This window comes from Amycolatopsis halotolerans (assembly GCF_042647905.1).
Lineage (GTDB): Bacteria > Actinomycetota > Actinomycetes > Mycobacteriales > Pseudonocardiaceae > Amycolatopsis > Amycolatopsis halotolerans.
Genome location: NZ_JBHRWI010000029.1, coordinates 1 through 57338, shown reverse-complemented (window position 1 = coordinate 57338; position 57338 = coordinate 1). Strand labels below are relative to the sequence as shown.

Sequence of the window (57338 nt, the reverse complement as noted above, 5' to 3'; positions counted from 1 at the left end):
GGGTCAGCTCGACCGGCCCGCTCGCGCGCCGGACGGTGCGCTTGGCCGGGTCCAGCTCGACGTCGCCCGCGGTGAGCAACGGCGGCGCGGCCGGCGTCGCGCGGCGGCCCAGCGCCCGTACGCGCGCGACCAGCTCCGGGAAGGCGAACGGCTTGGCGAGATAGTCGTCCGCGCCCAGCGACAGCCCGTCCACCCGGTCGGACACCGAACTGCTCGCGGTCAGCATCAGCACCCGCGTCAGCTCGCCGGACGTCACGATCTCGCGGCACAGGTCGTCGCCGGACATCCCGGGCAGGTCGCGGTCGAGCAACACCACGTCATACCGCGTGACGGACGACTTCTCGTGCCCGTCGTCGCCCGTGAGCGCGATGTCGACGGCCATGCCCTCCCGCCGCAGCCCGCGGGCGATCGCGTCGGCCAACGGCTCTTCGTCTTCGACTACCAGAACTCGCACCAGACCACAATCCCATAGTTTCCTGAGAGCACCTGAGAGACCTGAATGGACACTCGTCTTCACCCCCACCGCAACGCGAACCACAGTCGCATCCGCGTTTCCGGATCGGCCAGCTCCACCCCGAGCGCCCGTTCCACCTGTCCGATCCGGTGCCGCACGCTGTTGCGGTGCACGCCGAGTTCCGTCGCGGTTCGGTCCCAGCTGCCGTGGTGCGCCAGCCAGGTCCGCAGGGTCGGCACCAGCTCGCGGCCGTGCGCGCGGTCCAGTTCGCGCAGCGGAGCCAGCAGACGCTCGGCGAACGCACCGGCAGCGGCGGGTGGGATCAGGTTGTCGAAGCCGAGCGGGTCGGCGCTGGCGGCCAGCGGGCGGGCCAGCGCGCGGGCGCGGGCCAGCAGGAGTTCGGTTTCCGCGACGGCAGCCGGTAGTTCCGCGGCGGGGTGCGGCGGGCTCGCTACCGCCAGCCAGCCGTGTTCGAGGAGGCCGTCCAGGTCGCCGAGCTCGCTCGCGATGGCGTAGAACCGCGGCCCGGGCAGGACCTGGACCAGCGGGGTGTCGAGGCGGGCGCGCAGCCAGTCCGGGCGGCGGGCCAGCGCGTCCGGGCCCCGTCGGTGGGCGACTCCGGCGACGAGCCGGGCCTGGTCGCTGCCGACGACTCCGGCCAGCGCGTCCGAGCCGGGGCCGCCGAGCAGCAACGCGGTGGCCGCGGCGCCGAGTTCCGCGCTGTCCGATCCGGCGCGGCCCACGAGTCCCAGCAGCGCCGCGCCGACGGCCAGGATCGCCCGGTCTCCGCTGTCGAACCGTTGTGCCCGGCCGACCACGACCAGGTGCGCGGCGGTCGCCTGCGGGTACACCGGTTGCGCGACAACGTGCGTGCCGTCGGGCAATTCGGTGGAGGCGATGCGGATTCCGCTGCGGGAGCGCAGGGTCGCGAGCAGTTCCGTTACCGCCGACGGCAAGGGCTGCGGTGCGTCGTAGCCCGCCGCCAACACGTCTCCGGCACCGACCATCGCGACCCACCCGCGCAACCGGCCAGCGAGCGCGGCGACCAACTCCCCCAGACCACCGCCCGCGGCTCGCGTCAAAGCTTCGCGGCCTTCTGACAGCCGTCGTTCTTCGTGCCGTCCAGCTTCGGCGAGCGCGACTGCGACGGCGCGGTTGATGGCCAGAAACGGCGTCGCGGGCGGAACGACCAGCAGCGGCAGGCCGTGCTCCGCGCAGGCGTCGCGCAGCGAAGGCGGCAGAGTTTCCGAGACTGTCGGGGTGAGGCCGAAACCGAGCGCGGTGACGCCCGCGTCGCGCAGGCCCCGGACGTAACGGTCGGCGTCCTCCGGCAGGTTCACGCCCGCGGTCAGCACGAGTTCGGCGCCCACCAGGTACGGCGCGGGGTCGGCCAGTTCGCTCACGTGCGCCCACCGCACCGGCCGGTCCAGCGCGCCCGGGCGCAGCGTTTCGGGCACGACGTCGAGCGCCAGCTCCGGGTTGCCCGCGACGGTGCGTAGTGGAACTGTCACCTCTGCGGGCAACAGCACGTCGTGATGGGTCATTTCGGCCAATCTTCCGCGAAGTCCTGGATACATCGTCCCATGCCGCCGCGGGGTCGCCCGACCCTACGGTGTCCCGCAAGAACCCCACCCCGTTTCAAGGAGGACCCGTGGGCGGCGACTATGCGGTGATCGCGCTGTACATCGCGGGCATGATCGGGGTCGGCTGGATCGGCCTCCGGCTGGCCAAGACCAAATCCGACTACCTGGTCGCCGGACGGCGGCTCGGCTGGTTCATGTACTCCGGCACGATGTCGGCCGTCGTGCTCGGCGGCGCGTCGACCGTCGGCGGCGTGAAGCTCGGCTACACCTACGGCATCTCCGGCGCGTGGCTGGTGATCACGATCGGCGTCGGGATCCTGGTGCTGCACGCGGTTTTCGCGCGACGGCTGGTGAAACTGCGCGTCTACACCGTCGGGGAGATGCTCGACCTGCGCTACGGCGGCCGCGCGAGCGCGGTGTCCGGCGTGGTGATGTGGGGCTACACGCTGATGCTCACGGTCACCTCGACGCTGGCGTTCGCGTCGATCTTCAAGGTGCTGTTCTCGATCCCGAGCTGGGCCGGGATCGCGATCGGCGGGTCGATCGTGGTGCTGTACTCGGTGCTCGGCGGCATGTGGTCGATCACGCTGACCGACATCGCGCAGTTCGTGATCAAGACGATCGGCATCCTGTTCGTGCTGCTGCCGATCGCACTCGTCTCGGCGGGCGGCTTCAGCGGGATGGCCGAGAAGCTGGACGCGTCGTACTTCGAGTTCACCTCGATCGGCGGCGAGACGATCCTGACCTACTTCCTGATCTACACCTTCGGGCTGCTGATCGGACAGGACATCTGGCAGCGCGTGTTCACCGCGCGCACCCCGCGCGTCGCGACAGGCGGCGGTGTCATCTCCGGCGTCTACTGCCTCGTCTACGGCATCGCGGGCGCGCTGATCGGTACGGCGGCGAAGGTGCTGTACCCAGACCTCGGCAGCGCGCAGGACGCCTTCGCCACCATCGCGGAACGGCTGCTGCCCACCGGCGTACGCGGTCTCGTGCTCGCGGCGGCGCTCTCGGCGCTGATGTCGACTTCTAGCGGCGCGCTGATCGCGTGCGCCACCACGACGACTTCGGACCTGTTCCGCAAGATCGGCCTTAAGAGCGGCGAGGTCTTGCGTAACCGAGTGACGACACTTGTGCTGGGCATCGTGGCCATCGGTATCGCAATGCTCGTGGACGACGTCGTCAACGCGCTCACCATCGCGTACGACATCCTCGTCGGCGGCCTGCTCGTCACGATCATCGGCGCGCTGTTCTGGAAGCGCGGTACTCGCGAAGGCGCGTACGCGTCGATGGTGGCCGGGACGGTGTCTGTCATCGCCTTCATGATCATCGATGGGGTCGCGGCCAACAGTCCGATCTATTGGGGCCTCGGCGTCAGCCTTGTCGTGTACATCGGCGTCAGCCTCGCGACACCGCGTACGCCGGACAGCATTCTTTCCGTGTGGACAGAACGTCTTCATGGTTCCGAAGACCACACTGCCGCTGAAGATCTCAGCGCATCCGAAACCCGACAGGAGTTGACCCAGTGAGTGAACAGCGTCCGGTCGGCCCGCTCGACTCGTCGCAGATCCCGCGCTTCGCCGGCTTCGCGACCTTCGCGCGGCTGCCGCGGATCGACGAAGTGCCGAGCGCTGACGTAGCCGTGGTCGGCGTGCCGTTCGACTCTGGCGTGTCCTACCGCCCCGGCGCGCGGTTCGGTCCTTCGGCGCTCCGCGAGGCGAGCCGGTTGCTGCGGCCGTACCACCCGGGCCTGGACGTTTCGCCGTTCGCCGAGAAGCAGGTCGTCGACGCTGGCGACATCGCGGTCAACCCGTTCCACATCGGCGAAGCGATCGAGAAGCTGCAGCAGGAAGCCGAAGCGCTTACTGCGGGCGAGACGAAGCTGGTGACTGTCGGCGGCGACCACACCATCGCGCTCCCGCTGCTGCGCGCGGCAGCGAAGAAGCACGGTCCCGTTGCGCTGCTGCACTTCGACGCCCACCTCGACACCTGGGACACCTACTTCGGCGAGCCGTACACGCACGGCACGCCGTTCCGCCGCGCGGTCGAAGAAGGCATCCTCGACACCAGCGCCGTGTCGCACGTGGGCACGCGCGGCCCGCTGTACGGCAAGCGCGACCTCGAAGAGGACCGTCGCCTCGGCTTCGGCATCGTCACCTCCGGCGACGTACTGCGCCGCGGCATCGACGAGACCGTGGACGCGCTTCGCCAGCGCATCGGCGACCGTCCGCTGTACGTGTCCGTGGACATCGACGTGCTCGACCCCGCGCACGCGCCCGGCACCGGCACCCCCGAAGCGGGCGGCATGACCAGCCGCGAACTGCTGGAGATCCTGCGCGGCCTGCGCGGGCTCAACCTGGTCGGCGCGGACGTCGTGGAGCTGGCCCCGGCCTACGACCACGCCGAAATCACCGCAGTCGCCGCTTCGCACGTCGCCTACGACCTGGTCAGCCTCCTGGCGCTGGGACGCGACGCATGACCCGGATCGGCGGCGACGTTGTCGCGGAGACGCTGCGGGCGCTCGGTGCGGACACCGTGTTCGGCCTGCCCGGACAGCACGCGCTCGGCCTGTTCGAAGCGCTGCGCCGGGCGGACGACCTGCGCGTGGTCAGCTCGCGGGTGGAGAACAATCTCGCCTTCGCCGCGGACGGCCACGCGCGCGCCCGGCTCGCCGCCGATCCGCACGGCCCGGTGCCGGTCACGCCGATGATCGTGTCGACCGGCCCCGGCGCGCTGCTCACGCTGGCGTCACTGCAGGAATCGCGCGCGGCTTCGGTGCCGGTGCTCGGCATCTCCAGCCAGATCCCGGTCGCCGGGCTCGGCGGCGGACGGCACGGTTACCTGCACGAACTGCCGGACCAGCAGGCGAGCTTCCGCGATGTCGTGAAGTCGGTGCACGTGGTCCGGTCGATCAGCCAGATCCCGACCGCGCTGCGCGAGGCGTGGGAATCCGCCGCGACCGCGCCATACGGGCCGGTGTGGGTGGAAATCCCGCAGGACGTGCTGCTCGCCCCGGCGAACCTGCCGGAACTGACCAGCGTGACCGCGGCTCCGGCACCGCTCGAGCCGTTGCCGGAGCTGGTGGCCGAGGCCGCGAAACTCCTTGACGCAGCGAAGAATCCGGTGATCCTCGCCGGTGGCGGCGCGCTGCGTTCGGGGGCGCACGACGAGCTGCGCCAGCTCGCCGAAACCCTGCGCGCACCGGTGGTGTCGACGTTCGGCGGCAAGGGCGTGTTCGCCTGGAACCACGAGCTGTCCGCGCAATCGTGGATGGAAGACTGGCACACCACGGAATTCCTCTCCGCCGCCGACGTCCTGCTGGTGCTCGGCTCCGGGCTGGGCGAGCTGTCCAGCAACTACGGCGAGTTCGCGCCGCGCGGGCAGATCGTGCAGGTGGAAGCGGATCTCGGGAAGCTGGAGTCGAACTATCCCGCGCTCGGGCTGCACGCCGACGTCCGGCTCACCCTTCGCGCACTGCTGGACCAGCTCACGCCGCGTACTCCGGACGGCCGCGCCGAAGCGGCGACGAAGGATCTGCTTGCGCGCGTCCAGTCCAGGTTGGACAGTCAGCCGCTCGATGCGGAGCGGAAGCTGCTCGACGACATCCGCGCCGCGCTCCCCGATGGCACGCAAACCTTCTGGGACATGACAATCGCGGCCTACTGGGCGTGGTCGGTGTGGAATCCGGACGGCGCGCCGATCCACACCGCGCAAGGCGCGGGCGGCCTCGGCTACGGCTTGCCCGGCGCGCTCGGTGCCGCTGCGGCAGGTGTGCGGTCGCTGGCGGTGTCCGGCGACGGCGGCGCGATGTACGGACTCGCCGAGCTGGCCACCGCGGTACAACACCAGCTCGACGTGACCTGGCTGATCGTCGACGACGGCGGCTACGGCATCCTGCGCGAATACCTCACCGGCGCGTTCGGCCAGACCACCGCGACCGAGCTGCCGCGCCCGGATTTCGTCGCGCTGGCCGAGTCGTTCGGCATCCCCGCCCGAAAGACCACTGTGGACACTGTCCGCACCGACCTCGCCGACGCGCTGCGCACCCCCGGCCCGTCCGTCGTCGTGCTTCCCGCGCTGCTGAAGATGTTCGCCCCAACCCATTTGGAGCACTCGTGACCCACATCCGCAACTTCGTCGGCGGCGCTTTGGTCGATACCCCCGGCACCGAGGCGACCCTCGAGCTGACCGACCCGGCCACCGGCAAGGTCTTCGGCACCAGCGTCGTCTCCGGACGGAACGAAATCGATCTCGCGATGGAGTCGGCGGCGCGGGCGTTCCAGATCTGGCGGCGCAGCACGCCCGCGCAGCGCCAGGAAGCCCTGCTCAAGATCGCCGACGCGCTGGAAGCCCGCGCGGAGGAATTCGCCGACACCGAGGTCCGCGAGACCGGCAAGGTCCGCGCGGTCATGCTGGACGAGGAAATCCCGGAGTGCGTGAGCACGCTGCGGTTCTTCGCCGGTGCGGCCCGGCAGCTCGAAGGCACCGGCGCGGGCGAGTACCTCGCCGGGCACACGTCGGTGATCCGCCGCGAGCCGATCGGCGTGTGCGCGCAGATCGCGCCGTGGAACTACCCGCTGATGATGGCCGTGTGGAAGATCGGCCCGGCGCTCGCCGCGGGCAACACCGTGGTGCTCAAGCCCGCGGAAACCACGCCGTCCACCGCCGTGCTGCTGGCCGAAACCGCGGCGGAATTCCTGCCGCCGGGCGTGTTCAACGTCCTGTGCGGCGACCGCGAAACCGGCCGTGCGCTGGTCCGGCACCCGCACACCGACCTGGTGTCCATCACCGGCTCGACGCGCGCCGGCATCGACGTGGCCACGGTCGCCGCGGCCGATCTCAAGCGCACCCACCTGGAGCTGGGCGGCAACGCTCCCCTGCTGGTCTTCCCGGACACCGACGTCGCCGACACCGCCGAGCGGATCGCCGACGCCGCGTTCTACAACGCCGGACAGGACTGCACCGCGGGCAGCCGGGTGCTGGTGCACCAGAGCGTCCACGACGAATTCGTTGCCGCGCTGACCAAAACCGCGGCCGCCCGTCGCCCGGACGTCGACTACGGCCCGCTCAACAGCCGTGCCCAGCTCGACCGCGTGCTCGGCCTGCTGGAGCGGCTGCCGTCGCACGCCCGCGTCGAAACCGGCGGCACCGCGACCGGACCGGGCTTCCAGCTCGCGCCGACCGTCGTGTCCGGCCTCCGCCAGGACGACGAGCTGGTTCAGGAAGAAGTCTTCGCGCCGGTGATCACCGTGCAGTCGTTCGCCGACGAGACCGAAGCGCTGGAGCTGGCCAACGGTGTCCCGTACGGCCTGGCTTCCTCGGTGTGGACGAACGACGTCGCCCGCGTCGCCCGGGTGTCGCGCGACCTCGATTTCGGCTGCGTGTGGGTGAACACGCACGGTCCGCTGACCGCCGAGATGCCGCACGGCGGGTTCGGCCACTCCGGGCACGGCAAGGACCTCTCGGCGTATTCGTTCGCCGAGTACACCCGCGTCAAGCACGTGATGACGAGGTTCGAGTAATGAGCGACAAGGTCACCGAGGTCGAACAGCACGGCATCGCGCCGATCCCGCCCGCCGAGCAGACGTCCCGGCCGCGCGACCTGTTCCGGCTCGCGTTCGGCGGGGCCAACACCTTCGCCACGATCATCCTCGGCACGCTGCCGATCGCGTACGGGCTGAGCTTCTGGGCGGCGCTCGCGGCGACCGTCGTGGGCGTGGTGCTCGGCGCGCTCGTGCTGTCCCCGATGGCCCTGTTCGGCCCCATCACCCGCACCAACAACGCGGTTTCGTCCGGCGCTCACTTCGGCGTGGTCGGCCGGTGTGTCGGCTCGTTCCTGTCGCTGCTCACCGCGATCACCTTCTTCGCGATCTCGGTGTGGGTGAGCGGCGACGCGGTAGCCGGTGCGGCGCAACGGCTTTTCGGCATCGACGGCGGCCCGGCCCTGCGCGCGGCCGCTTACGGCGTGATCGCGATCGCCGTCCTCGTCGTGTGCATCTACGGCTACCGCTTCATGCTGCTGGTCAACCGCGTCGCGGTGACCCTGGGCACGCTCATCATGCTCGTCGGGATCTTCGCCTACGGCGGCTCGTTCGACCCGTCGTTCACCGGCAGCGGCAACTTCGCGCTCGGCACGTTCTGGCCGACGTGGATCCTCGCCGTGCTGACCGTGATGGCGAACCCGATCTCGTTCGGCGCGTTCCTGGGCGACTGGTCGCGCTACATCCCCGCGACCCACTCGCGCCGCTCGCTGCTGGCCGCGCCGTTCCTCGCGCAACTGGCGACGCTGCTGCCGTTCGGCTTCGGCATCGCGACCGCGACGCTGGTCGCCGACCCGGCCGACTACGTCACCGGCCTGACCGCGATTTCCCCGCTCTGGTACGCGATCCCGCTGATCGTGGTCGCCCTGATCGGCGGATTGTCCACCGGCACCACCGCGTTGTACGGCACCGGCCTGGACTTCAGCTCGATCTTCCCGCGCCTGTCCCGCGTTCGGGCGACGCTGCTGATCGGGACGCTGAGCGTGCTGTTCATCTTCGTCGGCAATTTCGTGCTCGACATGGTGTCCAGCATCAACGCGTTCGCGACGCTGATCGTGCTGTGCACGTCGCCGTGGATGGTCATCATGATGATCGGCTACGTGCAACGCCGCGGCTACTACGACCCGGCCGACCTGCAGGTGTTCAACGAAGGCCGCACCGGCGGACGGTACTGGTTCCACCGGGGCGTCAACTGGCGCGCGATGGCCGCCTGGATCCCGGCTACCGCGCTGGGCCTGCTGTGCGCGAATACGCCGATGATCACCGGACCGCTGGCCGGGATCGCGGGCGGGGTGGACATCAGCCTGGTAGTGACGCTGTGCACGGCCGCAGTGGCGTATCCGGTGCTGGTGAAGGTGTTTCCGGAGCCGCGGGAGGTCTTCGGTCCTTCTTCGGCTACCCCAGCGGAAGCCGTGGCTGCCGAAGCGTGAGGGACGGAAACGGCGGGTTCCCTGGTCTCGAAGGACCTGCCTTTCTTATTTCACAAGTCACCTGTCGATCGAGCTGTTTCCAACGCGTGCAGCGATACATACCGTTGCTTCTGCACGAAAGCCGAACCCCGCCCGCTACCGCTGTGCGGAAGGGGGGCACTCAACTGCCGATGGGCCTGATCGCCCGGCTTCGTCAGCAGAAACACCTGGTACCGCCCATGGCGCCAAGCGCCGGCGGAAGCTTCGATCACCGCAGCGATTTTGCGGTCGAACCGATCATCCGATCCTCGCAGTCGACTGGCCGACTCGGGTGTCCACTCGACGCCGTCCCGGCGGTGGACAACCGCCGGGACATCCTGCTTGATTTCCCGGCCGGAGTAGAAAGCAACCCGCTGAACTGGGCGGAACGCACGACCGGACTGGCATACGTAGGCACGCACCTCCTCGTAGAGCGGCCATGCGTGTTTCGCGGGAACCACCACTGTGTCCTCAGCGGTGACTGGACGCTCGGCATAAACAGCCATCGCCGGGCTGCATTGCTCCAGCCATCGTGCCGCATCGCCATCGATGTACGACGCCAGTTCGAGAAGCTTCCGGATCTCGAAAGGGATGTCCACGTTGATCGTCGAGTCGTGGTGTGCCAGCCGGTTCCGGAACTTGCGGACCCGTTCGGCCGCGACGACAACCTGCTTGCGGGTGCCATTGGAATGAGGAAAGGCGTGTCGCAGGCACTCCCGCCAAAGCTGTTCGTACTTCGGCCCCAGCAAGCCCGTCCAGAAGCCAAAGCTCAACCCCGCGACGATCTGGTGCCGTGTTTCCTGTCGCAAGGCACGAAGCCGATGGCGGACAGCGGACACAGCCTGCTCGACGTAGTCTCCGCCAGGCACCTGAAGCAAGAACCAGGGAATGCCGCAATCGTCTTCGCGGAAATGCTCGCGCAAACACCGATCGAGAGCATTGCGAAGCAACACCTCTAGATGACCGACTGTCAGGAAGGCAGCCGATGACATGCGCGCGCTCCACGCATACAGGTCCAGCGCGAGGTCGCGATCTCCTCCCGCTTCAGCCAGGTAGGGTGCCATCCTCGGTTCGGACAGCATGTTCCAGACCACGGTTCGGTCTACGTCGACAGACGACACCGGTCGATGCTATCGTGATCGTCGAACGCCCCAGGGTCGCCTCTGCTTGCAAGCGCCTGGGGCTCCTTATTTTCCTCCCGATTGCTGACCGGAGCGACATCAGCCGTGGTCAGGACCTTCTGGGAACCACAGGCAATACCCAAGCCCGGGCGGCTCCACTGGGCCGACAGGATCGCGTCCGCCAACGCCGCTGCCGAACCCCGCGCCGTTCCCCGGTGGCTCAGCACGAACGTCACCGATCCCGGATCGGGCAGCCCCGCGATCGGGACCAGCCCGTCCGGGACCACGGACGCCGCGAACAGGCCGACGCCGAGCCCCGCTTCGAGCGCGACCCGCAGGCCGTTGAGCCGTTCGCTGACACAGCCGATGCGCCACTGGACACCGTTGCGGCGCAACGCGTTCAGCGCGCGGGCCCGGGTGACGCTCGGCTCCGGGTAGAGGACCAGCGGCAACGGCTCGCCCGGGAGCAACTCCAGCCCGGGCGAGCCGACCCACACGAGCGGATCCCGCCGCACGCCCTGCCCGGAGTCGCGCTTGGCGAGCACCAGGTCGAGGTCTCCGTCGGCGAGCCGGGAATGCAGCACCTCGCTCAGCTCGACCGACAGTTCGAGGTCAATTCCCGGATGCGCGCCGCGGAACCGGCCGAGGACGTCCGCGGCGTGGCCGAGCAGGAAGTCCTCGCACACCCCGAACCGGACCCGCCCGCGCGGGCCCGGCCGGGAGAAGTAGCGCAGTGCCCGGTCCTGCTGGTCGAGAATGCCGCGAGCGAAGCCGGTCATCGTCTCGCCGTCGCCGGTGAGCCGCACGCTGTGCGTGTCGCGCTCGAACAACACGCTGCCGAGCGCCGTCTCGAGGCGGCGGACGTGCTGGCTCACCGTCGACTGCCCGAGATCCAGCCTGCGGGCGGCTTCGGAGAACCCGCCCGCCTCGGCCACAGCGAGAAAAGTGCGCAGCAGCACCGGATCGATCACTACTCCGGAGTACCACTCTCGGTGCGCGACCGTGTACCAGGTGTGGGCACTGCCACTACCGGCGGCGGGTGATCACCACCGGCTTGAGATCCTTCGGGATCGCGGCGAACGCGGACACCGGAACCCCGAACGAGGCCGCGAGAATCTCGCGCGGCAGCGAGTTGAGCGTCCCGACGATGCCGATGTCGTCGTTCGGCTCCCCGGTGCTGGTGTTGAACATGACGAGCACGTCCAGGCCTTCGGTGGTGCTGGAATTCGCGAAATAGTGGAAGAATCCCTGCGGGGCGAAGACGAGTTCACCGGCTTTCGCACTGAACACCTCATTGTGGTAACTGCCGTCCTCGTGCGTGCCGAGAATGCTCCAGTCCGCCTTGCCGGAAATGATGTAGTTCAACTCCCACGCGGACGGGTGCCAGTGCGGTTCGCGCACCCCGCCCGGGTCGAGGTGCACCAGGTACACCGAGCCCTGCTGACCGGCCAGCACCGGGAAGTTCTTCTCGTGGGCTCCGCGCAACGTCCCGCCGTCGTGGACAGCCGGCGCGGATTTGGCAAGCGGGAAAACATACGGCGGCTTCCCTGGAGCCGCGGTGCTCGCCTGCGCGGTTCCGGTCGCCCCAAGAGCGGCCGCCGCGGCGATTCCCGCACCCGCCCCGAGCGCACCCCGCCTGCTGATTTCCGACATTCTTTCCGCCTTTCCCAGAAACCGTGGAAGATCTGCTGCCTCTGATTCTTCCGAGAACACGAAAACCGGAAAGTGCTTGGCGCGGATCACTGCTATCGCGCACCGCGATGAGCGAACGCGGTACAAGCCCGGGGCGGCTGTGGGACGATCTCGTTCCCCGAAACCCCCTGTCCTGGAGGCGATTCGTGACGTTCGCAGTCGGCATCTTCGACCTGTTCAGCTTCGCCGTCCCCGGAGCGGTCCAGCTGTCGCTGCTGGTCTACGTGCTCGACCGGCTGGGCGTGCTGCACGTCGCCGCACTGACGTCCGCCCCGGGCGCGTTGCTGGTCGCCGGAGCCGTGGTGGCCAGCTACCTGCTCGGACACCTCTTCCACCCGCTGGCCGGGCGACTGGACCGGCTGCGCCCCCGGCAAGACGCGGAAGAGGCCCGGAAGGAGTTCATCGCCCGGGTCCCGCAGGCGCGCGACCGCGCTTACGTCCAGGTCGACCCAGCACTGCTCGTCGCGGCGGCCGAACTGCACGACAAGGACGCCGCCGGGGAGATCGTCCGGATGCGCGCGCAGTCGGTCATGCTGCGCAATATCGCGTTCGCTTTCACGCTGGCCGCGGTCGTCGCACTCGTGCAGACCGCGACCGGCCCGCATCGAGTCGTCGCGGGCGCGGGCGCCGCGCTGTCAGTTCTCGGCTCCGCCGGGGCGCTGGGCAGCAGCCGGAAGGTCTGGCACATGTCCAGGCGGAAGACGCTGGAGGTCTGTTACTGGGTGCCGGACATCGACCAGACCTTCACCGCCGAAACCCCGACGGCGGGATAGCGGACCCGGCGACTCCTGGGCGGGCAGCCTCTGCTCACCGGCTGGGACATGGCGGGCCTCTGCGCCGGGTACCCGCCATTCACGTGCTCAGGCGTGCGGGTTCCTCCGCACAGCCCAGCCGGCTCCGCTCGCGCGCGACTTCCTCCGCTCGGCCGACGCCGCTCAGACGGGGGCATCCTTCGCCCAGCTCACTCCGCTCAAGCGCGCAGCTTCCTCCGGCCCACTCCGCTTAGGCTCGCGGCTTCTCCCGCACGCCGGAGCCCAACCGTCCCGAAGCCCGCTCCGCCCAACCGCGAAGCTTCCTCGCCGAGCTCGCCTCCGCTCAGGCGCGCGGCTTCTCCCCCGCGGTCTCCTCCACGTCGGAGCCCAGCCGTCCCGAGGCCCATTCCGTGATTCGCCTCGCGACGTCCTGGGCGGTCAGGCCGATTCGGTCGAGTACCTCGGCGCGGGTTCCATGGTCGTGGAATGCCTGCGGCACCGCGAGATCGCGCAGCGGGACGTCGCATTCGGCATCCCGCAGCACGGCCGCCAGGGCTGAGCCGAAACCGCCGTGACGGCCGCTGTCTTCGACTGTCACTACGAGTTTATGCTGTTCCGCCAGCGCGACCAGTTCCGCGGGCACCGGGACCACCCAGCGCGGATCGGCGACTGTCACGCCGATGCCTTGGTCTGCCAGGCGGTCTGCGGCCGAAAGGGCCAGCTGCGCGAACGGGCCCACCGCGACGAGCAGCACGTCTGTCGAGCCTGACGGGCGGCGCAGCAGGTCGACTGTGCCGATCCGCTCGACTGCGGGCACGTCCGGGCCGACGCTGCCCTTCGAGAATCGCAGGGCGGTCGGGCCGTCTTGCACCGCGACTGCTTCGCGCAGTTCCTCGCGGAGGGTTCCCGGGTCGCGCGGGGCGGCTACTCGCATGCCCGGCACCATGCCCAGCAGCGACAGGTCCCACATGCCGTGGTGGCTCGGGCCGTCCGGGCCCGTGATACCGGCGCGGTCCAGGACGAACGTCACCGGCTGGCGGTGCAGCGCGACGTCCATCAGGACCTGGTCGAACGCCCGGTTCAGGAACGTCGAGTACAGCGCGACGACCGGGTGGCAGCCGCCCATCGCGAGGCCCGCCGCGGATGTCACCGCGTGCTGTTCGGCGATGCCGACGTCGAACCAGCGGTCCGGGAAGCGCTCGGAGAACTTCTCCAAGCCGGTCGAGCGCAGCATCGCGGCGGTGATCGCCACGACGTCCTCGCGCTCCTCGCCGATCTTCGCCAGCTCGTCGCCGAACACGCCGGTCCAGCTGGGGCCCTTCACCGGCGGCAGGCCGGTCTCCGGGTCGATCGGGTCGGTCTGGTGCATCTGGTCGGCCTGGTGGTTGACCGCGGGTGCGTAGCCGTGGCCCTTTTCGGTGACGACGTGCACGATCACCGAGCCGCCGAAGGCCCGTGCGCTCTGGAACGCCTTCTCCAGCGCGACCAGGTCGTGGCCGTCGACCGGGCCGAGGTACTTCAGGCCGAGGTCGGAGAACATCACCTGCGGGCTCAGCGCGTCCTTGATGCCCGCCTTGGCCGCGTGCAGCGCGGCGTAGATCGGCTTGCCCACCACCGGGGTGCTGCGCAGCAGCTCGCGCCCGCCGTCCAGCAGCCGCTCGTAGCCCGGCTGCAGCCGCAGCGACGCCAGGTGATCGGCCATCCCGCCGATGGTCGGCGAGTACGACCGGCCGTTGTCGTTGACCACGATCACGACCGGGCGGTCCTTGCGCCCGGCGATGTTGTTGAGCGCCTCCCAGCACATGCCGCCGGTGAGCGCGCCGTCGCCGACCACCGCGATCGCGTGCCTGCGCGGGCCGCCGGACAGCTCGAACGCCTTCGCCATTCCGTCCACATAGGACAGTGCGGTGGACGCGTGGCTGTTCTCCACCAGGTCGTGCTCGCTCTCGCCGCGGCACGGGTACCCGGTGGGGCCGCCCTGCTGGCGCAGCAGGTCGAAGTCGACGTGCCGCCCGGTGACGATCTTGTGCACGTACGCCTGGTGCCCGACGTCCCACACGATCGCGTCGCGCGGCGAGTCGAACACCCGGTGCAGCGCGAGCGTCAGCTCGACCACGCCCAGGTTGGGGCCAAGGTGCCCGCCGCTGCGGCGGACCTTGTCCACGAGGAAGTCCCTGATCTCGGCCGCCAGCTCGCCGAGGTCCTCGACGCTCATGCGCTTCAGATCCGCCGGTCCGTGCACCGAGTCCAGCATGGTCACCGCTCCACCTCGCCCGTTTCTTCCTCCGCCGGTTCCGGCCAGTCTACGGACGGCCGCCACCTCGGTCCGGCCGCCCGCGTCCCGGATCACAGCCGCGGCCGGAACGCAACTCCACGAGCGGGGAAGATCACCAGCCCGGTCAGTCAAGTCGCGGTCACCCGGCGTGGCCGTGATAATCCCGGACGGACCCCCGAGCTCGAGAGGACCCCATGGCGGACTTGTACATCGGCGGCGAATGGGTGGACGCGCGTGCGGGCGGGCGACGCGAGATCCGGTGTCCCGCGGACGGCAGCCTGGTCGCCGAAGTCGCCGAAGCGACCGCGGAAGACACCGAAGCCGCCATCGCCGCGGCACGCCGCGCGTTCGACACCGGCCCGTGGCCTGGCACCCCGGCCGGCGAACGCGGCAACCTGCTGCTGCGCGCGGCCGACCTGCTCGACCGCGACGCGGAGGAGTTCGCCCGCGCCGAATCGCTCGACACCGGCAAACGCCTGGTCGAGAGCCGTTACGACATGAGCGATATCGCGGCTTGCCTGCGTTACTTCGGCAAGCTCGCGGGCAACGACGCGGGCCGCGTCGTGGACACCGGCAGCGCGGACTCGTTCAGCCGGATCGTGCACGAACCGGTCGGCGTGTGCGGGCTCATCACCCCGTGGAACTACCCGCTGCTGCAGACGGTGTGGAAGATCGCCCCGGCGCTGGCGGCGGGCAACACGTTCGTGCTCAAGCCGAGCGAGCTGACGCCGCACACCTCGATCCTGTTCATGCGGCTGCTCGCCGAGGCCGGGCTGCCCGGCGGCGTCGCGAACCTGGTGCTGGGCGCCGGTCCGGCGGCCGGAGCCCCGCTGTCGGAGCACCCGGACGTCGACCTCGTGTCGTTCACCGGCGGGCTGGCCACCGGACGGGTGATCGCGGCGAACGCGGCGGCGACGGTGAAGAAGGTCGCGCTCGAACTCGGCGGCAAGAACCCGAACGTCGTGTTCGCCGACGCGGACTTCGAGACCGCCGTCGACTACGCGCTCACCGCGGTGTTCCTGCACTCCGGGCAGGTTTGCTCGGCCGGTGCGCGGCTGATCGTCCAGCGGGAATGGCACGACGAGTTCGTCGACGAACTGGTGCGCCGCGCGGAGCGGATCCGCCTCGGCGGGCCGTTCGACGAGAACGCCGAGACCGGGCCGCTCATCTCCGCCGCGCATCGCGAGAAGGTGGAGCGCTACGTCGCGACCGCCATCGAAGAGGGCGCGGTCCTGCGCACCGGCGGCAAGCGTCCGGACGACCCGGCGCTGCAGGACGGCTTCTACTACCTGCCGACCATCCTCGACAACGTACGGCAGGGCAGCACCGCGGTCGTCGAGGAATCCTTCGGCCCGGTGCTGACCGTGGAGACGTTCACCGACGAGGACGACGCCGTCCGCATCGCCAACGACACCCACTACGGCCTGGCCGGCGGCGTGTTCACCCAGGACGCCGCCCGCGCCCAGCGCGTGGCGAACCGGCTCCGGCACGGCACGGTGTGGATCAACGACTACCACCCGTACCTGCCGCAGGCCGAATGGGGCGGCTACAAGCAGTCCGGCTTCGGCCGCGAGCTGGGCCCGACCGGGCTGGCCGAGTACACCGAGGTCAAGCACATCCACCAGAACCTGAAGCCCGGTCCCCAGCACTGGTTCTCCGGCTGATCCCCCTCCCCCACCGAAAGGAACTCTGCCCTTGAGCGACACCGGCGATCGCGAACTCGGCGAATTCGGCTACACCAACCAGCTCAAGAGAACGCTCGGCAGTTTCCACACCTTCGCTGCCGGCATCAGCTACATCTCGGTGCTGACCGGGGTGTTCCAGCTGTCCTACCTCGGCCTTTCCGAGGGCGGCCCGGCCTATTGGTGGTCCTGGCCCGCGGTGTTCATCGGACAGCTGATGGTGGCTCTCTGCTTCGCCGAACTGGCCGCGCAGTACCCGGTCGCCGGGTCGGTCTACAACTGGGCGAAGAAGCTCAGCAACCCGCACATCGCGTGGATGGCCGGCTGGATGATGCTGCTGGCCTCGATCGTCTCGATCTCCGCGACCGCGCTCGCCTACCAGCGGACGCTGCCGCAGATCACGTCGTTCTTCCAGTTCATCGGCGACGGCACGGGGACCAGCGACGCGGCCAACGGCGTGCTGCTGGCCACCGTGCTGATCGTGTTCACCACGCTGATCAACGCGTTCGGCGTGAAGCTGATGGCCCGGATCAACAGCGCGGGCGTGTTCGTGGAACTGCTGTTCGCGGTGCTGCTGGTGGTGTTCCTGGCGTTCCACTTCGTCCGCGGCCCGTCGGTGGTGACCGAGACGAACGGCACCGAGGCCGGGCATTCGTCCGGTTACCTCGGCGCGTTCCTGATCGCCGGCATCGCCTCCTCCTACGTGATGTACGGCTTCGACACCGCAGCCTCGCTCGGCGAGGAATCGCTGAACCCGCACCGCAACGCGCCGAAGGCGATCCTGCGCGCGCTGGTGGCCTCCTTCGTGCTGGGCGGGCTGATCATCCTGTTCGCGCTCATGGCCGTGGGCAACATCCACGCGCCGGAACTCGGCACGGTCGGCCTGCAGTACGTGCTCACCGACGCGCTCGGCCCGGCCATCGGACGCGTGTTCCTGTTCGTGGTGTTCATCGCGATCACCGTGTGCGTGCTGGCGGTGCACACCGCGGCGATCCGGATCGCGTTCGCGATGGCGCGGGACAACGCGCTGCCCGGCGGCCGGAAACTGGCGCGGGTCAACAAAACGACCGGCACCCCGGTGCTGCCCGCGATCGTGATCGGCGTGCTCGCGGTCGCGCTGCTGGTGCTGAACATCAACTCCACGCAGATCTTCTCGGCCGTCACCAGCCTCGCGATCATCCTGATCTACCTGTCCTACCTCCTCGTGACCGTGCCCATGCTGATCCGCAGGCTGCGCGGACGCTGGCCGCGCGAGGGCGCCCCGGAAGGCCGGTTCTCCCTCGGCCGCTGGGGCCTTCCGGTGAACGTGCTCGCGGTGCTGTGGGGCGGCGCGATGACGGTCAACCTGGCCTGGCCCCGCAACGAGATCTACAACGCGACCCCGCCCTACCACTGGTATCTGCAGTGGATTTCGGTGCTGTTCGTCGGCGTCTTCGCGGCCGGCGGCTTCGCCTATTACTGGTTCGTGCAACGGCACAAGGTCGGGGTGCTGGCGGACCACGCCGCCGCCCCCGCGCCCGATGAGGAGGTTTCCCGGTGAGCGCAAGCGAGTTCGACTACGTGGTGGTCGGCGGCGGCACGGCAGGATCAGTGGTGGCGGCCCGGCTGTCCGAGGACCCGGACGTGACGGTCTGCCTCCTCGAAGCCGGACCGTCCGACACGGACGTGCCGGAGGTGCTGGAACTGACCCAGTGGATGGGCCTGCTGGAATCCGGCTACGACTGGGACTACCTGGTGGAGCCGCAGGAAGCGGGCAACTCCTACCTGCGCCAGGCCCGCGCCAAGGTGCTCGGCGGCTGCTCGTCGCACAACTCGTGCATCGCGTTCTGGGCCCCGGCCGAGGACCTCGACGAATGGGCCTCGATCGGCCTGCCCGGCTGGTCGGCCGCCGACGTTTTCCCGCTGTACAAGCGGCTCGAGACCAACGACGGCCCCGGCGAGCACCACGGCCGCTCCGGCCCGGTCACCATCCGGTCGGTCCCGCCGCACGACCCGGCGGGCGCGGCGCTGCTGTCCGCGTGCGACCAGGCCGGCATCCCGACGACGGAGTTCAACTCCGGCAAGACGGTCACCCACGGCGCGAACTGGTTCCAGATCAACGCCCGCGAGGACGGCACCCGGTCCTCGGCATCGGTGTCCTATCTGCACCCGATCATGGGCAAACGGCCGAACCTCGAGATCCGCACCGGCGCGCGAGCGAAGCGGCTGCTGTTCGACGGCCGCCGCTGCACCGGCGTCGAGGTGCTGGACCCGGACCTGATCCACCACAGCACGATCACCGCGCGCCGCGAGGTCGTGGTCAGCTCCGGCGCGATCGACACGCCGAAACTGCTGATGCTGTCCGGCATCGGGCCCGCCGAACACCTGCGCGAGGTCGGCGTCGAGGTGCTCGTGGACTCGCCGGGCGTCGGCTCGAACCTCGAGGACCACCCCGAGGGCCTGGTGATGTGGGACGCCCTGCAGCCGATGGTCACCGAATCCACGCAGTGGTGGGAAATCGGCATCTTCACCAGGACCGAGGACGGCCTCGACCGCCCGGACCTGATGTTCCACTACGGTTCGGTCCCGTTCGACATGAACACCGTCCGGCACGGCTACCCGACGACGGAGAACGGCTTCTGCCTGACGCCGAACGTGACGCGCAGCCGATCGCGAGGCACCGTGCGGCTGCGCACCCGTGACTTCCGCGACAAGCCCAGGGTGGACCCGAGCTACTTCACCGACGAGTACGACATGCGCGTGATGACCTACGGCGTGAAGCTCGCCCGCGAGATCGCCGCGCAGCCCGCTCTCGACGAGTGGGCCGGCGTGGAACTCGCGCCGGGCCGGGACTGCAAGACCGACGACGAGATCGCCGACTACCTCCGCAAGACGCACAACACCGTGTACCACCCGGCGTGCACGGCCCGGATGGGCGCGGACGGCGACCCGGAGGCGGTCCTGGACGCCCGCTTGCGCGTCCGCGGCGTCGAGGGCCTGCGGGTGGCCGACGCTTCGGTGATGCCGTTCCTCGTCACGGTGAACCCGTGCATCACGACGATGGCGATCGGCGAGAAGTGCGCGGACATGCTCAAGGAAGACCGGAGCTGACCTTCGGGCGGGTGGTCGTGTCCCGGCGGGCACAGCCACCCGCCCGCCTCGGCTGACGGGACCGGTCAGCCCGCCGGTTCTCAGCCGGCTCGTGGCCAGAGCCCGTGCCGCGGCCAGCATTTCGCGCAGAATCATGTCCGCCCCTCGCTTCGTCCTCGCGCACCTCCTCGATGCACACAAGGTCAGTCGCCAGCGAGCGCGCGCAGGTTCTCGAGTAATCGAACCGTTACCAAAAGTCACCATCGCCGGCCGGGCGCAGCCTTGTCCAGGACGTGAATTTCGTTGCGGGACAAGCAATCGAACGGTCGGGAGAAGTCGAACGCAGCTGCAGGCCTTGCGCCGAGGCACATCCGCCGGACGGCACCGGAGCCGCACAGAACCGCCAAGGCCTTCACCGAGGCGAGAACCCGGCCCAATCGCGCGAGATGCCCATCAGCCTGCTGGCCTCGTCGAGCGCGGCCACCGGATCGCCGAGCACCTCGAACAGCCCGGCGGGCCGCAGGCTGGACACAAACGTCTTCGCGCGGAAGCAGTCGAGGCCCTGCCTCGCGCCGGGACCATCCAGCCAGTGCCGGAGAACCGCGAAGGAAAGAACACAGCCACATCGCGCTGCGGACGCGGACGCGCAGCAAGCAACAGAGGCCTACCCACGCTAAGCCGAGACCACCCAGCCAGCGCTGGCGGAACCGTGCGAGACCGCGAAGGAAAGAACCCGGGCCAGGCGACGCACCGGACGTAGACTTCCTTGTGTGGCAGGCAATCGGGCGCTCGCGTGGGCCGGGGCGACCGCCGCGGTGGGCGGCGGCGTCGGGCTCGCCTTGCCGACCGCGCACTACCTGCCGTCGCACCTGCCGCCCGGCGCGGCGGAGCCCGACCTGGATCTCGGCCTCCGCCTGGCGTGCGCCGGAGCGCTGGCACTCGCGTTCGCCCTGGCGGTTCTGACCCTGCGCCGACATCAGGCCGAACCCCTGGCCTTCACCACCCTAACCGGAATCGCGGTAGCCGGAATCCTCCTGCGCTACCTCGTGATCACGCTCCCCGGCGCGGACCGCCTCGCCCCGTCCGCCGCAGTACAGCCGACGGCCGGGGCGTGGGTGCTGCTCGCCTCTGGCCTGGTCTTGGCCGCGACCGGACTCGCCGCAGCGGCTGCCGCTCAGCGAGGCCGATAAGTCACTGCAGCAGCGCGACACACTCCACGTGGTGCGTCATCGGGAACGCGTCGAAAGCCCGCAGATCCGTCAGCGAATACCCGTGCTCGGAGAAGAACTGCACGTCCCGCGCCAGCGCCGCCGGGTCGCAGGCCACGTAGACGATCCGGTCCGGCTCACCGGCCGCGATCGCGTTGACGACCTCTCGGCCGGCCCCCTTGCGCGGCGGGTCGAGCACCACGACGTCGACCGGCGTCGGAGCGTCCCCGATGAGGTGTTCCACGCGCCCGGAACGCCAGCTGACCTGCGGCAGGTCGGAAAGATTGCGCTCGCCGTCCGTCACCGCGCGCCGGCCGGATTCGATCGCCAGCACCTGCCCGTCCGGGCCGACCTGCTCGGCCAGCACCGAGGCGAACAGCCCGACCCCGGCGTACAGATCCCAGGCGACCCCGCCGCGCGGCGCGTCCGCCCATTCCCGGACAAGTTCCGCGAGCGTGTCCGCCGCGAGCGGGTGGACCTGCCAGAATCCGTGCGCGTCGAACCGCCAGTCCCGCCCGGCCGCGTGCTGGATCGCCATGCCGCCGGACAGCTGCTTGCCCTGCGTGCGCCCGCGCACCGTGACGAGTTCGCGCAGGTGGAGGTGGTTGTCGCCGTCGCTGGTCGTTTCCAGTTCGACGCCCGGCCGCCAGCGCTTGCTCAGCGCGGCGTCGAGCGAGCCCGGCACCGCGATCGGGCAGTCGTCGATCGGGATGACGCGGTGGCTGTGGTGCGCGCGCAGCCCGGCCCGGCCGTCGCGTCCGGCGACCAGCCGCACCCGGCTGCGCCAGCCGAGCGGACTGTCGTCGAGCGCTTCTACGACCACCTCGCGCTCGATCCCGGCGAGCCGCTGCAGCTGTTCGGCCACCACCGCGGCCTTCAGCTCACGCTGGTAGGCCGGTTCGGCGTGCTGCCAGTCGCAACCTCCGCAGCCGCCCGGCGCGGCAAGCGGGCACGGCGGCGTCACCCGGTGCTCGGACCCGCTGAGCACCTCGATCGCGTCCGCCCGGCAGAACGAGCCGCCCTTGTCTTCAGTCACTTCCGCCCGGACGCGTTCGCCCGGCAGCGCGTGCCGCACGAACAGCACTCGTCCGTCCACACGCGACACGCAGTGCCCGCCGTGCGCGACCGGACCCACTTCCAGTTCCAGTACGCGGCCTAGCCAGCTGTCGCTCATTCCGATGATTCCTTTGTCGCAGGGGCTGGCTTCTTGGCGTCCGCCGGTCGAGCGGTGCCGGGGGTGAACCCGCGCCGGACGTCACCGGCGGAGGGGCGGGCCTTGCGCATCCGCGCGGCGGCCTTCTGCGACGACTCCAGCTGCCACGGCACGCTCGCCACGACCACGCCCGGCTGGAACAGCAGCCGTCCCTTGAGCCGCAACGCACTCTGGTTGTGCAGGACCTGCTCCCACCAGTGCCCCACGACGTACTCGGGAATGAACACGGTGACGACGTCGCGCGGGTTGGCGCCGCGCACGCGCTTCACGTAATCCAGCACCGGCTTCGTGATTTCCCGGTACGGCGATTCGACGACCTTCAGCGGCACCTTGAACTTGTGCGCTTCCCATTCCTGGGTCAGCGCGCGCGTGTCGGCGTCGTCCACGTTGACCGTGACCGCCTCGAGCACATCCGGGCGCATCGCCTTGGCGTAGGCCAGCGCACGCAGCGTCGGCCGGTGCAGTTTGGACACCAGCACGATCGCGTGGTTGCGCGAGGGCAGCACGGTCGGCGCGTCGCCCATGTCCTTGAGCTCTTCCGACACCCGGTCGTAGTGCTTCCGGATCGCCGTCATCAGCGCGAAAATCGCCACCATCGCGGCGATCGCGATCCACGCGCCGAGCAGGAACTTCGTGATCAGCACGATCACCAGCACGACGCCGGTCATGGTCAGGCCGACCGCGTTCACCGTCTGCGAACGGCGCATCCGCCGCCGCGCCGCCGGGTCGGTTTCCTTGGCCAGCAACCGGTTCCAGTGCCGGATCATGCCCGCCTGGCTCACCGTGAACGACACGAACACGCCCACGATGTACAGCTGGATCAGCCGGGTGACCTCCGCGTCGAACGCGATGATCAGCACGAGCGCGAAGGCCGCGAGGAACAGGATGCCGTTGGAGAACGCGAGCCGGTCGCCGCGGGTGTGCAGCTGCCGCGGCAGGTAGCGGTCCTGGGCGAGGATCGAGCCGAGCACCGGGAAGCCGTTGAACGCGGTGTTCGCGGCCAGCAGCAGGATGATGCCGGTGGAGAACGAGATGTAGTAGAACGCGGGCGGGAAGCTCTCGAACACCGCGTGCGCGATCTGCGCGACGATCGTCTTCTGCTCGTAGCCCGCGGGCGCGCCCGCCAGCTGCCGCGCCGGGTCCTCGGCGAAGTTCACCTTCGTGACGACCGCGAGCGTGATGATCCCGACGAGCATCGTCACCGCGAGCACGCCCATCAGCAGCAGCGTGGTGGCCGCGTTCTTCGACTTCGGCTTGCGGAACGCGGGCACGCCGTTGCTGATCGCCTCGACCCCGGTCAGCGCCGCCGCGCCGGACGAGAACGACCGCAGGATCAGGAACACGAACGCGACGCCCGCCCAGCTGCCTTCCTCGTGCAGCGTGAAGCCCGCGCTCTCGGCGCGCATCTCGGTGCCGGTGAAGGTCTGGAACAGCCCCCAGACGACCATGATCAGGATGCCGGCGATGAAGCCGTAAGTGGGAATGGCGAACGCTTTGCCCGATTCGCGCACCCCGCGGAGGTTGAGCGCGGTCAGCACGGCGACGATCACCACGGCGGTGATCACCTTGTGGTTGGCCACCCACGGGATCGCCGAGCCGATGTTGGCGACACCGGACGAAGTGGACACCGCGACGGTCAGCACGTAGTCGACCAGCAGGGCGCTCGCCACTGTCAGGCCGAACTTCCCGCCGAGGTTGGTGGTCGCGACCTCGTAGTCGCCGCCGCCGCTCGGATACGCGTGGACGTTCTGCCGGTACGACGCCACGACGACGAGCATGACCAGCGCGACCGCGACCCCGATCCAGGGCGCGAAGGCGTACGCGGACAAGCCGGCGACGCTCAGCGTCAGGAAGATCTCCTCCGGCGCGTAGGCCACGCTGGACAGCGCGTCGGAGGCGAAAATGGGCAGCGCGATGCGCTTGGGCAACAGCGTGTGGGCAAGACGGTCGCTGCGGAACGGACGTCCGAGGACCAGCCGCTTCAGCACGGTCGGGAACTTCGACACCACGAGAGCGTAACCGGGTGGGCGCAAGGTAGGTTCGGCGCTGGTGTCCGAGGGTACCCACGACCGGGTCATCCCCACCCTGCGAGGAGGCTAAGCGTGCACGTGGTGATCATGGGATGCGGCCGCGTCGGCGCGTCTCTGGCCGCGGCGCTGGAGCGGCTCGGCCACGACGTGGCCGTCATCGACAAGAACCAGCAGGCGTTCCGCAGGCTGGGCAGCGACTTCCACGGCCAGCAGGTCGTCGGGGCGGGTTTCGACCGCCGGGTGCTCGTCGAGGCCGGGATCGAGCGGGCGGGCGCCTTCGCGGCCGTGTCGAGCGGCGACAATTCCAACATCATCTCCGCGCGGGTCGCGCGCGAGAACTTCGGCATCGAGCACGTGGTCGCGCGGATCTACGACCACAAGCGCGCCGCGGTCTACGAACGGCTGGGCATCCCGACCGTCGCGACCGTGCCGTGGACGACCGACCGGTTCCTGCGCACCCTGCTGCCCGACGGCGTCGCCTCCGCGTGGCGCGACCCGTCCGGCAACGTCGCGCTGCTGCAACTGCCGCTGCACGAGGGCTGGGTCGGCCGCAGCGTGCGCGAACTGCAGGAGACCACCGGCGCGCGGGTGGCGTTCATGATGCGTTTCGGCACCCCGGTGCTGCCGGACGCGAAGACCGTCGTGCAGGCCGACGACGACGTGTGGGTGGCGGCGCGATCGGGCACCGTCGGAGACGTGACGAGCCTGGCCGCTCGCGCCCCCGAGGAGGAGAACTGATGCGGGTCGCGATCGCGGGCGCGGGAGCCGTCGGGCAGTCCATCGCCGCGGAGCTCATCGACGGCAACCACCAGGTGATGCTGATCGAGCGCGACGCCGACCAGTTCGAGCCGGAATCCGTTCCGCAGGCCGACTGGGTGCTCGGCGACGCGTGCGAGGTGTCGATCCTCGAGGAGTCCGGCATCGAACGCTGCGACGTCGTGATCGCGGCGAGCGGCGACGACAAGGCGAACCTCGTGGTGTCGCTGCTGGCGAAGACGGAGTTCGCGGTGCGCCGCGTGGTGGCGCGGGTGAACAACCCGGCCAACGAATGGCTGTTCACCGACGCGTGGGGCGTCGACGTGGCCGTGTCGACCCCGCGGATGCTCGCCGCGATGGTCGAGGAGGCGGTGAGCGTCGGCGATCTGGTGCGGCTCATGACGTTCCGGCAGGGGCAGGCGAACCTGGTGGAACTCACCCTGCCGGAGGAGACGCCGCTGGCGGGCAAGCCGGTGAGCGAGCTGGCGCTGCCGCGCGACGCGGCGCTGGTGACCATCCTGCGCGGCGACCGGGTGATCGTGCCGCAGCCGGAGGATCCGCTGGAGGCGGGCGACGAACTGCTGTTCGTCGCGACCTCGGACGTCGAACCGGAGATCCGCTCGGCCCTGGGCTACTAGCGCCCCAATGTGGCGTTGGGTGCGTCAGACGCACCCAACGCCACATTGGGTGCGTCGCATGCACCCAATGCCACATTGGGGTCGTGCTGGTCAGGTTTCGGGAGTCGGGGCTTCGGCGTACTTCTGCCGCAAACGCGCTTCCAGCTGCGCGTCGGTTTCCGGCTCCGGCTCTTCCTCGGCGAGGGCCTTCAGCCGCTTGTCGGAGCGGCGCACCGCCCAGACGACCACCAGCAGCCCGATCGCGTACAGCGGGTAGCCCATCGCGATCTTGGCGAACGCGAGCCAGCCGGTCTGGTTTCCGTCGTACAGCCACCGCTGCACCACGAACCGGGCGGCGAAGATGACGGCCATCGCGAGCGTCGCGACGTCGTAGCCGTAGCGGGACGGCTTGTCCTTGCGCCAGGCGGTGCCGTTGCCGTTGAGCGCGTTCCAGACGACGCCCGCCAGCGGCCAGCGCACCAGCACCGAGATCACGAACACGCCGCAGTACACGAGGCTGGCCCAGATGCCGAAGAGGAAGAACCCCTTCGCGGACCCGGTGCGGAACGCGATGAACGCCGCGATCGCGACGCCGAAGAACCCCGAGATGGCCGGCTGCAGCGGCTCCTTGCGCACGACGCGCAGGACGGTGATCGCCACCGCGCTGCCGATCGAGCCCCAGATCGCCACGGTGAGCCCGAAGATCGCGTTCAGGAGGACGAAGACGATGACCGGCACCGAGGAGTAGAACAGGCCGGAAACCCCGCCCATCTGCTCCATCAGCGTCGGCTGCCGCTCTTCGTCGCCCCCGTTTCCGGGCGCGTCCTTCTCGTCGCGGGGAGCAGCGGGTTCAGTCACGAGCGTTGATCACCCTACCGGGCTCTGGAGTTCGTAATACGGGTTGTAGAGCACCTTCTGCCCGTCCCGTTCGGCCATCCGGCCGCGGACCTTGACGGTGCGGCCGGGCTCGATGCCGGGAATCCGGCGCCTGCCCAGCCAGATTAGCGTCACGCCCTGCGTGCCGTCGAACAGCTCCGCCTGCAGCGAGGCGGGCCCGTCGGTCGGCGACAGCTCGACGCTGCGCAGCCTGCCGAGCACGGTCACCTCTTCGCCGGACCGGCAGTCGCAGGCGCGCTGCGCGCCCTCGGCACCCGACCTCTCGGACATCTCGTCGGCGTCGAGGTCCTCGACGTCGCTGGTCAGCTTGCGAACCAACCGGCTGAAGTAGCCGCCGTCCTTGGCGGACATGGTGTGCTCCTGTGCTCCGGGGCCCCCGACTTCGTTCGGCCCGTGCGTGTTCCAGCGTAGCTGTGGTCCCAGTCAGGGAAACGGGTTTGGGGCAAGATCGCAACGTGACGTCCGCAATCCATGTCCCGGCCGCCGTCCTACTGCCCGGTACCGGCTCTGACGAGGTCTTCGTGCGCTCGGTGTTCGGGGGGCCGCTCGCTGCGCTGGGAGTGCCGCTGATCACGCCCGCGCCGGTTGCCGGGCCCGGTCTCGCGGAGGCGTTTCTGGCGGAGCTGGACGGTCTCGCTGACCGGTACGGGACGGTGCTGGTGGGCGGGATTTCGTTCGGGGCGCATCTCGCGGCGGAGTGGGCGGTGGCGAATCCCGGGCGTTGCGGGGGGCTGCTGGCGGCGCTCCCGGCTTGGAATGGGGAATCCGGGTCCGCGCCCGCGGCGTTGGCTGCGACGGTCACAGCGGATCTGGTGGCCGCTTCGGGGGTTGAAGGGGCGGTCACGCAGGCTTCGGCGGGGAGTCCGGGGTGGCTCGCGGCCGAGCTGGGGCGGGCTTGGCGGCGGCACGGGAGCGGGCTGGAGGCCGGGCTGCGGGTGGCTGCCGGGCGGGCCGCGCCGACGCTGGAGGCGTTGCGGGGGGTGGAGGTTCCGGCCGGGGTCGGAGGGTGTTCGGACGATCCGATCCATCCGGCGGCGGTTGCCCGGAAGTGGGCAGGGGCGTTGCCTCGGGGGCGGTACGGGGAGACGACGCTTGCCGCGCTGGGGGTTGACCGGGAGTCGCTGGGGAGGGCGACTGTTCTGGCGTTTTTGCGGGCGTTGCCGGATGCGCCGTGAGTTCCGGCGGGGCTGGTTGCGCGCGCCGGTTAAGTCCGTGAAGGGAATCCTGGGGGAATCAGAGCCGGTGCCAGGAACTTAATAAGCCGCGCAACCCCGGCCCACTGACCGTCCACAAAGGACGTCAACAGCACCGGAATGCCCTATTTGTCACCATGTGGCCGGGTCTTGAAGTCCGTGAGGGGGCCCTTGAGGGAATCTGACCTGGATTCACCGGTGTTTGTGGTGGTGTAGGTCGTGTCTGGACGCGCAGATGCCCTCTGGCTTGGGATGATTGTTCTTGCGACAGAGCAATTGTCACCGAGCGAGAGGGCATCTGCTGGATGCGATCATTGCATACTGCCGGGTCGGTGTCGGCGAGGTTCGACGATCCGGGTCTGGTGTCGCATGCGGGGCTGGTGCCGGTGATGCGGCTGGCCGAGGCTGCGGGGCTGGGCGGGCTGGCCGACGAGCTGCTGACGCTCGGGACCACGGCGGGATCCAACGCCGGGGCGAAGGTGTCGACGATCGTGGCGGGGATGGCGGCCGGGGCGGACTCGATCGACGATCTCGGCATCGTCCGCCACGGCGCGATGCCGCGGTTGTTCGCCGGGGCGCGGGCGCCCTCGACGCTGGGGGTGTTCCTGCGCGATTTCACCCCCGGCCACGTCGCGCAGCTGCAGAACGTCGCCGCCGGGGTGCTGCGGGACCTGGCCGCGCGGGCTCCGCTGCTGCCCGGGATCGACCAGCTGGCGTTCCTCGACGTCGACGCGAAGATCACCCGCGTGTTCGGGCCGGGCAAGGAAGGCGCCGCGGTCGGCTACACGAAGGTCCGGGGGCTGAACTTCCTCGCCGGGTGCCTGTCCTCGCCGACCTGCGCCCCGGTGGTCACCGGGACCCGGCTGCGCGGCGGGCAGGCCCACTCCGCCCGCAACGTGGTGTCGTTCGTGCGCGCGAACATCGCGGCCGCCCGCGCCTGCGGCGCGACCGGAACCCTGGTGGTCCGGCTGGACTCCGGGTTCTACCACGGGGACATCCTCGCCGCGATCCTCGACGAGGGAGCCCGGTTCTCCGTCACCGCACCGCAGAACCCCGCGGTCCGCGCCGCGATCGCCGCCATCGACGAGAGCGCCTGGCAGCCCATCGGCTACGGCCGCCCCGCCCACGAGGGACACGACAGCGAACAGGCCCGTGCCGAGGTCGCGGAAACCCCCTGCACCGCGTTCACCAACCCCACACGCAACGGCCAGCGCATCACCGCCCGCCTCGTCGTCCGCCGCGTCCGCGACACCACCGCCGGCGACGCGACCGGGGAACTGTTTCCCGATCTATCGCTACCAGGCCGTGTTCACCAACACCGGACTCGGCACCGCCGCCGCCGAAACCTGCCACCGCGGCCGCGCCGGAACCATCGAGCAGATCTTCGCCGACCTCAACGACTCCGCCCTCGCCCACTTCCCCTCCGGCCGCTTCCACGCCAACGCCGCCTGGCTCGCCCTCGCCGCAATCACCCACAACCTCCTGCGCGCCGCCGGATCCCTCGCCAGCCCATTCCACGCCCGAGCCCGCACCGGCACCATCCGCGCCCAGCTGATCGCCGTCGCCGCCCGCATCACCCGCACCGCCCGCACCACCGCCCTGCGCCTGCCACGCGCCTGGCCCCGGTCCGCGAGCTTCCTCTCCCTGTTCACCGCCACCCACCGACAAACCTGACCCACCCGAACCCACCCGACCCGACCGGAGAACCCACAGTGGAACGCGCTGGTGCGACGCCAGCCACACCAACACGCCCACACCCCCGAAACACAACCCACACCCACCAACAACATCAACAAAAAACCACCCGGTGGATCCAGGTCTGATTCCCTCAAGGCCCCCTCACGGAACTTGTGGTCAGCCCTGCTGCTCGGCGATGTGCTGGGCGACTGCGTCCGGCAGCGTGATGGGGAGCGGGGTGCGCACCGGCATCGGCGAGTTGCCGCGGTCGACGATGGTGCTGCGCACGATCGCGCGCAGCACTTCGGGGGCCTGCGAAGCGGTGGACTGCGGGCCCGCGATGACGCCGCGCAGCATCCAGCGCGGGCCGTCCACTCCGACGAAGCGCAGCGCTACGTCGCCGACGATCGCGGACAGTTCCATGCCCCATTCGCCCCGGCCCACGTTGACCTTCGCGCCGTCCGCGCGCAGCTGGTCGGCCAGTTCGTTGCTGACCTCGCGCCACAGGCCGCCGGATTTCGGGGCCGCGTAGGCGCTGACGGTGATCTGCCCGACCTCCGTCACGACGTGCACCGCTCGCACGCCGCCTTCCTCCGGGTCCATTTCGACCTGCACCTGCGAGCCGTCCGGCACTGGCACGCGCACTGAGCCCAGGTCGATGCGCGGGATGCCGTCTTCCTCCGCTTCGGTGGCGTCGAACGGACCGTCGGTCGTTTCCGACAGCTGGTCCTCGGGTTCGAGCGCGTCGTCGGCGCCGTCAGCTTCGGCGCTTTCGCCGCGCTGGGAAGCGACGCCCCCGGTCTCGTCGTCGCCGGACCGGCGCTTGCGTCCGAAAATCCCCACTATCGTTCCGTTCCTTCCCCGGTGCCCGCGCCGGTGTCTCCGGCGCCGGGTGCCAGTGTGGCGTGCCCGCCGGTCGAGCCGTAACCTCCCGCGCCGCGTTCGGTCTCCTCGAGTTCGGCGACCTCGACGAATTCCGCGTGCTCCACGCGCTGGATCACCAGCTGCGCGATCCGGTCGCCGCGCGCCAGCACGATCTTCTCGCGCGGGTCGTGATTGACGAGGCAGACTTTGATCTCGCCGCGGTAGCCCGAGTCGATCGTGCCGGGAGTGTTGACCACCGACAATCCGACGCGCGCCGCGAGCCCCGAGCGAGGGTGCACGAACCCGGCGTACCCGGAAGGCAGCGCGATCGCGACCCCGGTGCCGACGACCCCGCGCTCGCCGGGTCCGAGCACGATATCCGAGGTGGTGACGAGATCGGCCCCGGCGTCGCCGGGCCGGGCATAGGCGGGCGGCGGGACTTCGGGGTCGAGCCGCTGGAGGAGGACCTGAACGCTGGACACGGGCGGCGAGACTACCCTTGATGTGTGGCTGACCGCGTGAACACCGCCGCGACGGGCGTCGTCGCACACTCCGAACGGCTCTACCTCCCCTGGTGGGGCTGGCCCCTGCCGATGGCCGGAGCGATCCTGCTTGGCGTCGAAGTCCACCTCGGCTACCCGTCGATCCCCCTGTGGATCCCGCTCGCGATCGCCGTGCCCGTCATGGCCGCGCTGCTGCTCTCGCTTGGCCGGGCGAAAGTCAAGATCACCAGCGGCGACGACCCCGAACTCTGGCTCGGCGACGCCCACCTGCCCCTGCGCTACGTCGGCGAAATCACCGTCGTGGAAAAAGACGCCAAACGCCACGCCCTTGGCCGCGACGGCGACCCCGCCGCCTTCGTCATGCACCGCGGCTGGGTAGGCCCCGCAGTCCGGATCACGCTGACAGACCCCTCGGACCCCACCCCGTACTGGCTCTTCAGCACCCGCAAACCAAAACGAGTAGTAGAGCTGCTCCGCACCAACGCCTGACCCCAGGTCCGTGAGGGGAACCCTCACGGACTCAGAGTCCCTCAGGGTTCCCCTCACGGACCTAGCAGCACCCGCGCACCCAAAGCTCCAAGCACCCAGCCCGCGCCCTGCACCCCGATACGAAGCCGCCCTGCGGTTCGGGGGTGCTTGTCAAGGCATCTTTCCCGCCTTGACAAGCACCCCCGAACCGTCAGCACAATCAAGCTTCGGGGTGGTGGGCGCCCAAAGCGGCAATGTCGCCGCCAGGCGACGAGCCGCCCCGAACACGAGTAAGGGGGCCGACCACATGGCCGACCCCCGTGCTTACCCGGTCATCCCAAGACCGCGAAAACGCTGACCCCGTGCATCTCCCCTAGATCTCCCCGAGAAAATCCCCAGGTCAGGCGCAATCGCGGCAGATCAGCCTGCCGCCGTTGTCCTCGGCGAGCCTGCTCCGGTGGTGCACCAGGAAGCAGACCGAGCAGGTGAACTCGTCCGCCTGCTTCGGCACGACCTTCACGGTCATGTCTTCCCCGGAGAGCCCGGAGAGGTCCGCGCCGGGAAGCTCGAAGTTCTCCGCGGTCGCGTCCTCGTCGACGTCGACGACGCCGGACTGGTTCTCGTTGCGCCGAGCCTTCAGCTCCTCCAACGAGTCTTCGGCCAGCTCGTCGGCTTCGCTGCGGCGCGGAGCGTCGTAGTCGGTAGCCATGGTGTCCCTCACCCCTGCGATTCAGCGTGTCGTCCTGCACCGGTTCCGGAGGCGCCCGATACCGGTCGTGCCGCTGGTCAACGTTCCAGCGCCCCTGTTTGTGCCCGGCCTGCGAGTGACCCAGGTCTCAACCTGGTTGACCTCGTCCGGCGGCCGGAGCCCGGGAAGGGTAGCTCACCGCCGGGCGCGCCTCGCACCGAGTCGGACATTGCTGCTCCAGCGTCACCCGGGAGGGGGAACGCGCAGGTGAGACGCCTGTCCTCCGTTCGGGTTGCCCCGGCGTCGCGAACGTCACCTCGCGGCCGTGTCCGCTTGCTCCCGCCGAGCCGTCCGTGGTGCGATCGCCACGGAGGGGCATTACGCGGAACGGGTGAAGGTGACCCGCGACACCGCGCGCCGCGGCCAGCGCCTAGGCTCACCGGCTACCACGCCGGTGCGTACGCTGGCGGTTACCGCGAGGCGCGGCGGGGTTACCGCGGCCGGTTCTGCGAGGGGAAGGGACGGGGCAGGTGGCGTCGGGGAACGGGTCGGGGAACCGTGGTGCGCGGCCTTATCGCAAGCACCGTCCGCTGCCCGCGTTGATCGTGATCGGCGTGCTCGCGCTCGGCGCGGTGTTCGTCTGGGTCAACGCCGTGGTCGGCCGCGGCGACGTCGACGAGGCGGTGCGCTGCAATCCCGAGCCCAAAGCCCCGCCGGGAATGACCTACACCTCGGTGCCGCACAACGGCCTGGACGACCACTCGCCGATGCCCCCGGACAAGGTCGCGCTGAAGGTGCTCAACGCGAGCAGCACGCGCGGGCAGGGCAGCATCGCCACCAACGCGCTCCGCGATCTCGGCTTCACCGCGATCGGCGATCCCGGCAACGACCCGGCGTACCCGAAGGGCGACGCGCGCTGCCGCGGCCAGATCCGCTACGGCGACAACGGCGCCGCCGCGGCCCGCACGGTCAGCCTCGTGATCCCCTGCGCCGAACTGGTCCACGACACCCGCAAGGACGCCACCGTCGACCTGGCCACCGGCAAGCTGTTCACCGACATCCAGCCCCGCCCCGAGGCGGTCAAGATCCTTAAGCAGCTCACCGCCTGGTCGCAGTCGCATCAGGGCGGCGGCAGCAGCGAGCAATCGGCCAGTCCCGGCGCGCCAGTGATCGACCAGACGCTCCTGGCCTCGGCCCGCGCCGTCACCTGCTGACCTCGTCCGCGAACGAGATCAGCAGGCACGACCCGCGGTCACACCTCCGCCGCCCCTCCCGCCGCCAACGCCGCGCGCAGGTCCGCCGCGATCCCCGGCGACGCCGCGAACGTCGAGTCCTCCCCCAGATCGGCCGCCTCGCCCGGCAGCAGCACCGTCGCGCCCGCTTCCTGGGCCACCAACGCCCCAGCCGCCCAGTCCCAGCGGTGCAGGCCGTGCTCGAAGAATCCGTCCAGCCAGCCGGCCGCGACGGCGCACAGGTCCAGCGAGGCCGCTCCCCCGCGGCGAATGTCGCGCACGCGCCCGACCAGGTCCGCCGTCAGCTTGCCCTGCCGGACCCGGCGGTCCCGCGCGTAGGAGAACCCCATCCCGACGAGCGCCAGGTCCAGCCGGTCCGCCTTCGACACCGACAGCCGGTCGCCGTCGAGCCACGAACCGCCGCCCCGGACGGCCGTCCAGCGCCGCCCGCTCACCGGCTCCACGACCGCTCCCGCGACCGACACCCCGTCGATCTGCGCGGCGATCGACACCGCGAAGGCCGGCAGGCCGTAAAGGAAGTTGACCGTCCCGTCGATCGGATCGACCACCCAGGTGACCCCGCCCCCGACCGAACCGCCGCCCTCCTCCCCCAGCACCGGTTCCCCGGGCCGGATCCGCGCCAGCCGCGCGCGCACCAGTTCCTCCGACTCCCGGTCCACCGCGGTCACCACGTCGGTCTCCGCCGACTTCGTGTCCACCGCGACCTCGCCGCCGGACCGCATCCGCACCCATGCCGTCCGGACCAGGTGCGCGGCCTCGACCGCGACCTGCTCGGCGGTGTCCTTCAGGTCGTTCCGCATCGCCTCGTCAACTCCCACGCCCGCCATGTCATCACATCCGGTTAAAGTCTCCGCAGCAGACTTCTGAATCGTGCGAGAAGGGACCACGTCAGTGACGGCGACCCGAGGTTTCGGAATCGACATCGGCGGCAGCGGGATCAAAGGCGCGCTGGTCGATTTGGAACAGGGACAGCTCATCGGGGACCGGCACCGGATCGAAACGCCGCAGCCGTCGACGCCGGACGCGGTGGCGGACGTCGTCGCCGAGATCGTCCGCGCGGCGGAGTGGGACGGCCCGGTCGGCGTCACGCTCCCCGCGGTCGTGAAGAAGGGCACCGCGCACACCGCGGCCAACATCGACCGCAAGTGGATCGGCACGGACGCCGAGGCGCTCTTCGCGAAGCGGCTCGGCAAGGGCGTCGAGGAAGTCACGATGCTCAACGACGCCGACGCCGCGGGCCTCGCCGAGGTCCGCTTCGGCGACGCGGCCGCGCGCACCGGCGTGACCGCGCTGCTCACCTTCGGCACCGGCATCGGCAGCGCGCTGTTCCACGACGGCAAGCTCGTGCCCAACACCGAATTCGGCCATCTGGAGGTCGACGGCCACGACGCGGAAAAACGCGCCGCCGCTTCGGTGAAGGACAACGAGGGCCTGTCGTACCCGCAGTGGGCCAAGCGGGTGCACCGGTACCTCTCGGTGCTGGAGAACCTGATCTGGCCGGACCTGTTCATCGTCGGCGGCGGCGTCAGCAAGAAGGCCGAGAAGTGGGTGCCGCTGCTCGACATCCGCACGCCGGTGGTCGTCGCGTCGCTGCAGAACAACGCGGGCATCGTCGGGGCCGCCGCGGCCGCCGCGGAGGGCGCCGGGCACTGAGCGGGAAGGCCCGCGCCGGGTCTCGGACCGGTCACCGGGAGGCGCCGGGTAGGGGGCCGGAGGGTGATCGCTTCGCGACGCAGTGGGCCGACGTCGTTACAATGGAACACGGCGCAGGAGCTGCGGAGGTAAAACCGCAGGCCGAGGCGTGTTCCCCGAATGTGAGGCAGCCGAGGTGGCGACATCTCGGCTCGTCATGATCGACCGCTGCGAAAGGGCGTAAGTGGCAGCCGCAAGAACCGCAACCCGAGGCGGGACGAAGACAGCGACCGAAGCCGGCGAGCCGGCCGACGAGGCAGCCACCGGAGCGGCGAAGTCCCCGGCGCGCAAGACCGCCGCGAAGTCGGCGGGCGCGAAGAAGACTCCGGCCAAGAAGGCTCCGGCGAAGAAGGCCGCCGGGAAGACCGGCGACGGCGATCCCGACGGCCCGGTCGACCTCGACGAGGCCGAACTCGACAGCCCGGACCTGTCCGATCTCGAAGAGGTCGAGGTCGACGTCGTCGACGAAACGGTCAACGACGAGACCGACGATGACGACGACTCCGACGACGCGGACGAGGCCGAAACGACCGAAGGGCCCGCGAGCGCGGCCACGTCCACTGCCGCGCGCCGTCGCGCCGCGGCGGCGGACAAGGGCGGCAAGTCCTCGGACAACCCGGACTTCGTGTGGGACGAGGAGGAGTCCGAGGCGCTGCGCCAGGCGCGCAAGGACGCCGAGCTCACCGCGTCGGCCGACTCGGTCCGCGCCTACCTCAAGCAGATCGGCAAGGTCGCGCTGCTGAACGCCGAGGAGGAGGTGGAGCTCGCCAAGCGGATCGAGGCCGGGCTCTACGCCGCCGAGCGCGTGCGCACCGCCGAGGAGGAGGGCGAGAAGCTCGTCACCCAGATGCGCCGCGACCTCAAGTGGATCGTGCGCGACGGCGAGCGGGCCAAGAACCACCTGCTGGAGGCGAACCTCCGGCTCGTGGTGTCGCTGGCCAAGCGCTACACCGGCCGCGGCATGGCGTTCCTGGACCTGATCCAGGAGGGCAACCTCGGCCTGATCCGCGCGGTGGAGAAGTTCGACTACACCAAGGGCTACAAGTTCTCCACGTACGCCACGTGGTGGATCCGCCAGGCGATCACCCGCGCCATGGCCGACCAGGCCCGCACCATCCGCATCCCGGTGCACATGGTGGAGGTCATCAACAAGCTCGGCCGCATACAGCGCGAACTCCTGCAGGACCTCGGCCGCGAGCCGACGCCCGAGGAGCTCGCCAAGGAGATGGACATCTCGCCGGAGAAGGTCCTGGAGATCCAGCAGTACGCGCGCGAGCCGATCTCGCTGGACCAGACCATCGGCGACGAGGGCGACTCGCAGCTCGGCGACTTCATCGAAGACTCCGAAGCGGTCGTCGCGGTGGACGCGGTGTCGTTCACGCTGCTGCAGGACCAGCTCCAGTCGGTGCTGCAGACGCTGTCCGAGCGCGAGGCGGGCGTGGTCCGGCTGCGCTTCGGCCTCACCGACGGCCAGCCGCGCACCCTCGACGAGATCGGCCAGGTCTACGGAGTCACGCGCGAGCGGATCCGGCAGATCGAGTCGAAGACGATGTCGAAGCTGCGCCACCCGTCGCGCTCGCAGGTCCTGCGCGACTACCTGGACTGAGCTTCCCAGTTCCCGCGAAAACCCCGCCCCGCACTACGCGGCGGCGGGGTTTTTCGCGTTTACCGACAACAACGCGCTCGGAGCCGAGCTGGCAATTCCGCGAAATCCTTCCTTCGCCCGACCACAGTGGACGCCGGCCGGTCCGGAAAACCCGGAGACGCGGGATCCCGATGCGAATTACGCTGCGGCACAACCGGAATGCACGGGCCCGGTTCCGGCGGGGGAACGCGCGTCTCGGCGGCACCGCCGAGCAGCGGACGTTCCGCGCCTGTCCGTTTCCCGTTCACAACCGTTCACCCGGAACCCCCGGAACCGTTCCGGAATACTCATCGCCGGTGCACAGTCGCGCACCCACCGCGACACTGGGACCCGGACAAGAGGCTAAAGTCGGTTGTTCTCCGCCCGAACGCGGAAATCGTGATTGTTTGGTTGCCTGAGAACGAAGATCGCAACGGCTGATCGCCATTAAGCTGCGCCCACAACGAGCGTCAGTATTGGAAGGCAGCACCGCCCAGTGTTTTCGACGAAAACTCAATCGCGAGCGAGCCAGGGAAGCCCGGCGGCTTGGAGCGGATCCTCCGGCCCCGGTGAAGCGAGGCAACTGTGATCGGGTTCCTCCTCCGCAGACTCGTCAACTACATCGCCCTGTGCCTCGTCGCGACTTTCGCGGCGTTCTCCTTGGCGTCTCTGTCCTTCAGCCCGCTGGACGCGCTCAAATTGCGCAACCCGCCCGCCCCGCAGGCGACCATCGACGCGAAGGCCGCCGAACTGCATCTCGACCAGGCGATCCCGCACCGGTTCTTCACGTGGCTGGGCGGCGTCATCCAGGGCGACTTCGGCCGCACTGTCGCCGATCAGGCGATCACCGACGAGCTGTTCCGCCGCGCGGGCGTGAGCCTGCGGCTGTTCCTGCTCGGCATCACGATCGGCATCATCATCGGCGTGCTGGTCGGCGTGGTCAGCGCGATCCGGCAGTACAAGATCAGCGACTACCTCGCCACCACGTTCTCCTTCGTGGTGCTGTCGACGCCGGTGTTCGTGATCGCCACGATCCTCAAGGCGGGCGCGCAGTCGGTCAACGACAACCTGCTCGACGGGTACCAGTTCTTCATCGTGCAGGGCGAGGGCGGCGCGATCGACGGCGGTTTCGGCGACGTCCTGCTCGACCGGCTGCAGCACATCATCGTGCCGACCCTGGCGATCGTGCTGACCCAGGTCGCCTACTACAGCCGCTATCAGCGTTCGGCGATGCTCGACGTGCTCGGCTCGGACTTCCTGCGCACCGCGCAGGCCAAGGGCCTCACCCGCAGGCGCGCGCTGTTCAAGCACGGCCTGCGCACCGCGCTGATCCCGATGGCGACGCTGTTCGCGTTCGGCTTCGGCCTGCTCATCACCGGCGGCGTCTTCACCGAGAAGATCTTCGGCTGGTACGGCATGGGCGACTGGCTGGTGACCGGCATCCAGAAGCAGGACACCAACATCGTCACCACCGTGACCCTGTTCATCGCGATCTGCGTGCTGCTCGCCGGCTGGCTCGCGGACGTGCTCTACGCCGCGCTCGACCCGAGGGTGAGGATCTGATGGCCGCCCCATTGAACGAGGCCGACCTCGCCGATTCGGCCGTCGCCGCCACGGAAACGGAGACCGAGCAGCAGAGCGGGAAGTCCTCCAGCCGCGGCAAGCTCGTCTCCCGCCGGTTCTTCCGCAACAAACTGGCCGTCGCCGGCCTGGTCGTGATCCTCCTGTTCTACGTACTGGCGTTCACCTACAGCTGGTATTCGCCGTGGGGCTACGACGAACTCGACCCGGCCTCGACGCTGATGCCGCCGGACGGCACGCACTGGTTCGGCACCAACCAGATCGGCGGCGACATGTTCGCGCAGACCATGCGCGGACTGCAGAAGTCGCTCACCATCGGCCTGCTGGCCGCGCTGTTCTCCACCGGCGTGGCCTCGATCGTCGGCTCCGCGGCCGGGTATTTCGGCGGCTGGACCGACCGGGTGTCGATGTGGGTCGTCGACCTGCTGCTGATCCTGCCGCCGTTCCTGATCATCTCGATCCTGTCGCCGGCCTTCCGCGGCAAGACCTGGCTGATCCTGGTCGGCCTGATCGCGTTGTTCCAGTGGATGATCACCGCCCGCATCGTCCGCGGCATGACGCTGACGCTGCGCGAGCGCGAGTTCGTGAAGGCCGCCAAGTTCATGGGCCAGTCCCCGTGGCGGATCATCTTCAAGCACATCGTGCCGAACATGGCGTCGCTGCTGATCATCGACGCGACGATCAACGTCGGCGTCGCGATCATCATGGAGACGTCGCTGTCGTTCTTCGGCTTCGGCGTGCAGGCGCCGGACGTTTCGCTGGGCACGCTGATCTCGGCGGGCTCCGACGCGGTCCGCACGTTCCCGTGGCTGTTCTACATCCCGGCCGGCTTCCTGGTGTTCACCGTGCTCGCGGTGAACTTCGTCGGCGACGGCCTGCGCGACGCGCTCGACCCGTCGTCCAGCCGTTCGCGGCGCAAGGAACGCAAGCGGATCGAAGAAAAGACCAAGTCGACCACGTCGACGAAGACCGTTGGAGCAGAGGCATGAGCGCCGCACTCGAGTTGAGCGCGGAAACGGGCAAGCCGACCGGCACCGTGCTCGAGGTTTCCGACCTCGAAGTGTCCTTCCCGTCCGAATCCGGCCGCGTGCACGCGGTGCGCGGGCTGAACTACCAGGTCGCCGCGGGCGAGGTGCTTGGCATCGTCGGCGAGTCCGGTTCGGGCAAGTCGGTGTCGTCGCTGGCGGTGATGGGGCTGCTGCCGCCGCAGGCGCGCGTGTCGGGCTCGATCCGCTTCCAGGACAGCGAATTGATCGGCAAGTCCGACACCGAACTGTCGAAGATCCGCGGCAAGAAGATCTCGATGGTCTTCCAGGACCCGCTGTCCGCGCTGACCCCGGTGTACACCGTCGGGGCGCAGATCGCCGAAGCGCTGCTGGTGCACGGCAAGGGCACGGTCACCAAGCAGCAGGCGAACAACCGCGCGGTCGAACTGCTCGACCTGGTCGGCATCCCGAACGCGGCGGCGCGCGCGAAGGCGTTCCCGCACGAGTTCTCCGGCGGCATGCGCCAGCGCGCGGTGATCGCCATCGCGATCGCCAACGACCCGGACCTGATCATCGCCGACGAGCCGACCACCGCGCTCGACGTGACGGTGCAGGCGCAGGTGCTGGAGGTGCTGAAGACCGCGCAGGAGGTCACCGGCGCCGGCATCGTGATCATCACGCACGACCTCGGCGTGGTCGCCGGGTTCGCCGACCGGCTGATGGTGATGTACGCCGGGCGCGCGGTCGAGCAGGGTCCGGTCGACACGATCTACGCCCAGCCGCGGATGCCGTACACGCTGGGCCTGCTCGGTTCGATCCCCCGCGTGGACGCGCGGGAGAAGCAGCCGCTGGTGCCGATCGAGGGCCAGCCGCCGTCGCTGGTGAACCTGCCGTCGGGCTGTCCGTTCGCGCCGCGCTGCCCGCTGGCGATCGAGGCCTGCCACACGGCCGAGCCGGAGCTGTTCACGATCACGCCGGGCAACCCGAACGCGCCGGTCGACACGACGCACCGGGCCGCCTGCATCCGCACCGAGGAACTCGCCAGTCCGGAAGCGGACGCCGCCGAGGTCTACGGCGCCGAGGTGATCGAGGAGGCCGCGGTCGCGTCCGTGCCGCGCGCCCAGCGCTCGACCGTGCTGGACGTGCGGGAGCTGCAGAAGCACTACGCCGTCAGCAAGGGCACCGTCTTCAAGCGCAAGATCGGCACGGTGCGCGCGGTCGACGGGATCACCTTCGACATCGTCGAGGGCGAAACCCTTGGCCTGGTCGGGGAATCCGGCTGCGGCAAGTCGACCACGCTGATGGAGATCCTCGAACTGGCCGCCCCGGCGCACGGTTCGGTCGCGGTGCTCGGCAAGGACGTCGGGAAGCTCTCGGCCAAGGACCGCAAGTCCATCCGCCGCGACCTGCAGGTGGTCTTCCAGGACCCGATGGCCGCGCTCGACCCCCGGCTGCCGATCGGCGACATCATCGCCGAGCCGATGGTCACGCACGGGTTCTCGAAGGAGCGCATCTCCAAGCGCGTGCCGGAACTGCTCGGGCTGGTCGGCCTGCGCCCCGAGCACGCCGACCGGTACCCGGCGGAGTTCTCCGGCGGGCAGCGCCAGCGCATCGGCATCGCGCGGGCGCTCGCGCTGGAGCCGAAGCTGATCGTGCTCGACGAGCCGGTGTCCGCGCTCGACGTGTCGATCCAGGCGGGCGTGATCAACCTGCTGGACGAGCTGAAGGCCAAGCTGGGCCTGTCGTATCTGTTCGTGGCGCACGACCTGTCCGTGGTCCGGCACATCGCCGACCGCGTGGCGGTGATGTACCTCGGCAAGATCGTGGAGATCGGCGACGTCCGCACGGTTTTCGAGGCGCCGCAGCATCCCTACACCCAGGCGCTGCTGTCCGCGATCCCGATCCCGGACCCGGCCAAGGAGCGCGAGCGCGGCCGGATCATCCTCACCGGCGACCTGCCCAGCCCGGCGAACCCCCCGTCGGGCTGCCGGTTCCGCACCCGGTGTTTCGTCTTCTCCCAACTGTCCGAAGAGGACAAGAAGAAGTGCGTCGACGTCGAACCCCCGCGCGAGTCCCGCGCGCAGGACCACGACGTGGCGTGCCACTACGCCAAGACCCGCGAAGTTGTGTAGCCACAATCCGTTGGCACACCAGAAGAAGGAAGGTAAACACATGCGACGGAGAATGGCCGCACTCGTGGCCCCCGTTGCCGCTCTGGGGCTTCTGCTCGCCGCTTGCGGCGGAGGCAGCGGCGGCGGCGACAAGGGTTTGCAGGACGCCGGCACGACGGGCGTCAAGACCGCGGACATCAACGAGCAGCCGCTGGACAAGCTGAAAGACGGCGGCGACTTCAAGTGGCCGATCGACTCGATGCCGGACAACTGGAACTACAACCAGGTCGACGGCACGGTCCTGGACGGCGCCAACATGGACGGCGCGATCATGCCGTACATCTTCACGCAGAACGCCGACGCGTCGGTCTCGGTGAACAAGAACTACCTGACCTCGGCCGAGCTGGTCAGCCAGGACCCGCAGGTCGTCGAGTACAAGATCAACCCGAAGGCCAAGTGGAGCAACGGCCGGCAGTTCTCGTGGGAGGACTTCGCCGCCCAGGCCAAGGTGCTCAACGGCAAGGACCCGGCCTACCAGGTCTCCGGCACCACCGGTTACGAGGACATCGCCAAGGTCGAGAAGGGCACTGACGACCTCGACGTCAAGGTGACCTTCGGCAAGAAGTTCGCCGAGTGGAAGGCGCTGTTCTCGCCCTTCTACCCGAAGGAGCTGAACGCCGACCCGAACACCTTCAACAAGGCGTGGGCGCAGAAGGCGCTGATCACCGCGGGTCCGTTCAAGATCAAGGACGTGGACAACACCGCCAAGACCGCGGTGTTCGAGCGCGACCCGAACTGGTGGGGCGACAAGCCGAAGCTGGACACCGTGACCTTCAAGGTCGTGGACCGTCCCGCGCTGGCCGACGCCTTCGCGAACGGGCAGATCGACTTCTACAACCTGAACAACGACATCAACGCGTTCAAGCGGGCCCAGTCGGACCCGAACGCGGTCGTGCGCCAGTCGACCTATCCTGACTACACGCACATGACGCTCAACGGCGCTTCGTCCTCGATCCTCGCGGACAAGGACCTGCGGGTGGCCGTCATGCGCGGCGTCGACACCGTCAGCATCTCGAAGTCGATCCTCGGCCAGATGCAGAAGGACACCACACCGCTGGGCAACCACTGGTTCCTCAAGGGCTCGAAGAGCTACGAGGACAACAGCGGGCCGTACAAGTTCGACCAGAACGCGGCCAAGGCCGAGCTGGACAAGCTGGGCTGGAAGCAGTCCGGCGACCTGCGCGCCAAGGACGGCAAGCAGCTGAAGCTGCGCCTGGTCATCCCGACCGGCACCCCGATCAGCCAGCAGACCGGCCAGATCCTGCAGTCGCAGCTGAAGGCGATCGGCGTGGGCATCGACATCGTCGCGGTCCCGACGGCCGAGTTCTTCAAGAACTACGTGAACGTCGGCAACTTCGACCTCACGCTGTTCCGCTGGATCTCGAACTCGTTCCCGATCGGCGGCAGCAAGGGCATCTACTACTTCGACCCGAAGAACGTCAACCAGAACTACGGCCACATCGGCAGCGACAAGGTGAACCAGCTGATCGACACCGCGGCGCAGGAACTGGACGACACCAAGCGGGCCGCGGACCTGAACGCCGCGGACAAGGAGATCTGGGCGCTGGGCCACCAGCTCCCGATCTTCCAGTCGACCGGTGCCTTCGCCGTTCGCAAGACCCTGGGCAACTTCGGTTCGCCGGGCTACGCGAACACCCCGTACGACTTCGTCAAGATCGGGTTCGTGAAGTAATCCTCCCCCAGCGGGAATCGAAGGAGCGGCGCGGACTCCCCGCGCCGCTCCTTCCTTTTTGGACAGTTAAGGTGATCTCTGTGCGGAAGTTCCTGCGGTTGCGGCCGGTACGGCACATTCTCGTGACGAGTGCGGTCGTGTTCGTCGCGTGCGCGGTGGTGTTCGTGGTGCAGCTGCTGGAGTTCACCAGCACCCGGCCGCGGCTGCAGGGCCTGACGGTGAACACGACCGGAATCGTTTCGCGGGTCGACGAGGCCACCGTCACGGTGCGGTTCCCGGTGCCGAACCAGCCGGAAGCAAGCGCGGCGGTCGAGCTGGACACCACTCCCCCGAGGCTGGGCGCGAAGGTTCCGGTGCGCTACGACCCGTCGGCTCCTTCGCGAGCAGTGACGACCGGTGCTTCGGCTTTGGTGACTGCCGACCGCGCCTCGACGTACGCGACGGTCACTGTGGTGGCAGTGGTCGCGATGCTTGCGGTGAACGGGTTCTTGCTCTTCACGCGCTTTGTGCAACCGTCGCGGCGCAAGACGGGCTCCTCGGTGCCGATGCGCCGGGTGAAGGTGCAGCGCGGCTTGCTGACGCGGTCGTGGCTGGAGACCGACACCGCGACGCCCCGGTGGATCCCGGTGTACTTCTCGCCGACGTTGATCGGCCTGCCGTCGCCTTCTCGGGTCGAGGTGCTGGGCGACTTGCGCACGGACCGTCATGTCGCCGTCCGCATCGACGGCGAGGTGCTGTACCCGGCGGGTTCGGTGCGCACTGGCGAGCCTCGCGGCCGTCGGCTGGACAACCCCTCCGCACCGGACGAGGAACGCACGCTTGCCGCTGCCACGCCGGTACGCCTCGCGCGTCAGTTCCGTGCCGACTTGCCAGTGCTGGCCGTCGCCCCGGTCGTCGGTGCGTTCTGGGCATTGGTCGACGGCAGCGGATTCGCGGGATGGCTGACCGTCAGCGTCCTGATCGCCGCATTCGGCTTCTGGTGGGCCGCACTCCGCGGCTCCGACCCCTCACTCTGACTCCAACGCCGCCAGGATCTCGGCCACATCGGCGTACGTCTCGTCCACGTCCTGCTCCTTGAGCCGCTGCCGTTCCAGCCGCACCGCGCCGAGGTGCCGGGCCTCGTAGTACAGCGCCCGCCGCCGCGCCGACGGGGACTCGTCGGGTCGCCCGTAGGTGTCCCAGAACCAGTCCCGCCTCGAACCCGTTTTCACCGAGGCCATGCGGATCGTCCAGTCCGCCGCCGGGTCGCCCCACCAGCTGCGGTCGTGGTCGAACACTCCGACGATCTCCAGCTCCGGCGTCAGCATCACGTTCACGTGCCACAGGTCCCCGTGCATCAGGCGCGGTTCGGTGATCTCGTCGAGCAGCGCGGCGTCGCGCTTCACCCAAGCGGCCGTCGCGCGCAGGTCCGCCCCGTCGAGGCCGAGGCCTTCGACGTCTGCCGCGTTGTCCTCGAAATACGCGATGAGTGCTTCGCTCCAGGTCGCGAAATGCGGACCGGTGACAACGCCGAACCCGGGGCCGCGCACCTCGTGGATGGCGCGGGTGATGTCGCCGAGTTGGCGGAAGTACGGCGCCCGCTCCTCCGGCGTATGCGCGGAAAGGACTTCCGGGCCGGGCTCTCCGGGAAGAACCGCCTGCAGGACGTAATCCCGGCCGATGACCTGGTGCGTGAAGTCGGCGGCGAGCGTGCGCGGCATCAGCGGCGAGATCGGCGCGAAGTACGGCGCGGCGAGGTATTCGTTGCGCATGAACTGGTGCTCGATCCGGTTCTGCCGCGCCGGTTCCGGGGCGACGCGCAGGATCGCCGGGCCGTCGGCCAGCTCCACCCGGTAGGTGTTGTTGTACGCGCCCCATCCGATTTCGACCGCCGACCGCACGGTGGTGCCGAGCGCACGACGGCAGAGCAGTTCGATCTGCTCGGCGGTGAGGGGTTGCTGGAACGCGTCTGAGGGCCGGTTCTTTGGCTGGAAGTCCACCGGGGCATCCTGCCACTCCGCTCAGGACAGCACGAATCCTTTACGGCTCAGCGAATCCTCGATCCGCAGCCGTTCGAGATCGCGGTCGGTTCCCTCGCGCAAGCCGTCGAGCCGGTGTTCGACGCCGAGCTCGCGGCAGGCGGTGACGAGCAGTTCGTCGTACGCCTGCCGGGTGCCGATCCGCCGCGCGGCGGGCGTTCCGGCGGGAAGCTGCGCGAGGATCCGGCGTACCCGGCGCAGGTCTGCGGCCACCTGCTCTACCGGCGGTTCGGACGGCACGGGAGCAGCGCGTCGCCGACGAAGCCAGCGGCAGAGCGCGGGCAGGCGGAGGGCAGCCCAGAACAACGCCGAGGGTGCCACGCTGACCACGGCGAACAGCAGAACCGGACCGGCCGCCACCCTGCCGAGTTTAGCCGCGGCGGCGTTTGCGCGCCCGGTTCGAGAACAGCACCGCCACGCCCGCCCCGAGCAGGACGATGCTGGCGATCACGTGCAGCTGCGGCGGCAAGACGTGCAACTGGACGAACCAGCTCGGGTGCTCCGCCCCGGCGAGCCGGTTGATCAGCCCGCCCGCGCCCTGCACCACCAGGAGAATGCCGAACAGCTCGATCATCGCGACGCCTCCTTCTTCGGTGCGGAAGAGCCGAAGATCTCCTGCCACAGCGGTCCGAAGACGAACCACAGGCCGGTGACCGTGCCCAGTCGCGGCAGCCAGCCCCACAGCGGTTCGGCCTGGCCCGAGCCGCCGACCACCGCGATCGCGAGCACCAGCAACCCGGCGCTGATCGCGGACGCCAGCACGCATTTGCCCCATTCGCGCCATTCCTTGCGGGCCTTCGCCCGGCCGTACAGCTTCTCCGGACGCGGCCCGCCGGCGAACCGGTGCGCGAACCGGACGTCGGCCCACTCCACCATCGACGGCCCGAACACCACCGAGAAGCCCAGATACACCGCCGCCAGCCCGTGCGTCAGGTTCGGCACCGCGCCGTTCATCAGGTCGATCACCGTGATCACCAGCAGCACCAGGTCGACCACGGGCACCAGCGCCAGCAGCACCGTGCTGGCCTTCTGCTTGCGCAGCGCGTACCGGGTCAGCAGCCCGGCCGCGATGAAGACCCAGAACCCGATCTCGCACGCCACGATGGCGGCGGTCATCGGGCTGTTCAGAATCTCGTCCATGGGTCCACTTTCGCGGGCGCGGACGTCCGAGCGCGTCAGCGGACGGCACGATCGGGGAGTCATCATTTCGTAGGACGACCGGGCCGCCGCGGTGTGCTGTCATGGTCGGGTGCGCTTGCGAGACCTGCGCTCGGTCCTCCCCCGGCCGCGCGAACTGCCGCCGTGGCAGCAGAACGGCCTCGTCGCGCTCGCGGTCCTCGCCGGCGGCACGATGCTGTACCTCATCGGCGTCCACCGGCTGCAGGGCGACAGCGACCCGTATCCGCTCTGGATCCGTTTCGCCGAACTCGGCGCGATGTGCCTCGCCTTGTTCCTGCGCCGGACAGTGCCGTGGGGGCTGCTGATCGCGACCGGCATCGTCGGAGTCGACGTCGTGTTGGGTCTGTCGTTGCCGATCGTCGTCGCGTACACGGATTTCCTGTACTCCGCCATGATGCACGGCTCCCGCCGGACGACCCGGGCGCTGGTCGGAGTGACCGCAGCCGCCACGCTCGCGGTGCTGTTCGTCTTCGTGGCCATAGCGGGCTGGCGAGCGGCTGCGTTCGGCGTGTTCGGCATGCTGTCGTTCCTCCTGGTCCCGGTGTGGTGGGGCGCGAATGTGCGCCAGCAGAGCGACATCGCGGCGACCGAACGCGCCAACGCCGAGCAGCTCGCGACGATCTCCGCGCTGGACCGAAAGGCGGCCGTGGCGGCCGAACGCGCGCGGATGGCCCGGGACCTGCACGACGTCGTCGCCGGGCATTTGTCGGCCATCGCCATCCAGTCGGAGGCGGCACTGTCCATGGCAGACGATCCGAAGACCGCGCAGACCGTGCTCGTCGCGGTGCGGGAGAACAGCGTGCGCGCGCTGGAAGAAATGCGCGCGATGATCGGCCTGTTGCGTTCGGAGTCCACCGACGATGAGGTGACCGCTCCGGCCCGGCTGGCCGAACTGTCCAGGCTGGTGGAATCGGCGCGCGCGGCGGGCATGACGGTCACCGTGGATTCCACTGTGGACGAAGAACTCCCGACGGCCGTCGATCTCACGGCGTACCGGATCGCGCAGGAAGCGCTCACCAACGCGGTCAAACACGCGCCAGGCAGCCAGACGACGGTGCGGCTGCGAGTGGCCAACGGCACGCTGACCGTCGAGATCGGCAATGAACTGCTCGGCGCGCCGACCCAGGTCGACAGCGGCGGGCACGGTTTGCTGAGCATGCGCGAGCGCGCGCACGCCGTCGGCGGCACCCTGCGGGCAGGTCCGTCCGGGCCGCGCTGGCTTGTCCACGCCGAACTTCCCCTCGCCGGAGAGGCACCATGACCATCCGAGTCCTCGTCGCCGACGACCACGGCGCCATCCGCGCCGGGCTCGCGCTCATCCTCGGCAACGCCGACGGCATCGAGGTGGTCGGCGAAGCCGCCGACGGCGAGGTCGCGCTGCGCCAAGCCCGCGCGCTTCGGCCGGACGTCGTGCTGATGGACGTCCGGATGCCCGGCACCGACGGGATCACCGCCACCCGGCAGCTGATCGCCGAAGGGCTCGCCGAGGTCCTCGTCCTCACTACTTTCGACCTCGACGAGTACGTCCACGCCGCACTGCGCGCCGGGGCCGCCGGGTTCCTGCTGAAGTCGGTGGAAGCGCCGCGGCTGATCGAGGCCGTCCGGCTCGTCGCGGCCGGTGAGGGCGTGCTCGCCCCGCAGGTCACGAAACGGCTGATCGCCGCCTTCGCCAGCACCCCGGCCGAACCGTCGCCCGCGCCGACCGGGCTGACGGACCTCACCGAACGCGAGCGCGAGGTGCTGGGATGCCTTGGCGCCGGGCTTTCGAACGCTGAGATCGGCGCGAGGCTGTACATCGGCGAGGCGACGGTGAAGACGCACGTTTCCCGGGTGCTGGCCAAGCTCGGCCTGCGTTCCCGGGTGCAGGCGGCGATCCTGGCCCAGGACTGCGGCCTCACACCACCCGGATAGCCGATCTGCGCATCCGGCCGGCACCTTCTAACGTTCCCCCATGGGTGTGCGGAGAACTCTCGACGTCGACGAAGTCCTCAAGCGGCAGGAATCCGGCGAGCTGAAGCGGCGGCTCAGGGGACGCGACCTGATCGGCTTCGGCGTCGGCATCATCATCGGCACCGGGATCTTCACCCTCGCCGGGGTCGAGGCCAAGACGCACGCCGGGCCGTCGGTGACGCTGTCGTTCGTGATCGGCGCGGTGGTCGCCGGGCTCGCCGCGCTCTGCTACGCCGAGCTGGCGTCCAGCGTGCCGACCGCGGGCAGCGCCTACACCTACGCCTTCGCCACCCTCGGCGAGATCTTCGCCTGGATCATCGGCTGGGACCTGCTGCTGGAGTTCGCGCTCGGCGCGGCCGTGGTGTCGCGCAGCTGGTCCGGCTACCTCGCCAACCTGCTCGGGCTGTCGCCGGACTGGTTCGGCGAGGACGCGAAGGTCAACATCGGCGCGGTGCTGATCATCGCGGTGCTGACGATCGTGGCCGTGGTCGGCATCAAGGAGTCCGCGCGGCTCACGAACGTGCTGGTGCTCGTCAAGGTCGCGGTGTGCGTGCTGATCCTCGCCGTCGGCGTGTTCTTCGTGAAGGGCGCGAACCTCACCCCGTTCGTGCCGCCCGCGCAGCCGCCGTCGAGCAGCGCGAACGCGTTGCACCAGCCAGTGGTCCAGGCCGCGCTCGGGCTCGAGCAGTCGGTGTACGGCATCGCCGGCATGGTCACCGCCGCGGCCGTCGTGTTCTTCGCCTACACCGGTTTCGAAGCGCTCGCCAACCTCGGCGAGGAGACCATCAACCCGCGCAAGGACCTCCGGGTCGGCATCCTCGGCGCGCTGGCCGTGTGCGCGGTGCTCTACATCGGCGTGTCGATCGTGCTCACCGGCATGGTCCACTACACCGACATCGACTCCGGCGCGCCGCTCGCGGACGCGTTCGACCGGGTCGGCCAGCACTGGGTCGGCGCGCTGATCTCGCTCGGCGCCGTCACCGGGCTGACGTCGGTGATGATGGTCGAACTGGTCACGATCGGCCGGATCGGCTTCGCGATGGGCCGCGACGGCCTGCTGCCCAAGGCCATCGGCACGGCGCACCCGCGCTGGGGCACGCCGCACCGGATGACCATCGGCGGGGCCGCGCTGATCGCCGTGCTGGCGGCGTTCGTGCCGATCTCGGCGCTGGCCGACATGGTCAGCATCGGCGCGCTGTCGGCGATGATCATCGTCGCGGTCGCGGTGCCGGTGCTGCGCAAACGCCGCCCGGACCTGAAGCGCCCGTTCACCGTGCCGTTCTCGCCGGTGCTGCCGATCATCGCCGCGGTGGCGTGCTTCTACCTGATGCTGAACCTCGACGTGATGACCTGGATCCGGTTCGCCGCCTGGCTCGTGATCGGCCTGCTGATCTACTTCTTCTACGGCCGCAAGCACTCCCGCTTCGCGAAGTAGGTTCAGGCCACCGCGAGGTGCACGCGGAGGTGCCGCGGGTTCTCGATCTCGTCGAGCAAGGCCACGGCGAAATCGGCGTAGGAGATCTTGGCGGAGAGGTCGCCGTGCTCGCCGATTTCGTAGCGGCCGGTGCGCTCGCCGTCGTGGTCGAAGTCGCCGACCGGGCTGACGTACACCCAGTCCAGCCCGGTGCCTTCGGCGCGCAACACCTCGAGCCCCGCCGCGTGCGCCAGGCAGAAGGGCCGGAACTCGGCCGGAATCGAATCCAGCACCGGGGTTCCGTCGGCGGCGGGCAGCAGCGCGGACAGCCCGACCGCGACCAGCCGGGCCTGCGGCAGACCGGTGACGAGAGCGCGTGCGGCGTCGGTGAAGAACGCGTGCGGGTCGGTGCCCTCGCCGTAGACCGCGGCCGCGTTGATGACCGCGTCGTGCCCGGCGGCGAGGGCTGCGACGTCTGCTTCGTCGGTGACATCGCCGGCAACGACATCTGCCAGGTCGGGATAGCGCGAGGGATCGCGGACCACTGCGGTGACTTCGTGCCCGCGCCGCCGTGCCTCGGCGACTGCCTGCCGTCCGGCCCGGCCGCCCGCGCCGAAAATGACGATCTTGCTCATCGTGGGAATACCTCCTGGAGTGTCGGTGCTCTGGAAGGTAGCCAGGGGGCCGGTTCCCTCCGGGATACTGAGAGGAGACCGCGATGACCGTTCGGCAGCCGTTGGAGCCGTTGCCTCCCGACCTGTTCGAGGAACTGTGCCCGTCCGCGATGGTGCCGTTCCGCTTCGGGGACAAGTGGTCCGCGCTGGTGATCCGCTGCCTGGAGGACGGTCCGCGGCGGTTTTCCGAACTGCGGGTGCCGTTGCATCGGGTCACGCCGAAGATGCTCACCCAGACGCTGCGCGGTCTCGAACGTTCCGGACTCGTGTCCCGTACTGCGCATGCCGACCCGGCGTTGGGTGTCGAGTATGCGTTGACACCGCTTGGGCGCAGCTTGCTGGAGCCGATGCGGGTGGTGTACGGCTGGGTCGCGGAACATTGGGAGGAATTGCTGGACGCGCAGGAGCGCTACGACACACCGGCGCTGCGCAACCCGGCGTAGGAAACCGCCTGCGCCAACGCCTCCGCGTGCCCGGCGTCCGCCACCAGCAGCACCGACTCCAGTCCCGCCGCGACCCATTCCACCGGCTGGTCGTGCACGCCTTCGTCGCCCAGCTCGCGGTAAGTGTCCACAATGGACAGCAGAGTTCCCTCCGCACCGAGCCGCACTCCGGCGATCAGCACGTGATGCGGTGCGGGCGGACGCCACCGGTTCGTCCACAATGGAGGGATGCCGGTGTCGAGATAGTCCAGCAGCGCGCGTTCCGGCGTGTCCGGCGCGCCCAGTTCCGCCGGGTCGACCCGCGCCAGCACCGCCACCCGCGGCAATTCCCACAGGCCCAGCAACAAATCCGAGACCGTCGAAGCGCGCCACTCCCCCGCCGCCGGAACCACCGCCAGCCGGTCCTCCGACAAGGTCCGGACAGCCGCGGTCAATCCGGTCACCGAGGTGCCCGCAGCCTTCTCAGCGAAGGGAATCGGAAGCCGGAAGTCGTTGCGGGACAACGCGCCTGCCGGAAGACTGACCGGTGCGCGCACAGTCCCGGCAGCGATCGCGACCTCGTCCTGGTCCGGCACCGCGATGTCCGCCGCGCGCAACGCCACCAGCGCGGTGAAGGCCGCCGCCAAGCCGTCCTTCTGCGGCAGTTCCGCCCGGGCTTCGGCGACCAGGCGCGCACCGCCGGGAAGCCAGTGGACGTCGGAAAGCCCCGTGTTCAGTACCGCCACAGATGCGCCGCCACGATCTCCTCAGGCGCCCGTTCGGCGGCCCACGCCGCGTCCGAGGCGCGCACCGCGCGGAACGCGCCGAGCAGCTCGTCCCCCAGCGCCCCGGACACGCGCGGGTTCGCCAGCAGCGCGGTGTCCTGTTCGGACGGACTCGCCGGCAGCGGCAGCACGCCCGCGGTGTTCCGTTCCCCTTCGCTCCAGCCGCCCGGATCCTCCGCGATCGGCTCCGGCAGGACCGCCGAATCCTCGATCCCGGCCATTCCGGCGGCGAGCACGACCGCCAGCGCGAGATACGGGTTGGCCGACGCGTCCGACGTCTTCAGCTCGACATTCGCGTGCTCCGTCCCGAGCAACGCCGTACCCGGGATGTACCGCAGCGGCGCTTCGCGGTTCTCCACTCCCCAGAACGCATACGCGCCAGCGAAAAACCCCGGCCGCAACCGCATCGTCGAGGGCACGCTCGGCGCCGTGATCGCCGTCAGCGCGGGCAAATCCCGCAGCAGCCCGCCGAGATAGGCCGCGCCTTCGCCCTCCGGTACGCCGTCGCCAGCCAGGAGGTTGCGGCCCTTGCGGCGGACGGAAGTGTGCAGATGCCAGCCGTTCCCGGCCGCGCCGAGGCCGATCATCGGCGCGAAACTCGCCACGAGTCCGTGTGCGTGCGCGGCGGCGTGGACGGTCTGGCGGGCCAGCAGCTGATCGTCCGCCGCGGACACCGGATCCGTGGCCGCGAGCGACAATTCCAGCTGCGCCACGCCGTATTCCGCGTGCAACTGGCCGATCTGCAAGCCGTTGGCGGCGAAATCGTGCAGCAGCGCGGCGACGAACCCGTCCAGACCGATCAGCGCGTGCGGACTATACGCGGGGCCGCGATGCCCCGGCGCGGACACGACGTCTTCGCTGCCCGCCGGGGCGACGGAGAACTCCAGCTCGTACCCGGCCCGGAACTCGAGCCCGCGCTGCGCCGCCTCGGCGACTTGCCGCTCCAGCACGGAACGCTGGCAGTACGGCCAGGGCGAACCGTCCGCGGCGAGCTGCCGCACCGGCGCCCAGGCGAGCGCGGGCTGTCCGGCGAGCCGGCGGAGCCGTTCCACGACCGGCACGAGCCGGACGTCGCCGGACGGCGTGCCGAGGCCGGAGTGGGCGTAGGTGATGGCGTCGTGGCTGTCGAAGACCGCGAACAGCGAGGTCGCGCCCACGCCGCGGACCGCCGCGTCGGCCAGTCCGCCGACCGGGACCACGCGCGAGCGCGGGATGCCGTTGTTGTCCGCCCAGGCGAGATGGACGCCACCGACCCCCGCCGCGGCCAGGTCCTTCGCCGCCGCCGACGCCGCCTTGGTCATGGCAACCTCCTCGGGCTCGGGATCAGTATCGCGGGCCGGGGCCGCCCGGGCCATCCGCGAGTGTTCACCCGGGCGGCTCAGTGACCGGTCCGGCGTCGTCGCGGCTGCGCAACGCCACGCCCGCGACGACGGCCAGCGTCCCTACCGTTTCGACCGCACTCGGCACCTGCGCGAGCACCAGGAACCCGACGACCCCCGCCGTCACCGGCAGCAACGCCAGCAGCACCGCGAACCGAGCCTGCCCGAGGCGGCGCAGGACCACTTGGTCGAGCGCGTACGGCACAACGGTCGACAGCACGCCGACGCCGATCCCGAGCAGCAGCATGCGTGGCGAACCCCACATTTCGCCGGTGCCGAACGCGAGCGGCGACAGCGCGACGGTCGCCACCACGAACCCGACCGCCAGCGAATCCAGCCCGTCCCCTTCGATCGCGACCCGCTTGCCGAGCACGATGTACCCCGCCCACGCGGCCGCCGCGGCCAGCGCGAACACGACCCCGAGCGGACTGCCCGCGATGCGCACGTCCGCGATCGCGACCACCCCCAAAGCCACCAGGACCAGCGCGATCAGGTCCCGCCGCGTCCGCGACCCGACCGCGGCCACGACGACCGGCCCCGCGAACTCCAGCGCGACGACGGTGCCCAGCGGCAGCCGCGCGATGGCCTCGTAAAAGACCACGTTCATCCCGGCCGTCACCACGCCGAAAGCGCCCGCGAGCAGCAGCCGCTTGCCCCGCCAGGCGGCCCTCGGCGGCCGCCGCCACAACAGCAGCACGACGGCCGCCCCGAGACAGCGCAACCACGCGACCCCGGACGGCGTCGCGTGCCCGAAGAGGTCGACCGCGATGGCCGCACCGGCATACATCGAAATTCCGCTGAGAACGAACAAGACCGGTGCCGGAATCGCGTTCACGCGTTTCCGAGAGAGTGCAATGCCCACTCCCGCATGGTGCCTGACCACGGAAAACGCTCCGTTCCGGGTGGTCTGGTCCTACGGGATGGGATGACGCTGCGGCAACCGGGCTAATTCGGCGTGACGCACCTCCCACCGGCGCGGGAACACTTGCGGGCCGCCAAACGTCTGCAAGAGTGGAAGCACGAACACCGCGGAGCCGGAAGCGATCCCCGCCGAAGGCATCGAGACCGAAGTGGGCGTAGCTGGATCGAGGCACCGGGCGACCGGTGCCGGGACGGAGGGAGACCCCCATGACAACACCGACGCTCACCCGCCCCGAATTGACCGCAGCCGACCGATGCGACCGGTGCGGAGCAGCAGCTCAGGTACGCGCTGTCCTCAGCTCCGGAGGCGAGCTGCTCTTCTGCGGGCACCACGCCCGCGAGCACGAGGCCAAGCTCAAGGAACTGGCCGCGGAGATCCAGAAGTAGATCGCTCACCGACAGATTCGACCCGGAGGCGGCAGGCGCGACGTGCGCTTGCCGCCTCCGGCGTTTCCGGGCGAGGTGATCGGGTGGGACGGGGTGAGCGGGTTTCGCGCCCTCGGGTTTGTACAGCCTCGGTGCCTGCCGTTTGGGCTGTGAGGCGCCCCCAGGCTGTGTCTAGCGAGTGCTGGTGCGGGGGTGGCGGCCCGCTCACGCCAGCCGCGGGGGCGAGTTCTCGCCCCCGGACGCCGCTGCTGGGCGAGTCCTGACCTTCGCACCCCGGCCGCTCGGGCGAACACTGGCCGCATACCTGCCGCTGGGCGAATGCAGGCCCCACACGCCCGCCGAGCAGACGCCACACAGGCCTTCCACGGCAGCTGCCTCGATGCGTTCCCGCCCATCAACAGAGCGAACAGCCGCCTGCTAGGTCCGTGAAGGGCTCCTTGAAGGAATCAGATTCCTTCAAGGAGCCCTTCACGGACCTCGGACGCCACGGGCCCCACGAAACTCGTCGCCTCCCGCTGATGTCCGTGAGGGGAACCCTGAGGGACTCTGATTCCCTCAGGGTTCCCCTCACGGACGTCAAAAGCCCCGCACCCGCACCCAGTGCACTCACCCAGGCGGGGCACCCAGCCCCCGCCCTGCACCCCGATACGAAGCCGAAATGCGGACGGCGGGTGCTTGTCAAGGCATCTTTCCCGCCTTGACAAGCACCCGCCGCCCGTCATCACAATCAGCTTCGGGGTGCCTACCCGCACCCGCGATGCGGAACGCACCGACGCCACGAGGACAAGCCTCAAACCGTATCCAGAACCACCTCGAAAGCCACCTCAGCCGCCCCCAGCAGCTTCACATCCGCCCCCAAAGCCGAACTCACAATCCGAGTCCCCCCGACAGCCCGGGAAACCAAACTCCTCCGCCGAACCTCCTCGGCGATAGCCCGGATCACCGACTCCGGCAGCACAGTCAGCAAATCCCCCAGCACCACCAGCTCAGGCCCCAGCAGATTGACCACGTTGACCAACCCCAACGTGAGCCACTCCGCGTACTCCTCGAGCCGGGCAGCGGCCGAGTCAGCATCCAGCCCCAGCTCGCGCAGCTCAACGAGAATCGCGCCACGAGGCGTGTCCTCCGGCAACCCCAACGCCCGGCACAACGCCGCCTCGCCGATCTCGGTCTCCCAGCACCCGCGGCTCCCGCAATAGCAAGCCCGCCCGCCAGGCCGGATCGCCATGTGCCCGATCTCGCCGACGTACCCCGCGCCCCCGCGCAGCGAAGACCCCTGCGAAATCACTCCGCCGCCCACGCCGACATCCGCGGACACGTAAACCGAATCCGAAGACCCCCGGGCCGCGCCGCGCAGATGCTCGGCAACAGCACCCAGTTCGGCGTCGTTGGCCACCAGCACCGGAATCCGCAGCACCGCGGACAACCGGTCCCCGAGCGCCACATCGGTCCACCGCAGGTTGGGCGCCTCATGCACCAGCCCGTCCGCCCGCCGGACCACCCCGGGCACCGAGACCCCGACCGCCACCGGTTCCACGCCGAGATCCCCGGCCAGCACCCGGGTCGACTCGATCACGTGCGTGATGACCTCGTCCGCGGTCCGCGTCCGGGCATGCAGATTCCAGCTGTTGCGCCCGAGAATCTGCCCGCCGAGCCCGACCAGCGCGATCGCCACGTGCTCGACCTGCAGGTCGACCGCGAGCACCACCGCGGCGTGCGGCTGCGGCAGGACCAGGAGCGAGGGGCGGCCCGCCCCTCGTCCCGGCCTCGGCACTTTCTCCTCGACGACTCCCGCCTCGGCGAGGCCGTCGACGAGGGTCTTGATGGTGCTCCGGTTGAGCCCCAGTTCGGTGGCCAGGGCAGCCCGCGTACTGGGCCCGCCGACGTGCAGCAGGCGCAACAGGGTCGTGCGGTTGTGCCGGCGCACCTCGTCCGGGCGGGCGACGGGCGGGCTGCTCACCGCGTCATCTTCCCATCAGCCCTCAGCGAGCCGATGCGTCAGCCCGCCGTCGCGAGAGCGCGTCGACGGTCGCGGCCAGCAAAAGCACCAGCCCGGTGATGATGTCGACCACCGCGGCCTTCTGCTGGAGCAGGCCGAGCCCGTTGTTCACGATCGCCAGCACCGCGCCGCCGATGACCGCGTCCATGATCCGGCCCTTGCCGCCGAACAGCGACGTGCCGCCGATGACCGCTGCTCCGACGGCGAACAGCAGCGTGTTCAAGCCGCCGGACTGGCCGCTGACCGACCCGACCTTCGACGAGTACACGATCGCGCCGATCGCCGCGAACGACGAGCTGATCACGAACACGCTGGTGCGCAGCTTCGGCACGTTGATGCCGGCCCGGCGCGCGGCTTCCTTGTTGCCGCCCACCGCGTACAGGTGCCGGCCGTACTTGGTGCGGTTGAGCACGTAGGTGCCCGCCACCAGCAGGACCAGGACGATCGGCACCACGTACGGCACGCCTTCGATCACCACGAGGCTGTTCGGCGACCGGTTGATGCTGAGCAGGGCCGTCGCGACCACGGCGACCACCGCGAGCGCGCCGACCTTCGCCAGCACGATCGGCGTCGGCTGCACGACAAGCCCCCGTTTGAGCCGCGAGAAGTGCTGGCCGAGCGCGAGCGCGGCGTAACCGCCGGCCGCGACGACGCACAGCACCCAGCTGCCGACCACCGAGAGATTGCCGTTGGCCACCGCGTTGAGCGTGTCGCTGGTGCCGATCGGCAGCGTGCCGCCCTCGCCGACGAACTGCAGGATCACGCCCTGCCACACGATGAACAGCGCCAGTGTGACGACGAAGGACGGCATCCCGATCTTCGACACCAGGAAACCGGTGATGCAGCCGATCGCGGTGCCGGTGCAGACCGCGATGAGCATTTCGACCCACGCGTTGACCGGCGCGCCGACCAGGATCACCACGATGCCGATCAGCGAAACCGCCGCCCCGGCCCAGATCTTCTGCAGCAGCGCGAGCACCACCGCGAGCACGAGCACCGCGATGAACGTGATGAAGACGCCGGTTCCCATGGAACCCAGCAAGTTTCCGTTGCGGACATAGTGCAGCGCCATCAGCGACGCGCAGACGCCGGAAGCGGTGCCCGCGGACAGGTCGATCTCGCCCAGCAGCAGCACGAACACGATGCCCATCGCGATGATGGTCTGGCCCGCGCCCTGCTCCAGCAGGTTGGCGATGTTCTGCAGGGTGAAGAAGTCGCCGGACAGCGCGCTGAACAGGACGGCGAGCACGATCACGCCGAGCACGGCGGGAATCGAGCCGAGCTGCCCGTCCTTCATCCGCGCGAAGTAGTCCTTGATCGCCTCGCCGGTGGACATCGAGGTGGTGTCGATGCCGAAGTCGGCGATCGCCCCGGCGGGTGCGTCCGGCGTCTGCGGCTTCTCGGAAGTTTCGGTCATGGCAGGTCCTACCTTCTTTGTTGGGTCTGAACTGGTCATTCGTAGGATCGGTGGGCCCTGGGG

The 57338-nt window shown here is 69.6% G+C and carries 52 protein-coding genes and 1 pseudogene (1 of these 53 running past the window's edge); 29 read left to right on the top strand and 24 right to left on the bottom strand.

The features are described from left to right. On the bottom strand, nt 1–454 hold the 5' portion of the coding sequence (locus ACFORO_RS24785) for a response regulator transcription factor (protein ID WP_344267515.1). The gene continues 218 nt to the left of window position 1, outside the view; 454 of the gene's 672 nt are visible here — the first part of the coding sequence; its start codon is at nt 452–454; the stop codon falls past the left edge of the window. 59 nt (nt 455–513) lie between these two features. Further along, complete coding sequence (locus ACFORO_RS24780; protein WP_377868122.1) at nt 514–1998, bottom strand: PucR family transcriptional regulator; 1485 nt, start codon at nt 1996–1998, stop codon at nt 514–516. A 107-nt stretch (nt 1999–2105) separates the two neighbouring features. Here ACFORO_RS24780 and ACFORO_RS24775 point away from each other — a divergent pair, with 107 nt between their 5' ends. From ACFORO_RS24775 to ACFORO_RS24755, 5 genes are read left to right on the top strand one after another with little or no spacing between them, the layout of a single operon-like run. Next, nucleotides 2106–3566: a sodium:solute symporter gene (locus ACFORO_RS24775; RefSeq protein ID WP_377868121.1), complete on the top strand. Its 1461-nt coding sequence runs from the start codon at nt 2106–2108 to the stop codon at nt 3564–3566. Beyond that, on the top strand, nt 3563–4516 hold the full coding sequence (gene speB, locus ACFORO_RS24770) for an agmatinase (protein ID WP_067579433.1): 954 nt from the start codon (nt 3563–3565) through the stop codon (nt 4514–4516). Before ACFORO_RS24775 ends, speB begins: the two co-directional genes overlap by 4 nt. Further along, the gene (locus ACFORO_RS24765) at nt 4513–6156 is read left to right on the top strand and encodes a thiamine pyrophosphate-binding protein (RefSeq protein WP_377868120.1); all 1644 of its coding nucleotides are present in this window, start codon (nt 4513–4515) and stop codon (nt 6154–6156) included. The genes speB and ACFORO_RS24765 overlap by 4 nt, the downstream gene beginning before the upstream one ends. Beyond that, on the top strand, nt 6153–7559 hold the full coding sequence (locus ACFORO_RS24760; RefSeq protein WP_377868119.1) for an aminobutyraldehyde dehydrogenase: 1407 nt from the start codon (nt 6153–6155) through the stop codon (nt 7557–7559). Before ACFORO_RS24765 ends, ACFORO_RS24760 begins: the two co-directional genes overlap by 4 nt. Next, nucleotides 7559–9007, top strand: a complete 1449-nt coding sequence (locus ACFORO_RS24755; protein ID WP_377868118.1) for a purine-cytosine permease family protein — start codon at nt 7559–7561, stop codon at nt 9005–9007. Before ACFORO_RS24760 ends, ACFORO_RS24755 begins: the two co-directional genes overlap by 1 nt. A gap of 50 nt (nt 9008–9057) precedes the next feature. Here the strand turns inward: ACFORO_RS24755 and ACFORO_RS24750 are convergent, their stop codons facing one another. From ACFORO_RS24750 to ACFORO_RS24740, 3 genes are read right to left on the bottom strand one after another with little or no spacing between them, the layout of a single operon-like run. Continuing rightward, nucleotides 9058–10146: a hypothetical protein gene (locus ACFORO_RS24750; protein ID WP_377868117.1), complete on the bottom strand. Its 1089-nt coding sequence runs from the start codon at nt 10144–10146 to the stop codon at nt 9058–9060. Beyond that, on the bottom strand, nt 10128–11117 hold the full coding sequence (locus ACFORO_RS24745; protein ID WP_377868116.1) for a LysR family transcriptional regulator: 990 nt from the start codon (nt 11115–11117) through the stop codon (nt 10128–10130). The genes ACFORO_RS24750 and ACFORO_RS24745 overlap by 19 nt, the downstream gene beginning before the upstream one ends. 55 nt (nt 11118–11172) lie before the next feature. After that, entirely contained in the window at nt 11173–11799 is a 627-nt protein-coding gene (locus tag ACFORO_RS24740; RefSeq protein WP_377868115.1) for a cupin domain-containing protein, read from the bottom strand. A 185-nt stretch (nt 11800–11984) separates the two neighbouring features. Between ACFORO_RS24740 and ACFORO_RS24735 the strand changes: the two genes are divergently transcribed. Beyond that, entirely contained in the window at nt 11985–12611 is a 627-nt protein-coding gene (locus tag ACFORO_RS24735; protein ID WP_377868114.1) for a hypothetical protein, read from the top strand. Between the two features lie 322 nt (nt 12612–12933). Here the strand turns inward: ACFORO_RS24735 and dxs are convergent, their stop codons facing one another. Beyond that, entirely contained in the window at nt 12934–14850 is a 1917-nt protein-coding gene (dxs, locus tag ACFORO_RS24730; RefSeq protein ID WP_344267534.1) for a 1-deoxy-D-xylulose-5-phosphate synthase, read from the bottom strand. Between the two features lie 209 nt (nt 14851–15059). On the opposite strand from dxs, the gene ACFORO_RS24725 reads away from it, so the two are divergent. From ACFORO_RS24725 to ACFORO_RS24710, 4 genes are all read left to right on the top strand, one after another. Continuing rightward, a complete protein-coding gene (locus ACFORO_RS24725) occupies nt 15060–16529 on the top strand; it encodes an aldehyde dehydrogenase family protein (protein ID WP_354750446.1) in 1470 nt (489 codons plus the stop codon). Between the two features lie 31 nt (nt 16530–16560). Further along, nucleotides 16561–18087: an APC family permease gene (locus tag ACFORO_RS24720; protein WP_377868113.1), complete on the top strand. Its 1527-nt coding sequence runs from the start codon at nt 16561–16563 to the stop codon at nt 18085–18087. After that, complete coding sequence (locus ACFORO_RS24715) at nt 18084–19637, top strand: GMC family oxidoreductase (RefSeq protein ID WP_377868112.1); 1554 nt, start codon at nt 18084–18086, stop codon at nt 19635–19637. Before ACFORO_RS24720 ends, ACFORO_RS24715 begins: the two co-directional genes overlap by 4 nt. 749 nt (nt 19638–20386) lie before the next feature. Further along, entirely contained in the window at nt 20387–20806 is a 420-nt protein-coding gene (locus ACFORO_RS24710; protein WP_377868111.1) for a hypothetical protein, read from the top strand. Nucleotide 20807: 1 nt separating this feature from the next. Here the strand turns inward: ACFORO_RS24710 and ACFORO_RS24705 are convergent, their stop codons facing one another. Together ACFORO_RS24705 and ACFORO_RS24700 are read right to left on the bottom strand one after the other, a co-directional pair. Then, entirely contained in the window at nt 20808–21998 is a 1191-nt protein-coding gene (locus ACFORO_RS24705; RefSeq protein WP_377868110.1) for a class I SAM-dependent RNA methyltransferase, read from the bottom strand. Next, a complete protein-coding gene (locus ACFORO_RS24700) occupies nt 21995–24043 on the bottom strand; it encodes an APC family permease (RefSeq protein ID WP_354750455.1) in 2049 nt (682 codons plus the stop codon). Before ACFORO_RS24700 ends, ACFORO_RS24705 begins: the two co-directional genes overlap by 4 nt. Nucleotides 24044–24139: 96 nt before the next feature. On the opposite strand from ACFORO_RS24700, the gene ACFORO_RS24695 reads away from it, so the two are divergent. Together ACFORO_RS24695 and ACFORO_RS24690 are read left to right on the top strand one after the other, a co-directional pair. Then, nucleotides 24140–24805, top strand: coding sequence for a potassium channel family protein (locus tag ACFORO_RS24695; protein ID WP_354750456.1), 666 nt, complete (start codon nt 24140–24142; stop codon nt 24803–24805). Beyond that, a complete protein-coding gene (locus tag ACFORO_RS24690; RefSeq protein ID WP_344267550.1) occupies nt 24805–25461 on the top strand; it encodes a potassium channel family protein in 657 nt (218 codons plus the stop codon). Before ACFORO_RS24695 ends, ACFORO_RS24690 begins: the two co-directional genes overlap by 1 nt. A 90-nt stretch (nt 25462–25551) precedes the next feature. On the opposite strand, the gene ACFORO_RS24685 is transcribed toward ACFORO_RS24690, so the two are convergent. Both ACFORO_RS24685 and ACFORO_RS24680 read right to left on the bottom strand, forming a co-directional pair. Continuing rightward, nucleotides 25552–26220: a DUF3159 domain-containing protein gene (locus tag ACFORO_RS24685; protein ID WP_354750458.1), complete on the bottom strand. Its 669-nt coding sequence runs from the start codon at nt 26218–26220 to the stop codon at nt 25552–25554. A gap of 87 nt (nt 26221–26307) precedes the next feature. Next, entirely contained in the window at nt 26308–26688 is a 381-nt protein-coding gene (locus ACFORO_RS24680) for an OB-fold nucleic acid binding domain-containing protein (protein ID WP_009075573.1), read from the bottom strand. A 104-nt stretch (nt 26689–26792) separates the two neighbouring features. Here ACFORO_RS24680 and ACFORO_RS24675 point away from each other — a divergent pair, with 104 nt between their 5' ends. The 3 genes and pseudogenes from ACFORO_RS24675 to ACFORO_RS24665 all read left to right on the top strand — a co-directional run bounded on the left by ACFORO_RS24675 (nt 26793) and on the right by ACFORO_RS24665 (nt 29204). After that, nucleotides 26793–27512, top strand: a complete 720-nt coding sequence (locus ACFORO_RS24675; protein ID WP_377868109.1) for an alpha/beta fold hydrolase — start codon at nt 26793–26795, stop codon at nt 27510–27512. A gap of 323 nt (nt 27513–27835) precedes the next feature. Then, nucleotides 27836–28621 (top strand): annotated as a pseudogene (locus tag ACFORO_RS24670) (transposase); the annotation flags it as partial. Between the two features lie 61 nt (nt 28622–28682). Further along, nucleotides 28683–29204, top strand: a complete 522-nt coding sequence (locus ACFORO_RS24665; protein ID WP_377868175.1) for a transposase — start codon at nt 28683–28685, stop codon at nt 29202–29204. Between the two features lie 180 nt (nt 29205–29384). On the opposite strand, the gene ACFORO_RS24660 is transcribed toward ACFORO_RS24665, so the two are convergent. Next, the gene (locus tag ACFORO_RS24660) at nt 29385–30050 is read right to left on the bottom strand and encodes a DUF3710 domain-containing protein (protein ID WP_354750575.1); all 666 of its coding nucleotides are present in this window, start codon (nt 30048–30050) and stop codon (nt 29385–29387) included. Then, nucleotides 30050–30553: a dUTP diphosphatase gene (gene dut, locus ACFORO_RS24655; protein WP_344267559.1), complete on the bottom strand. Its 504-nt coding sequence runs from the start codon at nt 30551–30553 to the stop codon at nt 30050–30052. Before dut ends, ACFORO_RS24660 begins: the two co-directional genes overlap by 1 nt. Nucleotides 30554–30577: 24 nt before the next feature. Between dut and ACFORO_RS24650 the strand changes: the two genes are divergently transcribed. Then, nucleotides 30578–31063, top strand: a complete 486-nt coding sequence (locus tag ACFORO_RS24650; RefSeq protein ID WP_354750574.1) for a DUF3093 domain-containing protein — start codon at nt 30578–30580, stop codon at nt 31061–31063. Nucleotides 31064–31442: 379 nt separating this feature from the next. Here the strand turns inward: ACFORO_RS24650 and ACFORO_RS24645 are convergent, their stop codons facing one another. Next, nucleotides 31443–31751 carry a DUF4193 domain-containing protein gene (locus ACFORO_RS24645; protein WP_013224476.1) on the bottom strand — a complete coding sequence of 103 codons (309 nt, stop codon included), beginning with the start codon at nt 31749–31751 and terminating at the stop codon, nt 31443–31445. 509 nt (nt 31752–32260) lie between these two features. Here ACFORO_RS24645 and cei point away from each other — a divergent pair. Next, nucleotides 32261–32944, top strand: coding sequence for an envelope integrity protein Cei (cei, locus tag ACFORO_RS24640; protein WP_354750573.1), 684 nt, complete (start codon nt 32261–32263; stop codon nt 32942–32944). A gap of 38 nt (nt 32945–32982) precedes the next feature. On the opposite strand, the gene ACFORO_RS24635 is transcribed toward cei, so the two are convergent. Continuing rightward, entirely contained in the window at nt 32983–33810 is an 828-nt protein-coding gene (locus tag ACFORO_RS24635; protein ID WP_354750572.1) for an inositol monophosphatase family protein, read from the bottom strand. 64 nt (nt 33811–33874) lie between these two features. Here ACFORO_RS24635 and ppgK point away from each other — a divergent pair, with 64 nt between their 5' ends. From ppgK to ACFORO_RS24600, 7 genes are all read left to right on the top strand, one after another. Beyond that, nucleotides 33875–34636: a polyphosphate--glucose phosphotransferase gene (gene ppgK / locus ACFORO_RS24630; RefSeq protein WP_377868108.1), complete on the top strand. Its 762-nt coding sequence runs from the start codon at nt 33875–33877 to the stop codon at nt 34634–34636. A gap of 223 nt (nt 34637–34859) precedes the next feature. Continuing rightward, nucleotides 34860–36281, top strand: a complete 1422-nt coding sequence (locus ACFORO_RS24625) for an RNA polymerase sigma factor (RefSeq protein WP_377868107.1) — start codon at nt 34860–34862, stop codon at nt 36279–36281. Between the two features lie 603 nt (nt 36282–36884). Next, nucleotides 36885–37862 carry an ABC transporter permease gene (locus ACFORO_RS24620; RefSeq protein WP_116205697.1) on the top strand — a complete coding sequence of 326 codons (978 nt, stop codon included), beginning with the start codon at nt 36885–36887 and terminating at the stop codon, nt 37860–37862. Then, on the top strand, nt 37862–38869 hold the full coding sequence (locus ACFORO_RS24615; RefSeq protein WP_377868106.1) for an ABC transporter permease: 1008 nt from the start codon (nt 37862–37864) through the stop codon (nt 38867–38869). The genes ACFORO_RS24620 and ACFORO_RS24615 overlap by 1 nt, the downstream gene beginning before the upstream one ends. Then, nucleotides 38866–40998, top strand: coding sequence for an ABC transporter ATP-binding protein (locus ACFORO_RS24610; RefSeq protein ID WP_377868105.1), 2133 nt, complete (start codon nt 38866–38868; stop codon nt 40996–40998). The genes ACFORO_RS24615 and ACFORO_RS24610 overlap by 4 nt, the downstream gene beginning before the upstream one ends. Nucleotides 40999–41038: 40 nt before the next feature. Next, nucleotides 41039–42730: an ABC transporter family substrate-binding protein gene (locus ACFORO_RS24605; protein WP_354750567.1), complete on the top strand. Its 1692-nt coding sequence runs from the start codon at nt 41039–41041 to the stop codon at nt 42728–42730. A gap of 80 nt (nt 42731–42810) precedes the next feature. Next, the gene (locus ACFORO_RS24600) at nt 42811–43746 is read left to right on the top strand and encodes a hypothetical protein (RefSeq protein ID WP_377868104.1); all 936 of its coding nucleotides are present in this window, start codon (nt 42811–42813) and stop codon (nt 43744–43746) included. Here ACFORO_RS24600 and ACFORO_RS24595 read toward each other — a convergent pair. The 4 genes from ACFORO_RS24595 to ACFORO_RS24580 are packed head-to-tail and all read right to left on the bottom strand — an operon-like array spanning nt 43738 to nt 45888. Continuing rightward, nucleotides 43738–44709, bottom strand: coding sequence for a phosphotransferase family protein (locus ACFORO_RS24595; protein WP_377868103.1), 972 nt, complete (start codon nt 44707–44709; stop codon nt 43738–43740). The genes ACFORO_RS24600 and ACFORO_RS24595 overlap by 9 nt on opposite strands. Before the next feature lie 21 nt (nt 44710–44730). Beyond that, nucleotides 44731–45108 carry a hypothetical protein gene (locus ACFORO_RS24590; RefSeq protein WP_377868102.1) on the bottom strand — a complete coding sequence of 126 codons (378 nt, stop codon included), beginning with the start codon at nt 45106–45108 and terminating at the stop codon, nt 44731–44733. 10 nt (nt 45109–45118) lie between these two features. Next, nucleotides 45119–45322, bottom strand: coding sequence for a hypothetical protein (locus tag ACFORO_RS24585; protein WP_377868101.1), 204 nt, complete (start codon nt 45320–45322; stop codon nt 45119–45121). Beyond that, a complete protein-coding gene (locus tag ACFORO_RS24580) occupies nt 45319–45888 on the bottom strand; it encodes a hypothetical protein (RefSeq protein WP_377868100.1) in 570 nt (189 codons plus the stop codon). The genes ACFORO_RS24585 and ACFORO_RS24580 overlap by 4 nt, the downstream gene beginning before the upstream one ends. A 91-nt stretch (nt 45889–45979) precedes the next feature. Here ACFORO_RS24580 and ACFORO_RS24575 point away from each other — a divergent pair, with 91 nt between their 5' ends. Genes ACFORO_RS24575 through ACFORO_RS24565 form a run of 3 tightly spaced genes read left to right on the top strand, consistent with a single transcriptional unit; the run spans nt 45980 to nt 49312 of the window. Further along, nucleotides 45980–47188: a sensor histidine kinase gene (locus ACFORO_RS24575; RefSeq protein ID WP_377868099.1), complete on the top strand. Its 1209-nt coding sequence runs from the start codon at nt 45980–45982 to the stop codon at nt 47186–47188. Further along, nucleotides 47185–47838: a response regulator gene (locus ACFORO_RS24570; RefSeq protein WP_377868098.1), complete on the top strand. Its 654-nt coding sequence runs from the start codon at nt 47185–47187 to the stop codon at nt 47836–47838. The genes ACFORO_RS24575 and ACFORO_RS24570 overlap by 4 nt, the downstream gene beginning before the upstream one ends. A gap of 40 nt (nt 47839–47878) precedes the next feature. Beyond that, nucleotides 47879–49312 (top strand): APC family permease, encoded by a 1434-nt coding sequence (locus ACFORO_RS24565; protein WP_377868097.1) that lies wholly within the window; start codon nt 47879–47881, stop codon nt 49310–49312. Between the two features lie 2 nt (nt 49313–49314). Here the strand turns inward: ACFORO_RS24565 and ACFORO_RS24560 are convergent, their stop codons facing one another. Then, nucleotides 49315–49935: an NAD(P)-dependent oxidoreductase gene (locus ACFORO_RS24560; RefSeq protein ID WP_377868174.1), complete on the bottom strand. Its 621-nt coding sequence runs from the start codon at nt 49933–49935 to the stop codon at nt 49315–49317. A gap of 74 nt (nt 49936–50009) precedes the next feature. Here ACFORO_RS24560 and ACFORO_RS24555 point away from each other — a divergent pair, with 74 nt between their 5' ends. Then, nucleotides 50010–50408 carry a winged helix-turn-helix transcriptional regulator gene (locus ACFORO_RS24555; RefSeq protein ID WP_377868096.1) on the top strand — a complete coding sequence of 133 codons (399 nt, stop codon included), beginning with the start codon at nt 50010–50012 and terminating at the stop codon, nt 50406–50408. Here the strand turns inward: ACFORO_RS24555 and ACFORO_RS24550 are convergent. The 3 genes from ACFORO_RS24550 to ACFORO_RS24540 all read right to left on the bottom strand — a co-directional run bounded on the left by ACFORO_RS24550 (nt 50375) and on the right by ACFORO_RS24540 (nt 53338). Beyond that, nucleotides 50375–51133 (bottom strand): DUF6885 family protein, encoded by a 759-nt coding sequence (locus ACFORO_RS24550; RefSeq protein WP_377868095.1) that lies wholly within the window; start codon nt 51131–51133, stop codon nt 50375–50377. The genes ACFORO_RS24555 and ACFORO_RS24550 overlap by 34 nt on opposite strands. Beyond that, a complete protein-coding gene (locus ACFORO_RS24545) occupies nt 51121–52473 on the bottom strand; it encodes a glutamine synthetase (protein WP_377868094.1) in 1353 nt (450 codons plus the stop codon). The genes ACFORO_RS24550 and ACFORO_RS24545 overlap by 13 nt, the downstream gene beginning before the upstream one ends. A 64-nt stretch (nt 52474–52537) precedes the next feature. Continuing rightward, complete coding sequence (locus tag ACFORO_RS24540) at nt 52538–53338, bottom strand: EamA family transporter (protein ID WP_377868173.1); 801 nt, start codon at nt 53336–53338, stop codon at nt 52538–52540. A gap of 341 nt (nt 53339–53679) precedes the next feature. Between ACFORO_RS24540 and ACFORO_RS24535 the strand changes: the two genes are divergently transcribed. Beyond that, the gene (locus tag ACFORO_RS24535; RefSeq protein WP_037358805.1) at nt 53680–53859 is read left to right on the top strand and encodes a DUF7455 domain-containing protein; all 180 of its coding nucleotides are present in this window, start codon (nt 53680–53682) and stop codon (nt 53857–53859) included. Between the two features lie 790 nt (nt 53860–54649). On the opposite strand, the gene ACFORO_RS24530 is transcribed toward ACFORO_RS24535, so the two are convergent. Then, complete coding sequence (locus ACFORO_RS24530) at nt 54650–55819, bottom strand: ROK family protein (protein ID WP_377876204.1); 1170 nt, start codon at nt 55817–55819, stop codon at nt 54650–54652. Between the two features lie 22 nt (nt 55820–55841). Further along, nucleotides 55842–57275 (bottom strand): sugar ABC transporter permease, encoded by a 1434-nt coding sequence (locus ACFORO_RS24525; RefSeq protein WP_377876202.1) that lies wholly within the window; start codon nt 57273–57275, stop codon nt 55842–55844. Between the last annotated feature and the right edge of the window lie 63 nt (nt 57276–57338).

What these genes read in the sequence shown, in the direction of transcription:
- ACFORO_RS24780 (WP_377868122.1), bottom strand. Translation starts at nt 1,998, where the DNA reads ATGACCCATCACGACGTGCTGTTGCCCGCAGAGGTGACAGTTCCACTA.
- ACFORO_RS24765 (WP_377868120.1), top strand. Translation starts at nt 4,513, where the DNA reads ATGACCCGGATCGGCGGCGACGTTGTCGCGGAGACGCTGCGGGCGCTC.
- ACFORO_RS24755 (WP_377868118.1), top strand. Translation starts at nt 7,559, where the DNA reads ATGAGCGACAAGGTCACCGAGGTCGAACAGCACGGCATCGCGCCGATC.
- ACFORO_RS24740 (WP_377868115.1), bottom strand. Translation starts at nt 11,799, where the DNA reads ATGTCGGAAATCAGCAGGCGGGGTGCGCTCGGGGCGGGTGCGGGAATC.
- ACFORO_RS24725 (WP_354750446.1), top strand. Translation starts at nt 15,060, where the DNA reads ATGGCGGACTTGTACATCGGCGGCGAATGGGTGGACGCGCGTGCGGGC.
- ACFORO_RS24705 (WP_377868110.1), bottom strand. Translation starts at nt 21,998, where the DNA reads ATGAGCGACAGCTGGCTAGGCCGCGTACTGGAACTGGAAGTGGGTCCG.
- ACFORO_RS24690 (WP_344267550.1), top strand. Translation starts at nt 24,805, where the DNA reads ATGCGGGTCGCGATCGCGGGCGCGGGAGCCGTCGGGCAGTCCATCGCC.
- ACFORO_RS24685 (WP_354750458.1), bottom strand. Translation starts at nt 26,220, where the DNA reads ATGGAGCAGATGGGCGGGGTTTCCGGCCTGTTCTACTCCTCGGTGCCG.
- ACFORO_RS24680 (WP_009075573.1), bottom strand. Translation starts at nt 26,688, where the DNA reads ATGTCCGCCAAGGACGGCGGCTACTTCAGCCGGTTGGTTCGCAAGCTG.
- ACFORO_RS24645 (WP_013224476.1), bottom strand. Translation starts at nt 31,751, where the DNA reads ATGGCTACCGACTACGACGCTCCGCGCCGCAGCGAAGCCGACGAGCTG.
- ACFORO_RS24635 (WP_354750572.1), bottom strand. Translation starts at nt 33,810, where the DNA reads ATGGCGGGCGTGGGAGTTGACGAGGCGATGCGGAACGACCTGAAGGAC.
- ACFORO_RS24615 (WP_377868106.1), top strand. Translation starts at nt 37,862, where the DNA reads ATGGCCGCCCCATTGAACGAGGCCGACCTCGCCGATTCGGCCGTCGCC.
- ACFORO_RS24610 (WP_377868105.1), top strand. Translation starts at nt 38,866, where the DNA reads ATGAGCGCCGCACTCGAGTTGAGCGCGGAAACGGGCAAGCCGACCGGC.
- ACFORO_RS24605 (WP_354750567.1), top strand. Translation starts at nt 41,039, where the DNA reads ATGCGACGGAGAATGGCCGCACTCGTGGCCCCCGTTGCCGCTCTGGGG.
- ACFORO_RS24585 (WP_377868101.1), bottom strand. Translation starts at nt 45,322, where the DNA reads ATGATCGAGCTGTTCGGCATTCTCCTGGTGGTGCAGGGCGCGGGCGGG.
- ACFORO_RS24580 (WP_377868100.1), bottom strand. Translation starts at nt 45,888, where the DNA reads ATGGACGAGATTCTGAACAGCCCGATGACCGCCGCCATCGTGGCGTGC.
- ACFORO_RS24570 (WP_377868098.1), top strand. Translation starts at nt 47,185, where the DNA reads ATGACCATCCGAGTCCTCGTCGCCGACGACCACGGCGCCATCCGCGCC.
- ACFORO_RS24565 (WP_377868097.1), top strand. Translation starts at nt 47,879, where the DNA reads ATGGGTGTGCGGAGAACTCTCGACGTCGACGAAGTCCTCAAGCGGCAG.
- ACFORO_RS24555 (WP_377868096.1), top strand. Translation starts at nt 50,010, where the DNA reads ATGACCGTTCGGCAGCCGTTGGAGCCGTTGCCTCCCGACCTGTTCGAG.
- ACFORO_RS24545 (WP_377868094.1), bottom strand. Translation starts at nt 52,473, where the DNA reads ATGACCAAGGCGGCGTCGGCGGCGGCGAAGGACCTGGCCGCGGCGGGG.
- ACFORO_RS24540 (WP_377868173.1), bottom strand. Translation starts at nt 53,338, where the DNA reads ATGTATGCCGGTGCGGCCATCGCGGTCGACCTCTTCGGGCACGCGACG.
- ACFORO_RS24535 (WP_037358805.1), top strand. Translation starts at nt 53,680, where the DNA reads ATGACAACACCGACGCTCACCCGCCCCGAATTGACCGCAGCCGACCGA.
- ACFORO_RS24525 (WP_377876202.1), bottom strand. Translation starts at nt 57,275, where the DNA reads ATGACCGAAACTTCCGAGAAGCCGCAGACGCCGGACGCACCCGCCGGG.